Genomic DNA, 54,735 nt, shown 5'->3' on the forward strand with positions numbered 1-54,735 from the left:
GCAACGGTCCGCACGGCTATGGGATCGTCACGAAGACCCTCCACTGGATGGTCTTCATGGCCATGGCCGCGCAGTTCACCGTGGGATACCTGCTCGACGTGGACGACAGCGGCCACGGACGAGGCCGCGGGCGTGGGCGTGGACGTGGAGAGGGCTCGGGCCGAGGTCGAGGTCGTGGTGGGGGCGCGGAGGACGGGTATGAGCCTTTCGGCGATGACGCGCTGCTCACCCTGCACGTTGTGCTTGGCGCCACGGTGCTGCTGCTCGGTGTCGTCCGGCTCGCCTGGCGGCTGGCCACGCCGTTACCCCCGTGGGCGCCGACTCTCACTCATCGAGAGCGACGTCTCGCGCACGGCACCGAGACCGCCTTGTACGCGGCCATGTTCGCCGTCCCGGCCACGGGTGTCGCTCTGGTGCTGTCGGGTGACGATCTGCTCGTTGCCCATATCGCTGCGCAGATCCTCTTCTTCGCGGCTCTGGCGGTCCACGTCGGGTTGGTGCTCAAGCATCAACTGATCAACCGAGACCACCTGCTGCGCCGCATGACCTGATACCACTCGAGTGTTCAGCCACACCCGACGTCAGGCGCGCGGATGATCGAGTTGCCTACAGCTTCTCCGGGCGTCGGTTGCTCCGTCACTCGGCGGCGAGCTTCTTCCACTGGGCCCGCGCCACGTCGACAGGGAAGGGCATCGCCGTCGACAAAGTGTCCGCGGCGGGGCCTGGATACGTTCGGCTGAAGAAGCCGAGCGTGTGGCCGGAGCGCACGACAAGCACCCTGTGGGTGGGGACGTCATCGCCCGGCTTGCCGGTGAGCGTGAACCACGTGTATTCGTCGGCGAAATCGAGGCCTTCGGGGGCGTCCTCCTGCGGAGGAGACTGCACCGGGGTCTGTTCGCCGCGCACCGTGGAGGTGAAGCCGGAACGGCACGCCGTGCTGGCCAGGCCTAGGTCGTACAGGACCTTCTCCTCGCCCTCGCCCCCGCCCTTGTCCTCGCTCTTGTCCTTGCCCTTGCCCTTGTACGACGCCAACGTCACCGTCGTCTTGACGAGGTCACCCGCCGCGGACTTCACTCCCGGCGGGTTGCCCATCGCGGTGCGCTGCGCCGTGGACGCGGGGTCACCTACGTTCATGCCGAGCGCCACCCTGGCCTGCACCACGCACTCCGGCTGGCTCGCGCTCACCTCGGAGTCCTCGTACCGGTCGGCCGCCTCCCGGGCGCCCACCTGATGGTCCGGTACGTCGCTGCCGTCGACCGCGGCGGTCTCGATCTCCCCGGCAGTCAGCGTCCTGGCCGGAGCGGAGGGGCTTGGGTCCGGGTCTCCGCCGTCCGATTCGGTGCCGCTGCACGCCGCCAGTACGCTCAAGGCCGCGGCGACGACCGTGATCCGCGCCGGTCGGCGCAGTCGGCGCATGGCGCTCGTAGTCCTGCTCATGTGCTGTTCACTCCCCCGTAGTTCCTGCCTGCACGGCACGCTAGACGATCGGGGTGCGGTGACCGCGCGGCGGGTCGAGGAGCGGTACGCACAGAGCCTAGAAGCTTGTCGTTTGACCTCGCTCTGTTGGCCCAGGCTCTGGTGGGTGGCTCCCTGCGGTGGGATGGGGAGGTCATCTGCTCGGCTTGTGGGTTCGGCGTGGCTGTGTGCGATGACGTCCTGCCAGCTGACCTCCGGGACCAGATGCTCTCCGAGCATGGACCGGCGCCGAACTCGGCCTTGACCTGGCCGAGGCCAGGGCTGTGCTGGACCAGGTGCTGGCCGGTGAACGCTCGGGAACCCTCCCGGAGATGGAGTTCCTCGCCCACCAGCTGCGGGAGTCCGGAATCGCCGCGGCTGCCACTCGGCCATAGTCCCTCGCCTCGGGCCTGGCCTACATCCCATCATCGAGGGCGCCCTGATCGGCCTCCAGGTGGACCACCTGGATGGGAATCGCCGCGGCTGGTCAAGACACGGAAACGAGCTTCCGTGAGCTACACCGTCGGCCAGCGGATACGTACGAGACGAACCCCGCGTTCAGTCCTGCTTCACCGCGAGGAGCAGGATCAGCTGATCTCCCACTGCTGCTGCGGCAAGTTGGCAGCCAGATCGTCTCGGTGCGCAGCATGTACTCGGGGGCGGCTGGACCGGCGGGGACGTCTGAGGTGTCGAACCTGTCCCGTCTCTCCGACCGCCGGGAACGGGGATTGTGGTGGAGTGGGCGCCATGACCGACATCGAGATGATCACTGTGCCCGGCCAGCTGCGGGGGTTTCCCGGGGTGGCGTTCGGCGGATACGTAGCGGGGGTGCTCTCCGCGCGGTCGGCGGCCAAGACCGTACGGGTGGACTTCCGACGGCCGACCCCGGTGGAGGTACCGGTGGGGCTCACGGAGACCACCGACGGCGGGGCAGTGCTGACCGGTGCGGACGGGGTTCTCGCGGTGGCCACGCCCGACGAGCTCGATCTCGAGGTCCCCCAACCGCCCTCCTGGGACGAGGCGTCGGCGGCGGCCGATGCATACCGCGCGGCTCCGCCGGAGGGGACTGTGGACTGCTTCGGGTGTGGACTTGACCGCACGCCCGACACCGGGCTGCGCCAGCACTGCGGAGTCGTGCCGGGACGGGATCTGGTGGCCGCCGCGTGGTCGCCCGGGCCCGCGCTCGCCGACGCGGAGGGGAAGCTGCGGGCGGAGTTGGTCTGGGGGGCACTCGACTGCCCCGGGAACGCGGCGGGCCGGCTGCTGGGGAAGTTGCGGGAGGGGGCGGTGACGGCCTCGCTCGCGGCACGGCTGCTCAGGCCTGTGCCGGTCTCCTCACGGCTGGTGTCCTATGCGTGGGTCCGCTCGGAGGAAGGGCGGAAGCACCGGGTGGGTGTTGCCCTGGCCACGGCGGAGGGCGACCTTTGCGCGTTCGCCTCGGCGCTGTGGGTGGACCTTCGCTAACGCACCCAGAGTTGTTGGTTGGGGGCTCGCGAAAATGGCAGCTCAGCCGATACGGGGTCCGGGCGACTCGGCCGGACCCCGTACGTGGACAGCAGGGCCTCATGCCTAGTACTTGTTCGCTCGATCACGATCACGATCATGTGTCTGTCCGTTCGTTGTCTCGCTGCCTGGCATGGGGCGGGACGACCTGACGGATGCCGAGTGGGAACAGCTGTGACCTTCCTGCCGGTGAGTGTCGGCCGCCAAGTCGCCCTCGGGCCCGCTGACTTCACACCTGTAGGCACGCTCCCTGCAGGTGACGTATCGCCACCTCGTCGAACGCTCTGAGATCATGACGGGGTGACGGAGTCCTCCGTGGAACTACCGCCCGAGGTTCAGATCGTGCAGGTGTGCAGCCTCGGCACCGATCTGCTCGCCATCGTGGTGCGTTGCCTGGCGACGACACGGCTGGGCGCCCGGTTCCACTGCGTGAGCCCGCACGGCCGGACCGTCGAGCTGACCCTGACGGAGATTCGACGCTATCCCACGGTGACAGTCACCGAAGTGGACCCGCCCCACGCGGCAGATGACCGGTGGCTGTGCAGTGGGCCTGTTTGACCTTGACACGGTGGCAGGGCCTTCACTGCTTGCCAAGGAGGTGGTCTCGATGACGATCACAAGACAGGGCACGGATGCGATACGAGCGCTCCAGGGGTTGGAGGACGGGCGTTCGTCCGTGCGACTGCGGGCTGCTCTGGAGGTCGGCACGGCGCCTGACCCGCGCTTCGTCGACAAGCTCATCGAGCGATGCGCGATCGAGCCCGAGTTCTTCGTCCGCGACATGTTGACGTGGGCGCTCGCCCGCCACCCGGTGTCCATGACGCTTCCCGAGCTGGTCCGCGAAGTCCGCTCGGAGCGTGCGCAGGCACGGAGCCAGGCGCTGCACACGCTGTCCAAGATCGGGGACAGGCAGGCGTGGCCGGCCATCACACGGACGCTGTTGTCCGACGGCGACGACGAGGTGGCGCGGAGCGCCTGGCGGGCCGCGGTCGTGCTCGTGCCGGAAGGTGAGGAGTCCGCGTTGGCCTCGGTGTTGGCGACACAGCTCGGGCGCGGTGGGCGGGAGACGCAATTGAGTCTCAGCCGGGCATTGGTCGCGCTGGGCGAAGTGATCGGGCCGGCTCTGCGTCCTGCGACCACGGTTCCTGACCCCCGCGTACGTACGCATGCGCTCGCCACACAACGGCTGCTGCGCGACCCGGACGCCGGGTTCGAGTTCGCGATCGAGGAGGCCAAGCGCGTCGTGGCCCTCGGTGGCTCCGGCCAGGAGGGACAATAAGACGTGTTGATCGGTGAGGTTGCGCGACGGTCCGGGGTCAGTGCCCGCATGCTCCGGCATTACGAGTCGCTCGGTCTGGTGCGCCCTTCGGGCCGCACGGGCTCCGGATATCGGGAGTATTCCGGGGAGGACATCCGGCGGATCTTCCATATCGAGAGCCTGCGGTCGCTGGGTCTTTCGCTGCGTGAGATCGGGCGCGCGCTCGACGACCCCGGCTTCACGCTCTCGGCGCTCGTCGGCGACCTCATCCGTCAGACACGCGAACGCATCGCGGCGGAGACCGAACTGCTCACGCGGCTGCGCCGGATCGATGCCGTGGACCCCACCGGGTGGGAGGACGTCCTCCAGGTCGTCGCGCTCCTCCAGGCGCTCGGGTCGAAGAGCGCCGACGCGCGCCAGCGCGCGGCCCTTTCCTCGGTCGACGCGGTTCCGGTGCCGGTGGAGGCCCTGGTCGAGGCGGCGCTGAGCGAGACGGAGCCGAATGTGGCCGGAGCCCTTCGATGGGCGCTGGCGCGATCGGGCGACGGCGGCACGGCGCTGCTGGCTGAGGGCCTCGGCTCGCCCGTGGCCGCGGTGCGGGAACGTGCCGTCCAGTCCCTCGCCGAGATGCCCGGCGGTGAGGCTGCCGAGCATCTTCGGCACGCTCTCGCGAGCCCCGACATCGTGGTCCGCAGGTACGCGGCTCTGGCGCTCGGGGCACGTGGTGTGGCCGATGCGGTCCCGACGCTCATCGGCATGATCGTGGAGGGAAGGAACGACACCGATGCAGCCGATGCACTGAGCGTGCTGGCGAGCGACACCGGGACGGCGGATGAGATCGCGACCAGGGTCCTCGACCGACTCGCCCTCGACACTACTGAGGCACCTGCCCGCGGACGGCTGACCCAGGCACTGGCGGGCATCCCGGGAACGACGGCGTCACGTGCCCTCGTGGAACTGTCGGATGACGGGGACCGTGCCGTTGCGCTGACTGCGGCGTACCTTCTTCAGCTGCGCGACGCTCGGTGACGGTTCTCTCCTGGGATCCGCGCACGCGGCCCGCGGGGCACAGGGCGCAGGGGCACCCGACTCTTATCGCCGCCCCTCCCCCTTCCCCTCCCCGGATAGGGGCCAGCTGACCTCCTGACCCGGCTTCCACACCACCTAGGAGTTGTCTGTCCGGGCGGTCATGTGGCCGCCCCGTGTCTGGGGCGTTGTTGTGGTTATGGGGCGGGGCGGTCTGACAGAGGCCGAGTGGGAACGGTTGCGGCACGACCGATCTTTGGGCTTCCTCACCTCATGTCATGTGCGCCACTTACCCTTTGGGCTCAGCCATCTAGACACAATGGCCGCCGCGGACCCGACAAAGAAGGCCCCATACCGTGGACTTGGACGAGATGTTCGGCGAAGGCTGGTGCGTAACCCTCGCCCCCCACCCACTCACCGAAGCCCTCCACCTCATGGGCGTCGCCAACCCCGTCCCCTGCCCCGCGGGCCTGAACCAAGCCGCACACTTCCTCCAAGAGCACCAGGGCGAAGGCGCCTTCGTCCTCGGCCGCGAAATGCCCGGCGGCTGGACCCTCACCATCGAATTCGAAAGCTGGATCGGCTCCGATGACGATGTCCTGCGCACCCTCGCCGCCGACGGCCACACTGCCATCAGCGCCTACCGCGACCCCGACACGAAGACGGCCACCATCGCCCACGACGGCGCCATCCTCGGCCGCCTCGAACTGTCCGGCGGCTACTTCGACGGCCCCTCCGGCAGCGTAGACACCACCCACCCCGTCATCGGCTCCCTCACCGCGGCCGGCTTCGACGCCTCCGACGACTGTGAACCCACCGGCGAAGCCGACACCGAAGAACCCGAAGGCTGCCTCATCCTCGCCGTACGCGTCCTGACCGGCATCACCCTCACCGCAGCCGACTTCGAGGGCCCTTGGACCGGCGGCCTCTCCCCAATCGCCATCTAATTCGGCCCTCAACCCTCTTGGTCCTTGGGCCGCTGGAGCAGGAGCCTTCGGCTGAAGAGGTAGTCGATCAGGCCCTGGCCTATCGGCCAATCTCTTGGTGAGATCGGGACTCAACTCCGAAGCCAGATGGGCAGAGTTGCGGTTGGTGCGGTTGGTGTGGTGCCGAGGAACACGTAGCCGCGCTTGTCACAGCGAGTGGCCACGGCCCGGGACTGCTTCGCCTTTGCTGTATCCCTTGTCGGCCGCGATGCTGTCGGGCTTCGTGCGCGGTTCAGCCCGGACCGACCCGCGGAACCCAGATCTTCGCCAGCACCGTCTGGAACTGGGTGCAGCCTGCCCGCTGTCCCCCGGTGACGAGCACGGACAGTGCGCGGCAACGACCGTCCACGCTCAGGTGGAGTCTGCCGCTTCGGCCCCGCCCCGCCCCATGCCCACAACAACGCCCAGGCACGGGGCGGTCACATGATCGCCCGGACAGCTCCTAGCTGTGCTGACCGGGGACGTTGATCAATCGTGAGAACGGGGGCTGATTCGCCAGCGGTTCAGATGCACCGGGCAAGCTCTTCGTGCACCCAGCTCCGCAGCGTCGTCGGGGTCGTGGAGACGATCGAGCGCGGCTGCTCGGGGACGAAGCCGTCCCGCAGTCCCGTAGACATTCCGAGCACGGCAGTTGCCAGACCTGGTGACATGCCCGCCGCAAGGTACTGCTCGTACATCGCCTCGTCATTCACGGCTTCCACGGCTACCCGCCGGCCTAGTTCCGTGGTCAGGATGTGTCCGACCTGACTCCAAGTCAGGTCCTCAGGTCCGTGAACAGCCTGGATGCGCCGCCCCTGCCACGAGGGATTGAGCAACACCGTGGCGGCGACCTCGGCGATGTCGCGAGGGGCGACCCAACCCATGGAGGCATCCAGCGGCAAGACCGTCTGGATCGTGCCTGCCCGAAGAGCCTCGATCTGCAGGGTCAGGTTCGAAAAGAAGTAGCCGCACCGAAGATGAGCAACCTCGATGCCCAGCCGGTCCAGGGCCACCTCCGTCGCTGCCAGGCCGTCAATCTCTCCAGCACCGTGACGCTTCTCCGCGCCGACGCTGCTTTGAAAGACGACCCGGGTGATCTCGTTCCGCCTCACCGCCTCTACGACCGACTCGGTCGCGCGCGCATAGTCGGCCATCGGGTCCTCGGATGCCGAGGTCGGATCGACCCAGTAGATGGCATCGACGTTGCGTGTGGCGGCCACCACCTGCTCTTGGTCCCAGGAGTCGGCGGAAGCTACGTCCACGTGCTCGCGGAGCTCTTCGGAGAGTTGGTCGGGGCGGCGCATCAGTAGCAGGGGCCGGACACCTGCTCGTACCAAGGCCCGCGTCAGGTGGTGGCCGACGTTTCCGTTGGGTGTAGTCACTGCGATCCGCACGGTGCGGTCTCCTTCCCTCGGGGTCTGAACCCACGTTATGGACATCTGTGGCCTGATGCTCTCCGCATCAGCGATCATGGGCGACCTGGAGAAGCTCTGCGCGGGCCTCGGGGCCTTGCCCGCGTACCGCTCTCGGCTGGTTGGAGCAGAGCAGCGCGCAGGTTCCTGACCGACGGGTGAGGCTGGACGTCCCACTGCGCTGACGCTTCAGGAGTCCTACCGTGCCAGTTCCCAGATCCCCGCAGCTCCGCCTGCCCCTTGTCGCTCTGCTGGCCGCTGCCTGCATGGCCGGGCTGGTACATGCCCCGGCCCAGGCCGCGGATGCCCCCGCCGACGACGACCGCGCCCTGCGGCGGCAGTTGCAGGAACTGACCATCGCGCCCGGCGGACCGCCCGGAGCGATCGCCGTCCTCAAGCGCGGGTCCCGCACCGAGGTCTACCGGGCCGGTGTTGCCGAGACCGGCGCCGACCGCCCGATCGAGGTCACCGATCACATGCGCATCGCCAGTACGGCCAAGGCGTACAGCGGCGCGGTCGCCCTCCAGCTCGTCGACCGCGGGAAGCTGCGTCTGAACGACACCATCGGCAAGGTGCTTCCCCGGCTGCCGCGTGCATGGCATCGGGTTACGCTGCGGCAGCTCCTGAACCACACCAGCGGACTGCCGGACTTCAGCGCGAACCCGGAGTTCCTGGCCCTGGTGACCGAGAACCCGCGCCACCACTTCAACTCCCGCCGACTGCTGGACTTCGCGGCCGACGAGCCGTTGATGTTCCGTCCGGGGGCCCGGTACGCCTACTCCAACTCCGACAACATCGCCGTGGCACTGATGGCGGAGGCGGTGACAGACTGCCGCTACGAAGATCTGCTCGCCCAGCTCGTGTACCGCCCGTTGGATCTGCGCAGCACCAGCCTGCCGCAGGGCTACCGGATGCCCGAGCCGTACATGCACGGCTACGACGTCACGCCGCCGAACCCGCCCGAGGACGTCAGCGAGGTACTGAGTGCGTCGGGCGTGTGGGCATCGGGCGGGATCACCTCGACGCCGAAGGACATGACGGCCTTCATCCGCGGCTACGCGGGCGGAAAGCTGATCTCCGACCGGACCCGCCACCAGCAGCTGAACTGGGTAAAGGGCGCTTCCGAACCCGCGGGTCCCGGCAAGAACAAAGCCGGTCTGGCCATCTTCCGCTACACCACCCGCTGCGGCGTGGTGTACGGCCACACGGGCAACTTCCCCGGCTACACGCAGCTGATCGCAGCCACCCCGGACGGCAAGCGGTCGCTGACCGTCTCCCTCACCACGCAAGTCAACAAGACGAACAAGCCGGAACTGCTGGAGCGGCTGCGGACCGTGGAGGAGAACTTCGTCTGCGCGCTGTTGCGCAAGCACTAAGCAGGATGCGGGCGGAACTGCTGGGCCCGGCGGGCACAGAAGGCGGCAGGTACTGCCGCCCCGATGGGCGCTGGCCGTTCGACGCGCGGCCAGCTATGACGTGCGCTCCTCCTCCCCCCTCTCGGACCGCACCGCAACCTGCCCACCGAAAGCCCTGCGAACCGCACGCTTCGACCGGCGGCCCAGGCCCGCACGACTCCTGAGCCTGCATACGTTGGTTTCGGTCGACGCGGGCCGATCCGGTCTGCGGCTGGATGACGACCGGCCCCTTCGTTGGTCGGTCGAGTGGATTCTTCCTAACGGCGGCAGCTGTCCGACCCGCTGGGCCTGCGTCCTGCCCTGCTCACCTCGGCCCGGCAGGGACTGCCGCTCGGGCAGCTGGCCGCCTCGACGGCGTGTGAGCGCCGAAGATCTCGCACGGAAGACCGACGAAGCAAGTGACCTCGCGCAGCCGAACCCGATCGCCGGGACTGAGTTCTGAAGGCCGTGTTGAGTGGCGCAGTGGAGGGCATGAAATTTCGCCCAGTCGCAACCCCGGAAGTCATGAAATCCTTCAATTTGCAAATCCGCCTGAGGGCACACAATTGTTCAGTCCGCAAATTCGGCAGAGGGCATAAGGTCCGTTTAGCCGCAACAGTTTTGACGAGAAACTCTAAGCTTGACGGCGTCGTGGAGTTTGCTTATGGTCCAGTCGTTCAGGTTCCCGCCGATCGATATCTGAAGGTGTTTATGACCGCGCCTCCAACGTTGCCGAAGTTCAGGCAGCAGTTGATTCTCGCCGTTCTTATGTTGTGTTCGCTGCTGATTTGGCTGGACAATACCGTCCTGAGTACTACCCTGGAGACCCTTGCGGACCCGGTCCGTGGACTGGGGGCCAATCCCGGTCAGCTGCAATGGGCGACCGGTTCGTACACGCTGGCCTTCGCCACATTGATGTTCACCGCAGGTGCATTGGGCGATCGGTTCGGTCACCGGACTGTATTTTCCAGTGGGTTGGTGATCTTCGCCGGGTCCTCACTGTGGGCGGCGTACGCAAGCGGTGCGGGCCAGCTCATTGCAGCTCGAGCTGCGATGGGGGTGGGCAGCGCGCTGATCACGCCCGCCATGATGGCCATCCTTATGTGGACCTTTACTGGCCCCGCGCGGGCTGCCACGATCGGCATTTTCTCGACGTCGGCCGGTGTCGGAATGGCTGCCGGCCCGGTGCTTGCGGGGTTCCTGCTCGATCATTTCTGGTGGGGCTCGGTCTTTCTGATAAATGTCCCGGTCGCGGTATTGGCGTTGGTCGGGCTCGCCGTGCTGATTCCGAATTTCCGCAGCCCCACTCTGCGACCACTGGACCCCGCTGGAATGTTGTTGTCGATCAGTGGGCTCGTGGCGTTGGCCTACGGGCTGATCCGGGCGGGGCAGGTGGCGGCGTGGAGTCGCACCGACGTCTGGGCGCCGATCGTTGTCGGCCTGGCTCTGCTAGCCGTTTTCGTACTCGTCGAACTGCGCGCCAAGATGCCCAGCTTTGATCCGCGACTGTTCGCGCAACGCACATTCGGTGGCGGCAATGTGGCGCTCGGATTGCTGCTCTTCGGCGTGGCAGCCATCACCTTCTATAACGCTTTCTACCTGCAAGGCGCGCTCGGATTTTCTCCGATGAAGGCGGGTTTGGCCAATATCCCGACCGCACTCGGCGCGCTCGCGGGGGCGCCCCTCGCCTCGCGCCTGGTTCGCCGCCTGCCGCTACGCCTTGTCACCGTTCCGGCGCTAACCGTGGCCGCGCTGACCATGGGCGGGTACGCGTTCATCGGACTCCAGACTCCACTCGCCTGGATCGAGATCCTGTTGCTGGTCCAGGGTCTCTCGATCGGAATGGTGATCGGCCCCGTTACGGCCGCATTGATCAGCGACCTGCCGTTGGAACAGGCCGGTGCAGGATCGGCCGTCACCAACACCGTGCGACAAACCGGCAGCGTGATGGGAATCGCTGTAGGCGGCACGATCATGTCGACCATGTACCGACGTGCGATCGAACCTTCGCTGGACGGTGCACCCGGTCCGGTGCAGGATCAGGCCCGAGTTTCCGCCGAACAGGCCCGCCACGTCGCCACTGCTATCCACCGGCCCACTCTTGCTCAGGCTGCTGACAATGCGTTTGTCCACGCTATCCACGTCGGCGCGGGCTGGATCGCGGTCATCGCACTCCTCGGAGCGGCTGTGCTGCTGATTACCTTGCCTGCTGCCGGAAAGAAGAAGGGTCCGATACCGGAGCCGGACTACGAAGAGGCCCGCAGCTCCGTCTGAGAGCGTGATGGCAGAACCCAGGCTCAGGCTCGCCGCAGGGCAGCCGGAGCACCGGCGATCTCTGCCTGGTGCCGGTCCGCGAACTCCGTGAGGGTACGGGCGAACAGCTCGGGCAGGTCGGGCAGGTCGAAGGGCAGCGAATGCCCGCCGTCCAGCGCGAATTGGCGCGGATCGCGCCGCTGCCCGGGCACTGGTTCTCCGCTCAGGTCCAGGACGGATGAACCCATGTCTACGCGGCGCTACTGTCGCCGTCGTCCGGACCAGGAGCGTCCTGTCCCAGGCCCCGACGGATCGCGATCTCCACGGGTGAGTACGCGCCGTCGACCCGCTCCAGTTCGTACGGCGCGACCGGCAGCAGCGGCGGCTGGGCCATGAAGCGCGGCCGTACCCCATGGTGCGGTTGCGCCGCGTGCACCAGGAACGGATGACACAGGAAGACGTCGCCCGGGGAGCCGGTGGCGAGGGCGAGTGGGCGGTGGTCTGACGCCGCCACCAGATCGGGCGCAAGGGCAAGTCCGCTCGCCCCATCCTCCCCGTACTTCTCCAGCACCTTCGGCACATCGAGGTGTGAACCGACCCGGATCCGGGTCGGGGCGTCCTCCTCGCCGACCTCGCTGAACAGGAACAGCATCAGCAGCGCCCGGCCCCGGGTGCGCAGATTCGTGAAGTACCAGCTCTCGCCCTCCGGCAGATAGCTCCCCTCAATGTGCCAGCCCGCATCGTCCGGCTCCTCCTCGTGCGGGAAGCGCAGTGGGAAGGTCCCCAGCGAGTAGCGCGGCTCCCAACGTCCCGCGCCTACGAGCAGGTCGTACGCGCGCTGCAGGGACGGGGAGTTGGGTGCGGCGGCGAACGGCCCCTGCGCCATGCCGGCCACCCAGTGCACGGGCTGCGTCCACGTCGCTGGATCGTCCGGGTCGCAGCCCGTCTCCCGCCACAGCAGCCGCGCGCAGTCCGCGGCCACGCGCGGCGCGACGGCTCCCTCCAGCTTCACGAAGCCGTCGCGGAGGAATCGGGATATCAAGGTCGTGTCATCCATGTGCCCATCGTGCGGCGACACCGGTCCCGATAACCCGACATTTTCCGCACCGGCTTTGTCGGGTGTTCACCGGGCCTGTAGGAGCCGCCGCCGTCTCGCGACCGGTCTTGCCCTTCACGAGCGCGCACGGGCTCAACCCTCCAATACTCGGCGAGACCATCGCCGCCGCCACGAGCGGGCCCGGTTGAAGAGCTCGAACCCGTCCCGGTAGGCGCCGAATTCGCCCGCGATTCCGCCGATGCCGCCGACCACGATCTGGAGCGGCTGCGTGGGCAGTTGCTCGGCCAGGTGGTAGGCGTCCCAGCCGATAGCCGCTCCCATGTGGGAGAACAGGGACTTGTTGGCGCCGTTCGGCTGCCGGCGGCGATCGGTGTCGATCAGTACCAGGTCGGCCATGTCTTCCCGCGTGCCAGTGATCAGAGCGAAGCTGATGGCGGTGTACCAGCTCGAGGCGCGGGGCGAGGGCCGCATTGGTGTCCTCTTCGAGCCAGGCCGTGCTCTCCTCCGTGACCGTCCGAGGAGTTGGCGGCACTGGCCGGTCGAAGTGGACCGGCCCGGCGGCCAGTTGAGCCAATGCGTCGGGACGCCGGTTGCGGCGCCGTAGGACCTGCCAACCCGCGCGCCGGTAGGCGAGAGCGGCCAGAGCCAGTGGGAGGAGGGGTAGCAGGGTGTCAGGTCACGGGATATGCGGCCTGCCGGGATCCGGAGCTCCGGGACGGGTACGCACGGCACAACCGGCATAGCCGCCGCATGCGGCGCAGCCGAGCGACGTAATTCGGTTGCCCGGAGCACTTGGCGGCCGCGACACTGCGCCCATCATGACTAGTGCCCCCGGGGACATATCCGTCGCGCCAGGGGGCCTGTGGTCCCGTAACTTCTCGCTCTTCTTCGCCGCCCGTGGCATCGCCCGGCTCGGCGACACGATGGCCCCGGTGGCGCTGGCCGCCGGGCTGGTCCTGAGCGGATACGGGGCCGGGGTGGTGGGGGCCGTACTGGCCAGCATGACGGCATGCTTTGCCGGGTTCGTCATCTTCGGCGGGGTGATCGCCGACCGGGTGAACAACCGGGTGCTGATGATCGGGGCGGACCTTGTACGCGTCGTCGTGCAAGCCCTCATGGCCGGGCTCTTCTTCACCGGCCACATCGTCGTCTGGCAGATCTGTGTGCTGTCTGCCATCAACGGCATCTGCGCCGCCCTCTTCCAGCCCGGTCTGCCCACCCTCATCCCGCGGATCGCCGCGGACGTGCAGGGCGCGAACGGGGCCATCCGCACCATCGAGTCCCTGATGACCATGGCGGGCCCTGCGGTGGCCGGAGCGCTGGTGGGGCTCACCGAGCCGGGCGGGGTCTTCGTCGCGTACGCCATCACGTATCTGGCGAGTGCCATCTGTCTGGCGCTGCTGCGACTGCCGCCGACAGGCCGGTCCATGGTGGCGAAGGAGAGCTCCTTCCGCTCCGATCTGGTGCAGGGGTGGCAGGAGTTCCGGTCCCGTACCTGGCTCTGGGGCGTCATCGTGATCTGGATGGTCCTCATGATCTCGTCCTGGGGGCCGATGATCCCGCTGATCGCGACCGAGGTCGTCTCCGAGCACGGCCCCCGCACGCTCGGGCTTGTCAACTCGGCCATGGGCGCCGGTATGGCCGCCGGTGCGCTCATCGCCATGCGGGTTCGGCCCGTGCGACCTCTGCGGGCCGGTTCCGTCGCGCTGCTGCTGTACTGGATGCAGCCGGCGTCGGTGGCGCTCGAGCTGCCGGTGCCGCTGATCGCCGCGGGGCTCGCGGCCGCCGGTGCCGCCAACGCTTTCTGGGGCGTGATGTGGACGACCAGCATCCTGACCCAGGTGCCGACCGAGGTGCGGAGCCGGGTACATGCCTACGACGTGGCCGGATCGGTGGCGATGATGCCCGTGGGGCAGGCCCTCGCCGGTCCCGCGTCCGAGATCTTCGGGGTGCGCGAGGTGCTGGGGTTCAACGCGGTGATGGCGATGGGGGTGGCGGTAGCACTGCTGTCCGTGCCGGCGATCCGCAATCTGCGCAAGGCAGAGGTTCGAGGAACATCCGACGCCGCTCCGGCCGCAGTTGGGGAATCCGCCGGCAGAGAAACCTGACCAGACCACGGTGCTTCCGGCTGCACCGCCCCATTGTGGCGGCGGGCGCTGTCCGGGTGCGGGCGCGTAGGTGACGGTGGTGACGGTGGTGTCGGGACGATCGGCCGCGAGTTGACCGAGCGTGGCCTTCTCCGTGGTGTCGGCGGTCAGCTTCCGGCGGAGCTTGGTTGTCGTCCAGCCCGCCAGGTAGGTGCAGGGCGCGGGGAATGCGGTCCCTCTCAGCCGCGCTCTAGTACTCCGTACTCCAGCTGCAGGTCGTGATGGTCCGTGGGGCAGAGTAGGGGCATGTCTACGTACGAGACGATGTCGTTCCACCTTGAGACCGAGCGGCTGATACTGCGGCCCTGGGCCGATTCGGACGCCGCCGAGTTCAGCGCCCTCCTCTCCGAACGCGGCAACGGGACGCCCACGGTCGAGCACACCCGGACGTCCATCGCGGAGCTGCTCACCGCGACGGCGACAACGGGGTTCGCCCTGTTGCCCATCCAGCGCCGTGACGAAGGCGACTTCATCGGCTACTGCGGGCTGATCATCGGCCGCTCCACCGTGGAGGAGCCTGAAATCGCGTACGAGTTGTTCCAGCGCGCGCATGGGCATGGCTACGCCACCGAGGCCGCCGGTGCGGTGCTCGATGCCGCTGTAGCGACCGGGCGGAAACGGCTCTGGGCGACCGTCGCCTCGTGGAACACACCGTCGTTCCGTGTCCTTGAGAAGCTCGGGTTCGAGCGGGATCACGTCTCCACGGAAGACAACGGTGAAGTCGTATGGCTCACACGCTCATTGCCGTGATGCGGGGTCGCGCCTCTGGGGCTTCATGCTTCATGCTTCATGTTCACGTGACCGAGTGTGCGGTCGGCCCCTCACCATCGAATCCCTGGTCGTGGCGCCAGGTTTTGCCTGGCGTTCACGGCTAGCAGGTCGTCGCCGCGATGATGTAGTCGGTGACGTCGTTCGTGCTGGACCGTCGGTGGTAGGCGGCGCGTTGGCGGTCCGCTCCGGTTCCTTCGGTGCGTAGACGTCTCCAATGGCTACGCACAAGGGCGAGGTCGCCGTGCTGGTCCAGAGCCGGCGTGATGTGGTGCAACAGACGTTCGGCCAGCGTCTGCTGTGCCACGAGGCGCCCGGTGGACAGATCGATGCCCTTGCCGGACAAGCCGTCGCGTGCTGCTCGCCAGCAGGCGGCGCGCAGCAGTTCGGGTACCGGCCGGGGCGGCGGTTCACCTCCTGCGATGGCGGTGAGGGCGGTCGCGGTGAGAGCTCGGACGATGGCGGCGAGGAGGATGCTGTCGTTGGGGGTGAGGGCAGCGTCTGCGACGCGTACTTCCAAGGTCGGGAGGTGGTGGGAGGGTCGGATGTCCCAGTAGAGGCCGGCACGATCAATGAGTGCTTCAGTACGGATGAGGGTCTGAACGAGCTCGTCGAGGTGGGCGGGTGATTCAAGGTAGGGCGGCGGGCCGGCCACCGGCCATCGTCCCCAGCTGGTGGTGCGCCAGCTCGCGTATCCGGTGTCTTGGCCTCCCCAGAAGGGGGAGTTGGCGGTCAGTGCGGTCAGTACCGGGAGCCAGGACCGCAGATGATTGCTGACCTGGACGGCATCACGGGGGTCGGGCAGGCCGACGTGGATGTGGCAGGCGCATACGATCTGCTCATCGTCCAGAGCGCGGTAGTGGGCCACGCTTTGTGCGTAGCGGGGGCCTGGCGTGAACAAGACCGGGGCCGTGGGGGCCTGCACCGGGGTTCCGGTCGAGGCGATGCGCAGGCCCAGACGGTTGGCGCTGTCCGCGAGAGTTCTTCTCGCGGTGCGGATCTGTTCGCCTGCTTCTCCCAGGCAGGTGTGGGGCTCGGTGCGGAGTTCGACTTGGTAACGGGTCAGCTCGGTGCCGGTCCGGTCGCCGAGTTCGCCAAATACTTCTCGCACCAATTCCGGTCCCTGCGGGCTGAGTTCTCGCGTGACCGGGTCGATCAGAAGTAATTCCTCTTCGATTCCGACGGTGAGCGGAGCTGATGCGTTGCCCGAATGGAGGGTGAATTGCGGCGCCGGGGCATCTGTTGCTGCCCGCTCGCTGTGAGGTTGGCTGCTCATAGTGAGCATTTTCAGCGTTGCCGCTCCAGGGTGAGGACGGCTTTGGCGATGACGGTCATGCGGTTGGGGCTGATGCAGGATCTGCGGAAGATCTGCGGAAGATCTGCCAGGACTTGAGCCGTGCCAGACCGCGTTCGAAGGGTGCTCTGGCCTGGGCGAGTGTGCGGTTGACGGTGCGCTGGGCGGGGGTGAGTTCGCCGCCGGGTGGCCGTTTGAGGCCGGTAGTAGCCCGGGGGCCGGCGCCGGTGTAGGCGCGGGGAGCCCTGTCCGTTGCGTACCCCACCCTCACGCCAGCCCCGTCCCCCGATCGGTAACCGCTCCGAAGAGGCTCCGTCAACCGTTTGCTCAGACGGGAAGTTCGGCGATGCCGAGGGCGAAGTCCAAGTTCCCCACCCCGTGGTTGGCGAGGCCGACCGTGACCACACCCGCTCCTTCCAGCCAGTGCGCCATTTTCAGGCCGCCGACGTCCAGCGGGCGCATCCCGAGGCTCTTGATGAACGTTTCCACACGTGCCTTGGCCTGCGCATCATCGCCGGCGATGAAGACGTCGGGCCGACCCTTCTCCAGGACATGGCGGAAGACGGTGTTGAACGCCTTCACCACGCTGGCGCTTGCCGGGGCCGCCTTGGCGACTTCCTGCGCGATCGAGGTCTCCTCGCGGTGGGCCAGCCCGTCGAACGTGCTGTTGAAGGGATTGCTGATGTCGACGATGACCTTGCCCGCGAGAGCGTCTCCGTACTGGGTGATGACCGGTACGACGCCGTCGTGCAGCAGGGCCACGATGATGATGTCCCCGGCCGGGGCGGTGCCCCATTCTCCCGTCGTGGCGGCGCCGCCGAGAGTCTTGGCCAGGTCAGCGGCCTTGGACTGATCGCGGCCCATGATCTCGACGGTGTTGCCGCCGGCTATCGCCCGCGCGCCGATGGTGCGGGCCATGTTCCCGGTGCCGATGATGCTGATGCTGATGCTGCTCATGAGGTGTCCTGCCCTGGTTGTGGTTGCTCGGTTCAGATGGCGGTGGTGCCGCCGTCGGCGACGAGTTCCATGCCGTTGACGTAGCTGGAGTCGTCGGAGGCGAGGAAGAGGGCGGCGGTGGCGATTTCATCGGGGCGGCCCATCTGGCCGCGGGGGATGAGGGACTCGAACTGGCGCCTGGTGGCCTCGTCGAAGAGCTCTGCCTGCTTGGCGGTGGCGACCTGGCCGGGGGTCAGGACGTTGACGCGGATGCGGCGGTCCTTGAGCTCGTTGAGCCAGATTCGGGCCCATGCCTGCTGGACGGCCTTGCTGCCTGCGTAGACGCTCCAGCCGGGAAAGGCGCCGAGGGAGGCGTTGGAGCCCGTCATGAGGATGGAGCCGCCGTCGTTGAAGAGCGGCAGGGCCTTCTGGACGGTGAACAGGGTGCCGCGGGCGTTGAGCCCGAACCAGGTGTCGAACTGGGCCTCGGTGATCTCGCCGAGCGGAGCCGGCTCGCCCCCGCCGGCGCTGGCCCACAGCACGTCGAGGCTGCCCTTCTCTTGCTTGACGGTGCCGTACAGGCGGTCCAGGTCGTCCAGGTCGGCGGCGTCGCCCTGGACGCCGGTGACGTTGCGGCCGATCTGCTTCACGGCCTCGTCCAGGGCGTCTTGGCGGCGGCCGGTGATGAAGACGTGCGCTCCCTCGTCGACGAACAGCTTCGCGCCGGCCAGCGCCATGCCGGTGGTGCCGCCGGCGATGACCGCGACCTTGCCGTCGAGCTTTCCCATGGTCATTCCCTTGGGTCGGTGGTGCCGTGTGTGCATGGGCCGACGGCATTACGTACACCGCCTTGTGTGCTTAACGTAGGGGGCGGGTGGCCGGAGCGCAACTATGTACACCGGTCGTTACCTAGCTCCGGTACGATGGACCCATGACGGAGTTGGAGAAGGGGCCCACGGGCCGCCGCCGCGGCCGGGGCGCCCGCGAGCGCATCCTCAGTGCGGGCCAGCAGTTGTTCCGCGAGCAGGGCATCAACCGCACCGGGATGGACCAGCTCTGCGCGGCGGCCCAGGTGTCCAAGCGCACGGCCTACCAGCACTTCACCGGCAAGGACGAACTCGTCGCCGAGTACCTGCGCCGGTTCGACCCCTCCGTGCTGTCCGGCGTGTTCGACCGCACCGACCTCACGCCCCGCGAACGGCTCCTCGCCGCCTTCGACATCCCCTCCGCCACCCCGCTGTGCCCCTACATCGCCGCCGCCGTCGAACTCCACGACCCCCAGCACCCCGCGTCCCAATACGCGCGCGACTACAAGAAAGCCGTCGCCGCGCGACTCGCCGACACCGCCCGCGAAGCCGGCGCCGCCGACCCTGAACAGCTCGGCGAGCAGCTCGCGCTGCTCATCGACGGCGCCGCGGCCCGCACCCGGGTCCTCGACGCCGACGCCTTCCCCACCGCCGCCGCCATCGCCGCCGTCCTCATCGACAACGCCATCCCCGCCGCAGCCGGCGATGACCACTGAGGGCCGCAGCAGAAGCCGCCAGGGAGACCGGCGCCCCAAAACAGTCAGCCCTTCGTGGAGGCAGCTTCGCGACGGCCTCAGCAGCGGCCCGGCTGACATCGAGCACGCTTGGGTGGGTGATACTTCGCATGTCCCCAGACCTGTTCCGGCCAGGGGCTTCACGCGTATCTGATGTTGGGTCAAGCCTGTCCCCAGTCGCAAAGATCTCGGATCTTCCGGACGGGCGGCATACTCTGAGCGCCGTCCGCACTACCTGGGAGAGTCATGACAAGTAGGTTCACCGAGTTGACCGTTGACTGCCATGATGGGGAGCGGCTCGCGGACTTCTGGTGCGCGGTCCTGGACTTCAAGGTGATCGACCGGAGCGAGGGCAAGGTCGAGATCGGCTCCTGGGTGCCGACCATCGAGGAAGTTCGGGCACGCCAGATGCCGCCCACCGTGCAGTTCATACAGGTGCCCGAGGGCAAGACCGTCAAGAACCGGCTTCACCTCGACGTCAGCCCGATCGACGGCAGCACCGAGGACGAGGTGACCAGATTGCTCGGCCTCGGCGCCACCACGACGGATGTGGGCCAGGGCTCCGACCGAAACTGGGTGGTCATGGCCGACCCCGAGGGCAACGAATTCTGCGTTCTACGCACTCTGGCACCCCAGAACTAGCCCGCGGGCGGGTACGCACCCGCAGCCGCACCCGGTCCCACGTCGTGCGCGCGGAGGCGGGGGCGGAGGCGTCCGTCGCGCCGCTCCGCGTACGGCGCGTCGGGTTCAGTCGGTGATGTACCAATCGTTCTTGAGGTACTCCAGGGTGTAGCTGCCGAGGTCGTTCTCGGAGAAGGTGGCGGAGGGCCTGACCGCTTCGACCGGCATCTCGATCTTGTCGGGCGTACGCACGGCGATGCGCTGTGGGTCGACCGTCGCGGTCTTCAAGGCCTTCTTCTGCGCGGGCGAGATCATCTGGAACACGGCGGCGTACGTCGACGTGCACGGGCCGAGCCCCTGGTCCTGCGCCTTCTTCGCCGCGGGCCTGGCCACTTCGCAGACCGTGTCGATGTCCTCATTGCCCAGGGCGTGGAGGTACTGCTCGTACCGCTGGATCGCGCCCTCCTTCGTCCTGGGCGCGGGCTGATCGCCGGCCGGCTCGGCCGACGGCGACTCGGTCCCGGCGGCAGCGGACGGCGTGGCCGACGGCTCTTTGGCCCCCGTGGACGCGGACGACCGCGAAGGCTTCGCGTCCGTGTCCTCCTTCGCTCCGTCCGCACCGCAGGCGCACGCCACCAGCACCACACAGGCCGATACCGCCACGCTGACCATCGTCCGCGCTCTCATTCGATCCCCTCACCACAAGCCGACAACACGTCAAGAGGTCACGCTGGATCCGCGGGAACGGTTCCCGAGTCCCTCCAGACGGACGCCGACCCGTTCACGGCGGGGCCCCGACTCCGCGTGTGCCGCTGGCGGAACTCGGTTCGGCAGGCTCGATGAGCTGTGTTGTTTCGGGCAGGGCCGAAAGGTGTGGCGCCCCTCGCGGCGGGCGGGTGAGGCTCTGGTGGACCTGTTCGCGATTCGATGGGGGAAGCATGGCGATCAAGAAGACGGTGGCGCGCACTGCCGCGGTGGCGCTCCTGGCTACGGGCGGCCTCGTCGTCGGCACGAGCGCCGCAATGGCAGGGGACGGCCACGGGTCGCCCGGGGGTGGCCTGGCTCCGATGAGCGAGCACGACTGGACCGTGGCGCCGATGAGTGACGACTACGGCCAGGGCCTCGCCAGCCCGGCAACCGCGCACTACCAGGGCAAGGCCCCGTGGAATGCCCTGGATTGGGATGGCGACGACAAGCTGGCTCCCATGGACGAAAACGGGGGCTCGCCCGGCGGCGCGGGCGTAGCGCCTGCCGAGCACGACTGGGGCATTGCGCCGATGGAACAGGGCAACGGTTCACCTGGCGGCGCGGTGGGGGCCTCCAGCGGGGGTGAAGGCATCGGCCTCGCCTCATCGCCGGTCAACGGCGGTTCCCCCGGCGGCTCGGGCCTCGCTCCCATGTACGACGACAACGGTGACGGCGTATACGACCACTCCGTACCCGCCACGGACGAAGACGGCGACGGGGTCCTGGACTAGAAGATGCCCTACCATCCGCGCGGCAGCACCCTGGATCTATGAGTGCGCCGTAGTCGTCGACTTCCAGCGCCGTGCCGGTCTGCCGGACGCTGAGGGGCTGCTCGATGATCCGTCGTGGGTGAGGTGTGAAGTGGGCGGGCGGCGTGCGCATCACTACGAAGCGGCGTAGCCAGGCCGCCCGCCGGGCCTCGACGATGCCTCCGGTTCGTCCATGTACGTACTCCACCTGGGGTGTTGACCGGCGCACCAAATAGGCGTGCCGTATCCGGTGCGATGGGGTTCCGAACGGAGCTGGATGCGTCACGAAGGAGAATCTCGTGTTGCATCGCAACTGCCCTCACGGTGGCTGCCGTTGCCGGGTCCCTGGCTGCTGGCCCTGCGGTCTGCGACAGACAGCGGTTACAAGACCGGCGCCTCGTACCACTGGCTTGGAAGTGACCAGGATTCACAGGCCCGACGGTAGTAGCTCACGCGGCAGCCCGCGGCCGGTGTTGGTTGGTACGCCGGGTGGGCGGGCTACTCGTCGTGCTCGACACCGGACACGTGGGCTGACACAACGCGTCCGTCCGCCTTGTCCCCCGTGGCGGACGGCTCGCGTTTAGGTGTTCAGAGATCAGACTCGGCGGCGGCGACGTAAGCGTCCTCGGCCGCTAGACGACACCGGCCAGGGGCCGGCGACGGGATTCGAACCCGCGTTGCTCTCTTGAGAGGAGAAGTAGCCGCAGCCTGCGCACCTGAACAGTCATCAGCGTAGTCATCAGCCCTCTGGCAAGCACCTGAATTACGCCGGGGTGACGAGTCCGCCCTCCACGCCGCCAGAAGTCTGGTCACCCGCCGCAACAACGCCGTCGCCGTGGTGGTCAACGAACCGCGCGTCTCCAACTTCATGGGCGGCGGTCACGTCGACGGCGCCCTGCTGTTCTCACTGCGCGACGACGATCCGTTGCCGGGCCTCGTTGAACAGATGGGGCTGCCCGCTGTCTGCGATCGACCGGCTCCACGGCTACCGCGACCGGCGCTGACGCCATGGCGCTGCTCCTCGACCAAGTGCCGGATCTGGACGCGGTGTTCGTCGCCTCGGACGTGATGGCTTCCGGTGCCCTGCGGATCCTGCGGGAGCGGGGGCGCACCGTACCAGGGGACGTCGGTGCCCTCAGCACCCGGTCAAGTCGTGACAGTCGACCACTCCGACGCGCGCTGCCGCCGACGAGTACGCGCGACATCGATGAGGACTCCTGCGCTGCGTGTGACCCGTCTGAGCCGGGGCACTCGTGTTTACCCATACTTCAGATCAGCAGGTGCGTGGATGCCGGCAGCGGTCGGCCCCACCATCCGCACATCCCGGGAGTGCGTGATCGTCGATGTCCCAGCCTGCCCCTCACATCCAGATGCACCCTCATCGGAGCAGCACCCTTCACCACCGAGCCCATCTGATGCGCAACGGCAAACCTGCTGCACCGCTCGCCCTGGAACTGCGTTACACCTCGCTGGACCCCTTCGCCGTTCGCATCACCTTGCAGGCAGCGGGGGCGTCGGTCTGCTGGTCCCTTGCGCGGGAGACTCTTCTGCAGGGGGTGCGCCGTCATGAAGGGGTAGGTGACGTGGCGGCGTGGCCGGTCCGCCACCGCGAATTCGTGCTGTTGCGCATCCGGCTCGGTCCGCCCCACTGCTGCGCCGTGGTGCAAGCGGACCGCGACCTGGTCGCCACCTGGCTGAACATCACCACGATCCTCGTCCCACCCGGCACCGAGTCCACGCACATGGACTGGGACAGCTTCCTCGACTCTGTGCTGAATGATTGCTGAAGCGGCGATCGAGACTCACGCGTCGAATCACAGCACAGCTTCCAGGATGCGAGGCCCTTCTCCCCCTCCGCTGCCGTGGCCCCACCGGGACTCGGGGTGTGTTGCGACAGCAGCACTGGGGCTGCGGCACGGGCGCCCCGCCATCCCAGGCGGAGCCCGTGCCGCAGCCCCAGCTCCCTTGGCCGCTCGGCCCAGAGCCGGGTATCCGGCATGGACACTTCCAAACAGCGGCACATCGGCGTCTTCAGCCGGGACGATCGATCCGGGCGGTCAATCGTTCAAGCGGGCCCGCAGAAGACGCTTGCCCAGCTCGGCACCTTTGCGGCTGTCCGCTTGGGCCTTACGGAAGAGGTCGACCAGTTCGGTGTCCTTTTCGCGCTCCGCGTCCTGGATGTAGGTCTCCAGGCGAAGCGCATTGCTCAGGCACGATTCGACGTACCAGATGAGGTTGTAGTCCTTGTCTCGCGTACCTGTGGTGCTTCCGGTTTCGGCGCTGCTGGCCATGGCGAGTGCCCTCCGTATCGTCGGTGAACATTCCGGGGCGAGCAGGGGACGGATCGCCTTGCTCACCGGGCGGAACGCGAAGCGGCCGACGAGTACCCGGGGAGCCTTGACGTACTCCAGAACGGGCAGCCCTTCGCGGCCTTCGCGTGCGCCGACCGAGCGGTGGCGTACCGGGTCCTGGCGACCGGTCAGTCGGCGCCCGCGTCTCGCACGGACACGCGGATGGTGCCCATGGTGGTGTCGGCGGCATCGGGAATGAGCATCCCCGCGTCGGCACCGGTCCGCAGGTAGTCCACCACGGCCTGGTCGAGCCGTTCGCCGGGGACGGCTGCCGGGATCCCCGGGGGGTAGGGCGTGAGCATCTCGGCGCAGGTCCTGCCGACCGCTTTGTCTGCGGGGATCTGCTCGATCTCGCCGAAGAAGGCGTCCCGCGGAAGGGTTACCTGCTGTAGGCGGAGGTCGCCGGGGGCCGGGATGCGGATCTCCGGGGCGGGTGGCAGCTCGTCGGCGTGGGCGACGAGGTCGCGTAGGCCGTCGAGGAGTCGTGCGGTCGTCGTTTCGTCGTCGGCGTATGTGAGTTGGGCGTTGATGCGCCGGTGGTCGGAGGTGTGCAGGTTGATCTGGTGGTTTCGGCGCATCCAGTCGGCTGCGTCGTAGCCGTTGAACTTGACCCCGCTCAGGTCGACAAAGATCTGCAAGGGGTCCATGTCGAAGGCGCGCGCCTCGCCGCAGAAGTCATCGCGGTCGTTGACGTGCAGGCCCTCGATCTCTTCGATGGCCGCTCGTACACGGCGAGCCCTCGAAAGGGTCTCGTCCAACAGCTCCCGCCCATGCTCCACCATCTGGCGGCGCCATCCGTCGAGGCCTGCGTAGATGAGCACCGAAGGGCTGGTGGTGTCCAACAAGTCGGCCCTGGAGGCGAGAGTCTGCGCGGTGACCAGATCGCCTTGCAAGTGAAAGACCGATCCCTGTTCGAGCCCCGCACCCATCTTGTGGACCGACGTCACACACACGTCGGCGCCCGCATCCATGGCCCAGGTAGGCAGCTCGGGATGGAAGGGCAGGTGAGCTCCCCACGCCTCGTCCACGATCAACGGCACGCCCCGCTCGTGACACAGCGTCGCGATGGCTGCGATGTCAGCGCAGGTTCCGTAAGGCGTGGGACTGGTGACCAGCGCCCCCCGTGCATCCGGGTGTTCCTCGAACGCGGACCGGAACGCCTCGGGAGCCGGCGGGTGAGCGAGGTGCAGATCAGGGTCCCACTGGGGGTCGACCCATACCGGCTGGATACCCGCGAGGATCAAGCCCGAGACGACTGATTTATGAGCATCACGGCTGACCAGCAGCTTTTCGTGCGGCCCTGCAACGGAGAGCATGGCCGCCTTCACCGAAAGCGAACTGCCACAGGTGGAGAAGAATGTGTGTTCGGCGCCCACCGCGTCGGCCATCAGTTCTTGTGCCTGCCCCAGGATTCCCCGGGACATGGTCCGATCGTCCAGCCCGGATACGGCGAGCACATCCGCGCCGAAAAGAGCGTCACCCAGAACTGCCCGAACCCTTGGATCGGCACCCCGGCCCTGTTTGTGGCCGGGCGGCGTGAAAGGCAGTTGTTCCCGCGCCTGGTATGCCGTCAGAGCGTCGAGCACAGGAGCTGCTGAATGATCCATAATGTGCGGCTTCCCTTGCAGAAGGGCGAGAAAACACTTCGGGAGGCCCACCGGAGTGACCGATGGCCACCCCACGGGAGCCAGAGCAACCCACCACCTGACGCGCGCGGTGCAGTGCGGTGCGGTGCGGTCAGGCATCCGGCCACGGAGCCTCCGCAAAAACCCGTTGGCGGGCCACGGCGACCACTGCTACTTTCTCGGAGGCCGTGCGAGAGAACGAGGAGGTGGTACCCGTGAACGCAGTATCGACATGGGTGCTCCCCTCCGGGGTCGCGGTCGGGCGATAGGTCGTCCGGGAGCGCCGTTCAAGCGCATCCCGAAAGGCACGACGATGCACTTCACTTCCGAACAACGCCTCGACGGCGGCATCCTCGAACGCGAATTCACCCTCGGCGAGATCCCCGGCACCCTGTGGACGCCTGGCTCTGCTGGATCTTCTGGGGCCGCACCGGCCCCGCTGATCCTGATGGCCCACAACAATGGCTTGCCCAAAGGGCAATCCCGGCTGGTGGCCCGGGCCCGGCACACCGCGGCGAACGGCTACGCGGTGGCCACCATCGACGCCGCGGGGTGCGGTGACCGGCCCCGTTCCGCCGCCGACGAGCAGGCCCGCGCCGACCTCCGCCGGGCGATGCGGGCAGGCGAGCCGGTCGACGAGATCTTCGAGTCCCTCGTCGGCCCGCTGGTCGAAAAGGCGGTCCCGGACTGGCAGACCACCCTGGACGCCCTCCTTTCACTGCCCGAGATCGGCGGCTCGGTCGGGTACTCGGGCTGGACCGCCCTCGGCATCCGCCTTGCGGTGGTCGAGCCGCGCATCGCGGCCGCCGGCTTCTTCGCCGGGGGTTACGTGCCCCACGCCCAGCGCGAGGAGGCCCGGCAGGTCACCATTCCGCTGCTGTTCCTGCTGCAGTGGGACGACGAAGGGAACCCCCGGCAACGGGCCCTGGACCTGTTCGACGCCTTCGGCAGCAAGCAGAAGACGCTGCACGCCAATCTGGGCGGACACACCGGCACGCCCTGGTTCGAGACGGAGGACGGCGGCCGGTTCCACGACCGACACCTGAAGTGAGGCCGGGCCGCAAGGCCGCCGGCAGACAGTGAGCGGCGTCGGCCAGGATGCCGTCATCGAGGACAGGCCCCGGCCCTACTCGATGACGGCGCCCGGCAGATACACAACCGCCCCGATCGCGGCGGTACCGGCCATCGCGGAAGTACCTCTACGTGGCTGCTGTCAGCAGCGGCACGCGAAGTTGGCGGACGCGCTCGACAAGCTCAACCGATACCGATCGAAGTGACCTCGTAGACGGCGGCGGAACTCATTGACAGCCCGCGGCAGGTCAGTTGGCAGGGCGGTGTGCGGTAGGAGTGCACCTCGACGTCGAGAGACGCCGGATGAGGCGGGCGGCCGGTGACGCGGATTCGCCAGCGGTTGTCTTCGCGGGAAGTCTCGACGACTGCGTAGTCATGCCGGCCGGCCGGGCCGAAACGTCTGAGTATGGCTGCCACAGCAGCCTGTTGGGGCGGGAAGAGATCCGTGTACCCGCGCAGATGCTCCGCGTGAATCCGGTCGGCCAGGTGCTCTTCGACCGCTGCGACCGACGACGTGGCATCGAGACCGCCGTAATAGACGCCGTCGGGTGCGACAACGACGTTGGCGGCGAACCTGTCACCACCAATGTGGGTGCATTCCCACACCAGGTTCGGCCAGCGCTCGCTGAGGGCACGTCCCACGGGCCGTCCGCGCACGGCGCAGCAGGTGTCGTGCTGACCGTGGGCGCAGACGAGGATGACGGGCGGACAGCCGAGTTCTCCGGGGGCATCGAGGGCACCGACGATCTCCACCAAGTCCTGATCGCGGCTCCATGTGCCCCATTGCTGGCGGTAGGCACCGGAGTTGTCATGGCGCAGCACCGCCCAGCGGGTGGGGCCTTCGGAGGCGCGGCGTCCGTGTCGCCTGACCAGAAGCACGCGTGCCCGCACCGCCTGGGCGGCGGAGAACACGAGTTCTTTGGTCCGAGGCTCAAGACTGAGGCCGTCGAAGCCGTTGGGCGGCCAGCCGCCCCGGTATTCGATCAGCACCCAGACAGAGCCGTACGGTGCTGTACCCGCGAGTGAGTCGCCACGTGTCCGCGCGGCGTCGGCGCAGAAGAAGCGTTCTGCCGCAGTCACCGTCACCACGTCCGTCGCCACGTCACTGTTCCGCGGGCACCAGTACGCCCGCGCGCAGCAGTCTCTCCGCGAGTTCGATGCCGAGATCGCCTGCGGTGCGGACCTCGCCGTCGAGCATGCGGACCACCGACGGCAGTTCAGCCTCCGGGAAGTCGAGCCAGCCCACGCGCGTGGACAGGCGCGCGCCTTCCAGCCGCGCTGCCAGCTCCCCACGAAGCCGCACCCGTGAGTCAGGGCCCAGGCCGTCGACGGCCTCGAGCTGGGCCAGCGGCCCCAGCGGCGCGGGGCGTCCCTGGCCTCGCCGGGTGCGGTGGAACAGCGGAGCGGAGTCGACCTTGGTGATGGCGGCGACGAGGCGTTCGCGGACGACGTCGATCTGGCCGTCCGGCCCGTCCACCCCCAGCGGCAAGGCGCCGCGCATCTCGGGATCGTCGCGCAGTTCCGCGAGGGCGGCCTTGGCGAGCTGTTCGGCCAGGGCGTAGCGCGTCCAAGTGTGGATTCCCAGCGTCAGGTGGATCGAGACCTCGCCCTGGGCCTGGGCGGCGTGCAGCCAGCCCCGCGGCAGGTAGAGGACGTCACCGGGCTCAAGAACGGCGTCGATGCAGGCCTCGCCCTTCGCCGCCTCGGCCACGGCGCCGCGACGATCGGTCCAAGGCTGATCGCGCAGTGGGTCGGGATGGACGGGCTCACGGACGAGCCAGCGCTTGGCGCCTTCGATCTGGAGGACGAAGACGTCGTGGACGTCGTAGTGGTCATCGAACCCGCGGTTCTGCGGCGGGGTGACGTAGGCATTGGCCTGCACTGGATGCCCCAGCTCCGCGCTCAGCCGGGCACTGAAGTCCGCGACCGGCCCCCACGTGCGCTGCAGGGCTTGCAGGACGAGCGTCGCGCCGTCGGCGAACATGCGCCACAGAGCGGTGTCGTCCAGCTGGTCGCCGATGGTGGCACCGACACCGGCGGGCGAGGTGAATGACGACTCCGGGAGCGTGGAGCCGTCCTTGGCCACGCGCAGAAAGGGCGTACGCAGCCCCCGGCGCGAGGTCAGTTCATCTACGGCACCGGCGGAGAACAGATCGGAGAAATCGCTGGCGCGTCGCGTGAGCAGCGCTGTGCGCGCCCAGACCTCGCGAGCGAACTCCTCCTGGCTCAAGCCGGTCAGCCGTGTCTTCAGTACGCCGACGCCCGCTGTGGCGTCGGCGTACTGAAGCTCGGTCGAGGGGATGCTCAAGAGCCGCCGGCGGACTCGTCGGCTCCGCCGTCGGCACCTCCGTCGTGAACGCCGGGCGTACCCGCCGCACCACCGTCCGCGGGCCCCTCGGCTCCACCATCCGCGCCACCGTCATGGACACCCGGCGTACCCGCCGCACCACCGTCCGCGGGCCCCTCCGCTCCACCATCCGCGCCACCGTCATGGACACCCGGCGTACCCGCCGCACCACCGTCCGCGGGGCCCTCGTCCTGGTTCGGATCCTGCTCGGGGTTGGTCATCATTCCTCCTGAGAATCGAACGGCTGGGATTGTGCACACCCCCCGGAGCCCTCTGCTTTCACCAAGCTCGCTCACGTGATTCCCGTCGGCAACCTGAAAGGCATGGCGGGGCGCCCGGTCGGCGGACCTGAGACGGCGGACGACGGCGCCGATTGTTGCGCATCCGCCCTCCGGCACGGGCGGCCGGGGCAACCTGCCGCAATGGCTCCTGGTCGAGCCGGGAGGACCTTCGACCTCCCCTGTCGTCATGATCCTCCCGGCCCGCAGGCGCCCGGTACCCCTCCGCCAGACAGACCATGCGCTCACGTTCTGTAACCGGTGACAGGTCCGGCCGGCGAAGCGGCTTCGGCTGTCACCTGTCGGTACGTCGCGACCGGCTGAGCGCTACGCGCTGCGGCTCCGGAGGGTTTCATGAATGACCATCAAGGGGACTGGTGGTGCCGCATGCCTCTACAACCTCATGCCTCTACAACCTCGTGAAGGAGTCACCGTGCGAGCCTTGGCACTCGTCTGCACCCTTTCCCCCTCCCCTGCCGCGTCCAGCAGCGAGAAATTGGCCGGGCAGGTCTTGGCCGAGCTGGAAAAGCGTGACGTGACCGTCGAGTGCGTGCGGGTCGCCGACCACGACGTGAAGCCCGGCATCAAGGCCGACATGGGCAACGGCGATGCCTGGCCCGCACTGCGGGACAAGGTTCTGGCGGCCGACATCCTGCTGGTGGCGACGCCGATCTGGCTCGGTCACCCTTCAAGCATCTGCCAGCGGGTCCTGGAGCGCCTGAACGCCGACTCGTCCGAGACCGACGACCAGGGACTCCCGCTGTACTACGGGAAGGTGGCCGCGGTGGCGGTGGTGGGCAACGAGGACGGCGCGCACAAGGTGAGCGCCGACGTCTTTCAGGGGCTCAACGACGTCGGATTCTCCCTCGCCCCGGGCGCCGTGACGTACTGGGTGGGAGAGGCCATGCAGGGCACCGACTACCAGGACCTGGAGGAGACCCCTGACAGCGTCGCGGGAACCACCCGCACCCTCGCCGCCAACATGGTCCACCTGGCCCGCCTCCTTCGCGACGCCCCTTTCCAGACACCCGGCAAGTAGGTCCCCGAGCTCGGCGGTACCGGGGCTGGCATGTCAACTCAGCTCAGGTCAGCTCGGCTCCGCTCCGCGGAACTGGCGCTCCTTGTGTCCAGCCGCACGAACTGCAGCCCTCGCGTCAGTTCGTCGCCGGGCTCCTGTCGGTCTCGGCCTTCTGCGCCCGCTGCCGCCGCCTTGAGCGCTCGTCCTCTCCCATGCCGCCCCACACCCCTGAAGGCTGTCCGGTCTCCAAGGCCCAGGTCCGGCACCGCTCGATTACCGGGCAGCGATGGCACACCCGCTTCGCGGCCAGCAGGTCCTCCTCCGCGGGGCCTGACGTGCCGACCGGAAAGAACAGGTCGGGATCTTCGTCGGCACAGGCGGCTTGCCGCCACCACAACTCCATGACGCCTCCCTGCGCCGCCGGATTCAATCCGGGCGAGCGCTTCGGTTTGCCGTGTTCACGCCGAACTTCAGCGCGAGTTCCCGCAGCCTGCCGACCGAAACTGAAGCTCTCGGCTCGCGCATCACACGTGGAGAAGAAGATCCTGGTGTTGGTGGAGTCGAGTCGTCCCGACCGGGAACCCGGCGCTCGGCGGCGCAGCCATCCGTGCGGGCACGCACCCTCTCCGTACGGACACCCTCGCGGAGACCCGTGAGGCGAAGCATGACCGCGAGGAGGAGTAATCCCCATGCGAGCACTTACCTGGCACGGCAGGCGAGACGTCCGCGTCGAGAGCGTTCCCGATCCGGTGATCAAGGATCCGACCGATGTCATCGTGCGCGTGACGTCCACCGGCGTCTGCGGATCGGACCTGCATCTGTACGAAGTCCTCAGCCCGTACCTCGACCCCGGCGACATCCTCGGGCACGAGCCGATGGGCATCGTCGAAGAGGTCGGCCCCGAAGTCACCGGGCTGTCGGCCGGTGACCGCGTGGTTGTCCCGTTCAACGTTTCCTGCGGGAACTGCTACATGTGCGACCGGGGCCTGCACTCACAGTGCGAGACCACCCAGGTCAAGGAGCGCGGCATGGGCGCCGCCCTGTTCGGCTACACCAAGCTCTACGGCCAGATCCCCGGCGGTCAGGCCGAACTGCTGCGGGTGCCGTTCGGCAACACCCTGCCCATCAAGGTGCCCGACGGCCCGCCCGACGACCGGTTCGTCTTCCTCTCAGACGTCCTGCCCACGGCCTGGCAGGCAGTCGAGTACGCCGACATCCCGCCCGGCGGCACGGTGACCGTCCTGGGACTCGGACCGATCGGTGCCATGGCCGCACGCATCGCCCTCCACCGGGGCGCGAGCCTCGTGGTGGGTGTGGACCTCGTACCTGAGCGGCTGAGCCGCGCGTACGCGGATGGCGTCAAGGCCTTCGACCTGCGCCGCTACGGCAAGGACATGGGGGATGCGATCCGTGACCTGACGGACGGGCGCGGCACCGATGCGGTCATCGACGCGGTCGGCATGGAGGCGCACGGCGCGCCGCTCGCGAAGGCCGCCCAGCGGGGCGTCGGGCTGCTGCCCGACGCCGTGGCCGAGAAACTGATGGGACGTTTCGGTGTCGACCGCCTCGATGCGCTCTACGGAGCGATCGACATCGTTCGGCGCGGAGGCACCATCTCCATCTCCGGGGTGTACGGCGGCGCAATCGACCCGATGCCACTGCTGACCATGTTCGACAAGCAGATCCAAGTACGCATGGGGCAGGCCAACGTGCGGCGCTGGGTGGACGACCTGCTGCCGCTCCTCACCGACGAGGACCCGCTGGGAGTCGACGCCTTCGCCACGCATCACATGCCGCTGGAGGACGGTCCCAAGGCGTACCAGATGTTCCAGGACAAGGAAGACGGCATGATCAAGACACTGCTCAAGCCCTGAACCGCGGGCCGAACCGCGTGCACCGCGGCCGCGGTGCACGGCATGTGAGGGATGGAGAGGCACTCATGTCACAGACCACAGCGAAGTCCCTCTCAGGGCATACCGCGCTCGTCACCGGCGGATCGCGGGGCCTTGGCCTGCTCATGGCCGACCGGCTGGCCGCCCGCGGCTGCACGGTGATCATCGCGGCCCGTGACGCCGACGAACTCGCATCGGCCCAGAAGAAACTCCTCCACCGCCGGCCCGGCGTCGCCGTCCACACCTCTGTCTGTGACGTCCGTGACCAGGAGGCTGTCCACGCCATGTTCCGGACCGCCCACGACACCTGCGGCGGCCCCGACATCGTCATCGCCAACGCGGGCATCATCCAGGTTGCGCCGCTGGAAGCCGTCGGTGCCAAGGAGTTCAGGGACGCCATGGACACGATGTTCATGGGGGCCGTGCACACCTGCCTCGAAGCACTCCCCTATCTCAGGGCGAGCGAGCGGGGAGGGCGGCTGGCCGTCATCTCCTCGGTGGGCGGGCTCCTGGGCGTTCCCCATCTGCTGCCCTACGCCAGCGCGAAGGCGGCAGGGGGCATCCTCGCGGAAGGCCTGCACGCCGAAGTCGCCGCGAGCGGCGTCAGTGTCACCGCGGTGTATCCCGGTCTGATGCGGACCGGCTCGCACCTCCAAGCCGAGTTCGGCGGCTCGCGCAGTAAGGAGTTCGGCTGGTTCTCCGCGGTGGCCGGTGCGCCGCTGGTCTCGATGAACGCGCAACGCGCCGCGGAACGCATCGTCAACGCCGTGATCCGGCGCCGTACCCGGCTGGTCCTGACTCCCCTGGCCCGTGCGGCGGATCTGGCTCATGGCCTGGCGCCCGCGGTGACGACACGCCTCAACGGCGTGGTGGCGCGCATGCTGCCGCAGGCGGCCCCCGGGCGCCCTCGCCTGCGTCGCGGCGCCGAGGTCGAGCCGCCGGAGGGAGCGGTGAGCAGCCGGTTCCAGACGTGGGGCAGCGCCTTGAACGAGCGGGCCGCCGACGCCTACAACCAGCGCGACACCTGAAGCCTGCCCGACGGAGGCGGCCGGCGGATTTCGCCTGCTGCGACAGGCGTCCAGTTTGCGCTGAGGGCGGTGGGGCAGACGCAAGTTGATGCTTCGGAATGTAGGCATCTGCCCGCGAGCGGCGTGACCGCGCTCCGGTTGGATGACGCTCTTCGGTGTCACGCCCTCGCGGATCCTTGCTGGACGATTCGTTGAGGAGCGATTTCTCATGCTCACCGACAGCATCTCCACAGCGCCGCGACGCCGATGCTCGCGCCACCCGCACGTCGACTCCCCCGACACCACGGCAGCCTTTGCCCGCTTGGCCCGCCTCGACGCGGGCCCCGAGCGGGACCTGCTGTGCGAGCTGGTCGTCGAGGCGTGGCTGCCGATGGCACACCGCATCGCCACCCGTTTTCGCAACAAGGGCGAGAGCCTGGAGGACCTGAAACAGGTCGCGGCCATGGGCCTGCTCAAGGCCGTCAACCGTTTCGATCCGCACCGCGGTCCGTTCGAGCCGTATGCGGTGCCGACCATCACCGGCGAACTGCGTCGCCACTTCCGTGACCACCTCTGGGACCTGCACGTGCCGCGCAGTGTGCAGGAACTGCGCGGCAAGGTCCGCGCGGCCCGCCGCGAGCTGATGCAGCAGCCGGGCAGCCCCGAGCCGTCGGTCAGCGACATCGCGGCGAAGGCGGACCTGAGCGAGACCGAGGTCCGAGACGGCCTCAAGGCGATCGACAGCTACCAGGCCCTCTCCCTCGACGCCGAGCTGTCCCCCTCTGGCGGCGACGGCTTCAGCATGGCGGACACGCTCGGGGAACCTGACCCTTCCTACGACCTGGTCAACGACCGCGAGGCCGCCAAAATGGGTCTCGAGCGGCTGCCCGAGAGGGAGCGCGCCATCCTCTACCTGCGCTTCTTCGAGCACATGACGCAGAGCCGGATAGGGGAACAGCTCGGCATCTCCCAGATGCACGTCTCCCGCCTCATCCGGGAAAGCTGCGCCCGCGTCCGCGAACAAGCACGCGAGCCGGCCGAGCTGCGAGCAGCCGCCTGAGCCACTTGCACGGTCCGCCCCGGTGTGCCCCAGTTCACACCCAAAGGCGGCGCCGGTCTGGAACACCCAAAGACGGGTCGTCGTTCCTCTAGGTGTGGCTGCGGAGGGGACAGTGTCCCCGGGCCTCACCTATAGCCCATGGGGAAGATCGTTCGGCTGAAGCCCCATGGAGCCTTTCGCCGAGAGGCGACCGCCCTCCGCTTGCCACGCTCTACTGCCCCGGCTGGTCTCCCCCGTCCAGCCGGGGCTCTTCAGTGCAGCGCTCGCCGTACGCGACAGTCGCTGCCTGAGCGCTCACTGAGCAGATCGCGAGTTCACCACGAAACGCGCGCCGTCCGAATCACTCAGGACGGCTTCTCCCACGTCACCTGCCTCCTTCACGAGGCTGCCGCCGTGGGCTCGCGCGGCCTGGACACACGCCTCTACGTCGGCCACAGCGAAGTGGATCTGCCAGCGGGGCCGGATCGCGGGATCGCGCGCGGAATCGACAGCGCCCGAATGGATGTGGGCCACGGTGTCAGCCCCGCTGCGCAACACGACCTTCTCGTTTTCATAGTGGACTTCGCAGGAGCCCTCCGCCTCGGACGCCCAGCCGAGGACCTCCGCGTAGAAGATGGCCGCGTCGAAGGCATCCCGCGTGTGAAGCTCCACGAAGACCGGAGCCGCGCGGCGCCATTCCTCCCAGTCGGCCACCAGTTCCCCCTCCCAGACGCCGAAGACCGCTCCGTCGCGATCGGCCAGCAGAGCGGCCCGGCCCGGCGGGAACGAGATGGGCCCCACCGCGGTCGTCCCGCCGCGCTCCTGGCCCCGGGCCACGGTCTCGTCCGCGTCGGACACGGCGAAGAACGGAGTCCACGCGAAGGCCTTCTGCCCCATGGCCTCCACGGCGGACACACCCGCCACCGGCACGCCGCCCACACTCGCGAACCTGTACTGGTCCCCCAGCTTGCCGCTGCGCCAGTCCCACCCCAGTACAGCGGTGTAGAACTTCTCCGCAGCCGACAGATCACGCGTGGTCAAGCTGACCCAACAGGGTGCACCGAACACCGAGCGACTGGCCATGACCTCGCTTCTGGCTGCCCTATGGCTGTTCATCTTCGTACCGTTCTGCGGTCGATGGTCACCCTCGAGCCCCGTGTGGTGCCGGTCTGGCCTTGTGCAGGCGGCTACCACCCGAGGCCTGTCCCCTCCATCATCCTCCCTGCCTCCGTTCACGGCACGGTCGCGGCCGGCCGCGACACCCGGCGCGAGGTCGCTCAACCGTCACTCGCTGTGGCCGGTCCCACCGTCCTTGCCCCCTCCGGCAGCCAGCCAGAGCTGCCTGCCGCTCTGGGTGCCCTCATCCTCGTCGGCGTGGAGTTCGTGCTGCCAGGCGTCCGGATCTTCTATGCGGCGGAGCAATAGCCCTTCGCGTATGGCCCAGGGGCACAGGGTGAGGGATTCCAGGCCCATGAGTTTCATCGCCGTGTGTCCGACCAGGGCTCCGGCCAGAGACTGAGTAGCTCGTGGTGCCGAGATTCCCGGCAGTTCGGAACGGCGTGCCGCGGGCAGGGCGCTCAGCTGTTCCACCGCTTCGCCCAGGGCACGGCGCCGCAGCCGGCGGTCGGCGAACGGACCATGACGGCCGGGCGCGGCTCCACAGAGACGTCCGAGCTGGCAAAAAGTCCGGGAGGTGGCGGCCGCGGTCAGGGGCGCCTCCCACTGAATACGGGCGGCGACGTCGCGCAGTTCATGGCGGATCCGGCGTCGCATCGCCTTCAGCGCCTTCTCCGAGGGCACGTCCTGGTCGTGCAGGTGCTCCCGCGTGAGGCGGTTGGCCCCCAGCGGCAAGGACACGGCGAAATCCGGAAGCCGACCCCGGCCGAAGGCGACCTCCAGAGAGCCGCCACCGATGTCGAGCACGGCCAGCGGCCCGGCCCGCCAGCCCATCCAGCGGCGTGCGGCCAGGAAGATGAGCTCGGCTTCCACCTCACCGGGCAGGACCTGCAACGGAACGCCGGTCTCCGCACGGACCGTGCGCAGGATCTCGTCACGGTTCGGAGCATCACGTACCACCGCTGTGGCGAAAACGTACGGCTCACCGGACCCCCACCGCCCCGCCTCCGCCCGCGCGGTGGCCACCGCGTCGGCAAGCCGTTCAACCGCCTCAGGACCCAGCTCACGGCTGGGTCCCACCAGCTGCGAAAGGCGCAACCGCCGCTTCGCCGTGTGCACGGGCAAGGGTGCGCCGCCCACCGCATCCGCCACCGCGAGACGCACCGTGTTCGATCCGACGTCAATCACGCTGATACGCATGGCCGCCGAGTACCCGCACTCCACCAAGGCACGCACCCGCTGCACAGGGCCACGCTCCCCCACAGCCTGAACATGCGTCCCCCGGACGCCCGAATAGCGGAATCCACGTCCCGAGCGAACACGTCGGATTCCCCGACCGTCACCACCCCGCACCCTCGGTCGGCCCGCCTCGCGCATGTCCGACAAGCACCCTCAAGGCGCGACAGCGGACGACAGGCCCACGCGTTTGGCACAGCGCCACGCGGGCACTTCGAGCACCGGCGGGCGACGATCGAAGGACGAAGCGTGACGCCCCCACACCCCCGAAGCACGAGGTAGTCATGAGCGACCAGAACATGGCGGACGACTCCTACCAGCCCACCGGTGGCAACGAGGAGCAGGAGGACGCGGCGCCGCTGGACCTCGACAACGCGGTGGACGAGCGTACGTACGACGACATGCTCGACGAGGGCTATTCACCACCCGAGAAGCCGCTCGGCGTCACCAAGCCCGGCACGACAGCGGCGGAACAGCACGAGGGCGAGACGCTCGACGAACGGCTCCGGCAGGAGACGCCCGACGCCGAGCCGCCCGCCGGTGACGGCGTCGGCGACCTGCCCGGCGGTGCGGGCGAGCCCATCGACCCGCAGGCCGGGGATACCCGCGCCGGCCGCCTGGTCGCTCCTGACGAGGGCGCCCACCCGGACACCACCGGACAAACCGTCGCCACGGACGAGGGCATCGACGGCGGCGCGGCCGGTGCCGAGGAAGCTGCGGTCCACGTCCTCCCCGACGAAGACCTGCCCCCGGCTCAGGACAGCCGGGACTGACGGCGCCCGGGCAACAGGCCCACCACGCGACCACGCACCAGGGCGTCCCGGTCGGCCGGGACGTCGGAATGGACGACCATGAGCAGCGGTTTCACGGGGCCCGAGGGGTTCGGGCAGGACCCCTTCGGGGAGCTTTTCGCACGGTTCCTCGGCAGCGGGCGGCGGCACATCGACATCGGCAGGCTGATGAGCGGGCCCGCACGGCAGCTGGTGACCACGGCCGCCTCGTACGCAGCGGACCACGGCAAGAGCAACCTCGACACCGAGCACCTGCTGCGGGCGGCCCTGACCCTCGAGCCGACCCGCGGCCTGATCGCGCGCTCGGGAGCCGACCCCGAGACCATCGCCGACGAGATCGACCGGCACGCCGGCGAGACCGAGGGCGGCCCGGCCCCGCAGGCGGTGGCGCTCACGCCCGCCGTCAAGCGGGCGCTGCTCGACGCGCACGAGGTGGCGCTCGCGACCGGGGCCGGATACATCGGCGCGGAGCACATCGTCATGGCGCTCGCCGCCAATCCCGACAGTGCTGCCGGACACATCCTCAACGCGGCGCGATTCGACCCCGGCCCCTCACCGCAGGCCCCCCAGGGGCAGCCGGGCGCCACGGAACACCGACAGACCACGGGCGGGGCCACGCCCACCCTGGACCGGTACGGGCAGGACCTGACCGCCCTTGCCGGGGAAGGCAGGGTGGACCCGGTCATCGGCCGTGAGGAAGAGATCGAGCAGACCATCGAGGTGCTCTCCCGGCGGGGCAAGAACAATCCGGTGCTCATCGGTGACGCGGGCGTCGGCAAGACCGCGGTGGTGGAAGGTCTGGCGCAGCGGATCGCCGACGGCGACGTACCCGAGACCCTCGCCGACCGTCGTGTGATCGCGCTCGACCTGTCCGGCGTGGTGGCCGGCACGCGCTACCGCGGTGATTTCGAGGAGCGGCTGAACGGAATCATCGACGAGGTGCGCGCACACTCCGACGAGCTGATCGTCTTCATCGACGAACTGCACACGGTGGTCGGAGCAGGCGGCGGTGGCTCCGAAGGCGGATCGATGGACGCGGGCAACATGCTCAAACCGGCGCTGGCCCGGGGCGAACTGCATGTGATCGGGGCAACCACCCTGGAGGAATACCGGCGCTACATCGAGAAGGACGCGGCCCTTGCCCGCCGCTTCCAGCCGATCCTCGTCGCGGAGCCGACAGCCGCGGACGCGGTGGAGATCCTGCGCGGGCTGCGCGACCGCTACGAGGCACACCACCAGGTGCGCTACTCCGACGAGGCGCTGCTCGCCGCCGTGGAGCTGTCCGACCGCTACCTCACCGAGCGACTCCTGCCGGACAAGGCCATCGACCTCATGGACCAGGCGGGAGCGCGGGTGCGCCTGCGGGCCCGCACGAAGGGCTCGGACGTGCGCGCCCTGGAACGCGAGATGGAGCAGTCCATCCGCGACAAGGACCAGGCGGTGGCGGCGGAGGACTACGAACGCGCCACCGAACTGCGGGACCGCATCAGCGAGTTGGCCCACAAGATCGAGGCCGGGCAGAGCCGCGAACCGGGCGACGGGCAGATCGTCGAGGTGACCGCCGACGACATCGCCGAAGTCGTGGCCCGGCAGACCGGCATCCCGGTCAGCACCCTGACCCAGGAGGAGAAGGACCGCCTGCTCGGACTGGAACAGCATCTGCACGAGCGCGTCGTCGGACAGGACGAGGCGGTCGGCGCCGTGGCCGAGGCGGTGCTCCGGTCGCGCTCCGGTCTGTCCAGCCCCGACCGGCCCATCGGCAGCTTCTTCTTCCTCGGTCCGACCGGCGTGGGCAAGACGGAGCTGGCCCGGGCCCTGGCCGAGGCGCTGTTCGGCAGTGAGGAGCGGATGGTCCGGCTCGACATGAGCGAGTTCCAGGAACGGCACACCGTCAGCCGCCTCGTCGGAGCGCCACCCGGCTACGTGGGCCACGAGGAGGCGGGCCAGCTCACCGAGGCCGTACGGCGGCACCCGTACTCGCTGCTGCTGCTCGACGAGGTGGAGAAGGCTCACCCAGACGTCTTCAACATCCTGCTGCAGGTACTGGACGACGGTCGGCTCACGGACTCCCAGGGCCGGAGGGTGAACTTCACCAACACCGTCATCGTGATGACCAGCAACCTGGGGTCCGAGGCGATCACGGGGCGCGGCGCGGGGCTCGGCTTCCGGGCGGACGGCTCCGACTCCGACGAAGAGGCTCGGCGGGAGCAGGTGCTGCGGCCGCTGCGCGAGCACTTCAAGCCCGAGTTCCTCAATCGCATCGACGAGGTCGTCATCTTCCGGCGGCTCAGCGGTGAGCAGTTGCGCCAGGTCACCGATCTGCTCCTCGAGGAGACTCGCCGCCGACTGCATGCCCAGGACATCGCCATCGAGTTCACCCCCGAGGCGGTGGACTGGCTCGCACGGCGCGGACACCAACCTGAGTACGGCGCCCGTCCGCTGCGCCGCACCATCCAGCGCGAGGTCGACAACCGGCTCTCCAGGCTGCTCCTGGACGGTCAACTGACCGCGGGCAGCCGGGTCCTGGTGGCCGTCGATGACGACGCGCTGACCATCCGCCCCGCACAGGACCCGACAACGCAGGAGGCCTGAAGACGATGCCCGCACCTGAACAGGAAGCGCCGGGTGAGATGCCCGGCAGCACCGTCTCCCGCTCTGCCACCACCGGAGCAGCAGTGGTCACCGGCGCGGATTCCGGCATCGGACGGGCCACGGCCGTCGCTCTCGCCGAGGCCGGAATGGACGTCGGAATCACGTGGCACAGTGATCAGGAAGGCGCCGAAAAGACAGCCGAGGAAGTGGGCCGCCACGGCCGGCGCGCGGTCGTCGCCCGCATGGACCTGACCAAGCTGCCCGATGCGGCGGAGGTGGTCGACGAACTCGCCGAGCGGCTCGGCCGGATCGACGTCCTGGTCAACAACGCAGGCACCGGCACCGCGACCCCATACCTGGACCTGGACCTCGACGACGTGCGGCGCGTGCTCGACGTCGACCTCGTAGGCCCGTTCCTGTGCGGCCAGCGCGCCGCACGCCGCATGATCCAGCAGGGCGAAGGCGGCCGGATCGTCAACGTGACCTCCGTGCACGAGCATCAGCCGCGCGTGGGCGCCGCTCCCTACTGCGCCGCCAAAGGCGGTCTTGGCCTGCTGACCCAGGTGATGGCCCTGGAGCTCGCGGAGCACGACATCACCGTCAACGCTGTCGCGCCCGGCGAGATCGCCACGCCGATGACCGGACAGGAGGACAGGGACGTGCGCGAGGCGCGGCGCCCGGGCATCCCGCTCGGTCGGCCCGGTGACGCCCGTGAGGTCGCCGCCGTCATCGCCTTCCTCGCCGGCCCTGATGCCTCCTACGTGACCGGCGCGTCATGGGTCGCGGACGGCGGCATGGTGCGGATGGGGCCACAGGCAGGCTCGCACCTTCGAAGCGACGAGTGGCGACGCCCGTGAGTAGTACCTGAGGCCGATCGCTACGCGCAGGGAGGTGGCGCACTTGCGCCCGCGAAGGGCCGGGTATGAGGCGCTGCCTGGAGCAGGGATCGTCGGAGACGTCCGACCTGCACGAGCAGTGGCGGCAGTCGGCGTCCGGAAACGGAGCAGCAGGTGACGCGGAACGCAGAGGGCACCACTCCCGACGGACGAAAGCCGGTGACCAAGCTGCGGCCGGCCGCGGAAGCGGTCGAAGGGCCCCCGCAGCCGGACAGCACGGAGGAACTTCCGCCCGACCTCAACCAAGCCATCCTGGAGGCGGCCAAGCAGGTGGGCGCCGTCCTCAAGAGGCACGAATACGAGTTCGCCCTCGCCGGCAGCGTCGCCGTCCACGCACACGGCGGCACCGGCAACCTCCAGCACGATGCCGACTTCTGCATCAAGCCCGAGGACGCCGACGCGGTGGCGGCCACTCTGGCAGACGCCGGTCTGACGGTGTACGCGCCGCCCGAGGACTGGCTGCTCAAGGCCAAGTGCCTCGGTCAGGACATCGATCTCATCTTCGAGCTGGCCGACCAGCCGGTGACCACGGAACTGCTTGGCCGGGCCACGGAGCTGCCGGTGGACTCGGTACGCATGCCGGTTCTGGCGCCGACCGACCTGATGCGTGCCCTGCTCGCCGCCTTCTCCGAGCATCACTGTGACTTCGGCGCCGTCCTGCCCATCGCGCGGCAACTGCGCGAGAAGGTCGACTGGGAAGCGGTTCGCCGCGACTGTGGGGACGCGCCGATGCCGGGGGCCTTCCTCTATCTCCTGGAACGCCTGCACGTCATCGAACCTCAAGGAGGAAACCGATGAACGACGACGCACCGGTCGAATACCGCATCGCCCACTTGAAGGAACGGCTTGCGGCGGAACAACTGGGTGAACTGGGCATCCGCGTGGAGCCCCGCGGATCTTCCGTGACGGTCGTCGGAACCGTGCCCACCGCGAACTGCCGCGAGGAACTCGTGCACACAGCACGCGAGGAACTGGCCGGCATGACGGTCCACTTCGACATCGTGGTGGCCGAATCGGCGGCGCCCGACCACCCGGAGGAGCTCGCATGATCCGCGTCGCAGCCGTGGGGGACATCCACATGGGTCTGGACAGTCAGGGCGTGCTGCGGCCCGCCTTCGAGACCCTGCACGACTGTGCGGACCTCCTGTTGCTGGCCGGGGACCTCACTCGCCACGGCACACCGGAGGAAGCGCGGGTGGTGGCCCAGGAAGTGTCCGGTCTCCCGGTGACGGTCGTCGCCGTGCTGGGCAACCACGATCACCATGACGAGAGGCCCGCCGAAGTCACCGCCGTCCTTCGCGATGCCGGCGTACGGGTGCTGGAGGGGCAGAGCACCGTCGTGGAGGTCGACGGAAAGCGCGTGGGCATCGCGGGCACCAAGGGGTTCGGCGGGGGGTTCGTCGGCCGCAGCGGCAGCGAGTTCGGAGAACCCCTGATGAAGGAGTTCATCCGATACACCCGCCGCTGCGCCGAGGGACTGCGGGCGTCGCTGCACGAGCTGGCGGAGCAGGGGTGCGATGCCAGGGTGGCGCTCACGCACTTCTCGCCGGTCCCGGACACTCTGGCGGGCGAGCCCCTGGAGATCTATCCGTTCCTCGGCAGCTATCTGCTGGCCGAGGCGGTCGACGACGCGGGCGCGGATCTCGCCGTCCACGGCCACGCGCACGCGGGCACCGAACACGGGATCACCAGCGGCGGCGTACCGGTCCGTAACGTCGCCCAGCCCGTCATCCGCAAGGCGTTCAACGTGTACCACCTGCGAGGAGAGGGCCAGGCGGAGCCCCGGGCAGAGGCCTCGGCCGACCGGCCCGTCTGAGGGGCCGCTCGCTGAGCGGGCCATCAGGATTCAGAGAACTGCAAAGAATATCGAAGGACGGAACATTTCATCTCCCGGAGACCAGTCGGCGCACTGGAAATGACCTCGACTGGTACGAGCTGTCCAGGGCGGGTACACCCCTTATATGGAATCTATGCAATGGGAACTGGCCGCCTCGCCCGGCACGGCTCTGCTCATGTGGATCGTCGGCCTGGTAGTGGTCGGGATGCTTTTGGCGGCCTTTATGTGGGGGCGTCGAATTCGAGCGCGTGAGCCCGCGCCTCCACGGCCGGAAGAACAGCCGAAACTTCCCGAGGACGGCCCCGTAAAGGAGATCCGGGAGTATCGGGATCCGAACGAAGTACCCCATGACGGCGGTCGGCTGACGCCGCATGAACTCGATGGCGGATACGGCACCCCGAGCACCCACCGCAGCCCCTCGCAAGATCCGGAAGATCACAGGAAGTCCGACGGCGGCAGCTTCGGCAGCGGCGGCCTCGGCTGACCGGACCGAGTGCACGGAGGCTTACGGGTGGTCCGGGCGCTCCTCGGGCGGGGTTCCGCCGCCAGGGCCGCCACCCTTGTCGCCCTTGTCCGTGCCGTGGGCGCGAACGCCGGCCCGGCGGGGCATTCCTGGCTGTCGGGCTTTGAGTTCGGCGCTGTCCTGGGGGGTCGCTCCGCCCTTGTCACTACGCCGCTGTTCGGGTTGCTGCGGATTCGACATCGCGATCGCACCCTTCACATGATCCGGTTCACCCGCCGAGTGCCCCGGCCTCGCCGAGGACCAAACAGACTTCCACTATCCATGCTGCCACGGGACGGCCATCCGGTCCCATCGAGGGATTTCCCGCTGCGGAGCCGGCGGCCTCTCCTACCGGCTTCATGCCCGGATCGTCCATGGCCTTGCCGGTGGTTTCCTAGGGGCGATGTGCCAGGTCGCCCCTAAACGCTGTCCCGTAACTGATGGTTGCGGCACGGGTGTCTGAGTGCTGCTCGAGTTGGCAAGTCGTGTGCTCCGTCCCTTTACGTGGCAAGGCTGCACTCCTCGTGGGACGCGCTCTCCGCGCTGTGGGGGAGGCTCGTCGTGGTCGTCTTGCGGACGTGCCGGGCTGGGTGACGTTCGAGGATGGGATTCCTGCTGATGGAAGGGGAATTCGGGTGGAACGGTGGGATCGAGTCGGGCAGACAGCGGCCTATGGGGCGGCTCTGGCGATGTCACCGTACTTGCTGATCAAGGTGTCGTGGGTGCTTGGCTCGCTCATGGGGCTGTTGCCTGTAGGCGAAGGTCTCGACATGGCGGAGTAGCTCGTCCTCAACTCGGTCACCATCGGCATGGCGTGATCGGGATCGTGCTGGCCCTTGCCCTGGTGCGGCCTTGGGGGATGCGGCTACCGGGGGCGCTGGTGGCGTTCTGTGTCTGGGTGGGGTCGGGCTTCCTCGTCTCGATACTCCCATTCGCTGTGATCAGTACGCTCCTGGATGTGGGCGGCGACCCGCAGGGCGGCGGAGGCGACGGGACGACCTTGCCGGTCTGGCAGGGTGTTCTAGTCCAGTTCAGCTTTCTGGGGATGGGCCTGGGGCTGGCCGTCGCTGTCCCCGCGTATCTGCGGCACCGCTGGCCCGAAGCGTTCACGGGGCGAGTCGGCGACGGAGTACGTGCCGTGCCGCCGTGGGCGGCGGTCGTCGGTGCCGCAGTCGGTCTGGCATCGCTGTACTGGGTGGTCGGCGGCACCGTGGGAATCGCGCACCCGGCCGAGCGAAACACTCACTGGTACGTGCTGGAAGCTGTCTCAGGATTCTGGGCGCTTGCCGGATCCGCCGCCATCTGGGCGGTCGCTCGGGCGCGTCCTGCCCGGTTGCCCCGCTGGTCATCGGCTGGATCGGGTCGGGCTCCTTGTTCGCCTGGAGCGGCTGGAAGTTGCCCATCACACTGTACGTAACGGTGGCAGACCCGGTCGGCACCAGCCCGCCGGAGAACCTCGCAGTCGCGGTGGCAGTGCATCTCTGTTCGGTGGTGACGGACGCGGCGATGCTACGAGTACTCGTCCGCACGCGTATCCGCGTCACCGAGTGCTCTGCCCAGCCTGTCGGATTCGAGTTCAGGGCTGAGCACCTCAGTCGGGCGAAAGCCGCCTCCTGGCACTCAGTCGAGGGTGCGATGATCTTGCTGTGACTGGTGTGATCACGGCGTCGGAGCCGTCCTGGATAGCCCCGTTTACCGTGCTGAGCCCGCGCGGCTTCGACAAGCTGGTGACCGTGCTGGGGCGGAAGGGTGCGGATGCGGTCCGCAAGGGCCGGCCGTGGGGTCTTCCGCTCGAGGACCGGGCACTGCTGGTTACCGCCTACTGGCGCACGAACTTGACGATGCGCCAGCTCGCCCCGCTGTTCGGGGTATCGAAGTCGGCCGCAGACCGCATCATCGACCATCTCGGTCCGACGCTCGCGCTCCAGCAGCGCAAGCGGTTCGCCAAGGGCACCGTGCTCATCGTGGACGGCACGTGATCGGCCAGCCTCTGCCCGGCAACCGCAACGACTGCAAGGCATGGGAGGAATCCGGCGCCAAGGCCGCCGTCGGGAAGACCACCACGATCGCCGACGGCGGCTATCCCGGCACCGGACTCCTCATGCCCCACCGCCGGCGCAAGGGCGAAGAACTGCCCGACTGGAAGGAGGCGCACAACACGTCCCACAAGCAGGTCCGCGCACGCGTCGAGCACGTCTTCGCCCGCATGAAGACGTGGAAGATCTTGCGTGACTGCCGACTCAAAGGCGATGGCGTCCACCACGCCATGCGCGGCATCGCCCGCCTGCACAACCTCGCTCTCGCCGGATAGACCGAGTAGGTCGCGCACCGCACAACCACGTCCGCACACCCAGAGATCATTTGCGGGACAGCAGGCACCTTGGCGTCCGTCGAGGCGCCCCCACCGTTCCCCGCCCCGGTCAGCTGCATCTTCTCGGCCAGCCGCATCGCCGGCACCAGCCCGGCCTGCGCGATCAGATTCGGGCCGTCGAACGCAGCAGAAACCGCCGCCGGAGTGTGGAAACTTGCATCTCGGAAGTGCCCTGTCGTTCGTGCGTGCTGGAAGCCTGAAGAACTCCCATCATTGCAGGTCACAGGGCACTTCCTCGTTTCCCGAACAGTTATCCGCAGCCTTCAGATCGGTGGATCAAGGCTTAGCGTTGGCGGGAATGGCTCCGCTTTGAGGGTTCCCGCATGCGACGTGTTGTTCCAGATATGTACGTTCTCGGCGGACACGACGCCTTCCGTGTCACCAGGCCCCAGATGTGGTGGTGACGGACGCGGTCGACTGGGTCATGCGCCCAGTCACCGCAAGTGCCCCGGCCTTCTTCAGCATTCGCCGCCCCACTGCGCATAGTTGAGGACCACACCAGAGGCGTAGGTCCGCTTGCTGTTCGGAGTGTCGCCGGGGTAATGCAGACAGCCCGATACTGTCTTTCCACTCGGCTGGTAGGTGTACTTGTAGCGGATGTGGTCGCCGCCCGGGTACCGCTTTCCGTTGTTGAAGATGGAGAGGCCGTTGGCTGAGAACACGTCCTTGTTCAGGTTGCCTTTCGACTTCCACTTCGGCTTTCCGGAGAAGCTGTTGTTGTCCCACACGCACACGTACCTCGATGGACACGAGGATTTGCCGGTGAGGGCAGGACCGGAGCTCGCGGACGCGGCGGTGGCGGAGCTGAGGGTCATGAGACCGGCGGCCACCAAAAGACCTGTTGTTTTCCGCCAGTTAGTCAGCATTCGCCACCCCACTTCGCGTACTCCAGCGTGACCGGCTTGTCCCAGGTCACCACCGTGGTCGGACTGTCCCCTGGGTAGTGCAGGCACCCCCGGGCGTACTCGCCGGACCACATCCGGTAGTAGTACCGGATGTGGTCCTTGCCGGGGTAGGCGCGGCCGTTGTTGAAGATCGAAACCCCGTTATCAGACAGCATGTCCTTGTTCAGGTCGCCTTCGGACTTCCACTTCGGCTTTCCGGAGAAGCTGTTGTTGTCCCACACGCACACGTACTTCGGCGGACATGACGCCTTCCCCGTCAACTCCGGTCCTCCCAGCGCGGATGCAGCGCTCACGGTCGAGACGGTCATGAGGCCGGCGGCGGCGAGCATGAGCGTTTTCCTGATCATTTACCCTCACTTCGCTTGGCTAGTGGAAACGACATTCGGGGACTCTACGGAGTAGTGACCTGGGCAGAAAGGTGTTTCGGTTCTGCCCGAAACAGCAGCGCCTACGGTATGGGTGCGGTCAACGTGACGCTCCCGGAGGATGGCGTCCCGCGAAGGACACCGTTGGCGAATTCGGCGACTCCCGCTCGTCGACCTCGATCTCGGCCTTGCTCAACGCCGCGGTATGCCGCTCAACGGCCTCGACCAGCTCCGGGAAGCCGCGCAGGACCTTCATGTACCGGGCAGGCCCGATACCCTCGAACAGATTTTTCGGCCGGCTGATGCTGATCATGTCTGTGCCGTCCTTCCTGGGCTGCTCCAGTTCGGTGATCGTGCGGGCCACGGTGCTGGCCAGGGCATCCAGCCGGTCGCGCTCGGCGAGCAGCCGACGGTAATGGCCCCGCAGGGCCTCCACCTCGTCGACCTGCGCGGCCCGGATCCGGCAACCGACCCGCCAGGCACGCCCTAACTGAGCTTTTGGGGCTGTTTCGTGACGATACGTCAGCGACGTCGGCCGTGCTGGCCTTCAGGGTGTTCAAGCTCGACGTCCATGCGGATCCCTCCTTCCTGCCTACGGGCGATATTTCCGCTCCGTTCCGAGCGGAATTCATCTTGGGCGCACACGGCATTTGCTGCCACAGGCGCTACGGGCGACCTGATTCGGTCTGGACCGAACAATGGCATTCCCGAAGAATCACCTCTGACTGTGCCGTACAGAGGGAGCAGCGTGTGGTCTATCGCATTCATTTCACGGTGGAGGACCTGGCACGGACGCGTGTGGCGCAGGCCCCGCATCCCTTGCTGGAACTGAGTGCCGCGGTACGCACCCTCCGGCCGCACAGCCATCCACTGCGTCTTGAAGCCTGGAGACACCGTGCCCTTGGGGAGCTGGCTGGGCTGGAGTCCGCAGCACGCATGATTCTCAACCTCGTTCCGGCCCGGGGCTGGACGCCCGACTTCTTGGCCCCCACCGGCGTCGGCAGTATCCCGGAGCTGCTGGAACGGGTGCGTTTCACGCCCCGGTCCCAGATCCGCGCGGACCTCGCGCTCATGGCGCAGTGGGAGCCCATCCCGCCATGGGCGCGGAACCTGCCCAACGACGCAGAACTGCTGCAGCGGGTCTACGACAGCCTGGACCAGGTCTGCGCTGTTGTCCTGTCTCCCTACTGGACGCAGATCACCAACGCGGCGACCGCAGACCAGGGGGTGCGGATGCGGCAGACGCTGACCGGCGGCATGGAAGGGATACTCGCCTCACTGGACCCACGGCGCATCCGCTGGCACCCGCCGGTGCTTGAGGTCGCCCTGCTCTCGGGTCGCGACGACGACTTGCACCTTGCCGGGCGCGGGCTGCTGCTCGTCCCCACGGTCTTCGGGGCCGGAACCCCCGCTATCGACACCGACGCAGCGCCCCAGCCCGTGATGAGTTTCCCCGTACGAAGCGATCACCTCGCAAAGACCCAGTCCTGGCTCATCCCGCCGGCACAGTCAGGCCCACCCACAAGCGACGCGGCCCTGGCAGCACTCCTGGGCCACACCCGGGCCGCCGTGCTCACCGCCATCGCCGAACACCCCGGTTGCTCCACCAAGGAACTCGCCGCCCACACAGGCATCACATCCCCAAGCGCCAGCGAACACGCGACCGTCCTGCGCACAGCCGGACTGATCAGCACCATCCGGCACCGCAATACCGCACTCCACAGCCCCACCCACCTCGGGACCGGGCTCCTCAACACCTGACCTGGCAGACCTTTCAGACCCGAAGAACCGCCCACCACCCACTACCGTCTGCCGCTGCTGTCCACGGACCTGCCCACCTGGCGCTGCGGTCGAGGCGAGTGTCTCGCAAGTGACGGTGCGCCATTCCTCCTGGCTTTCGTACCTGAGCTCGACGGTGGCGACGCCAGTGGCCGGATCGCGCAGCCTGACGCCGCCCGACCAGGAAACCAGGACGCTAACCAGCACCGTGCAACGGGCACTCACTCAACCTCTTCGACTCCACCCAGCGACCGTACGTCAGGCAAAGCACCAGCTCATGCCCTTATACGGGACAAGCCTTAGGCTCCCAGGGACGAGGTGTCAGTGGCTCATGCAAGGGTGCCCCCATGGAACCTTCGGGAGTGGTTGAGTCCTTGTGGGATCGGATCCAGGCGCGCGATTGGTCAGGGGTCGCAGACTTGGTCGCAGAGGACGTCGTGGTCGAGTGGCCGGTCAGCGCGGAGCGCATCGTTGGCAACAAGAACTTCGTCGCGGTGAACAGCGAATATCCGGAGGGCTGGTCGATTCGGGTGCTGCGAATCGTGGCTGACGGCAACGAGGTGGTCTCCGAAGTCGAGGTGCCGCATGACGAGTTCGGCGTGTTCCGTGTGGCCTCGTTCTGGACCGTCCAGCAGGGACGGATCGTACGTGGCCGTGAGTACTGGACGAGTGTTGGGGCTGACCCCCGCCCGGAGTGGCGGGCGACTCTGGTTGAACCCATGTGAGGCGGTTGCCGCTCTCAGCGACGTTCCGGCTGATTTGGCCGTGCCGTAACAAGGGCCGTGCGGGTTGGGTGAGTTGTGAAGCTGCCCTGGGCCCGCGTGGCCTGCTCCCATCCTGCCCTGTCCGGTGTCTCCCGCGCACACTTCGGCGAGTTGTTCGCCGAACTCGCCGCCCCGTGAGAGGCCCCGCGGCAGTCCGGACTTCGCGAAGCCCGAGGTGGGGAACGCCGCAGGGCGGTCGGCGCGCCGGGCGCAAGCCGAAGCTGGTCTTCTGCGACCGGCTGCTTCTCACCCTGGTGCACCTGCGCCATCAACTGCCGCAGGAGGTCCTGGCCGAGCTGTACGACGTCGACCGTTTGACCGTGTCGACGGCGATTTCGGGATGCATGAGCGGGAGCCGGAAGAGGGCCTCCCGGGCGGCGACGCTGTCGTGCATGTCGGCCGGAGTGGGCTACTCAGGACGACCTGAGTACGCGCGCCCAAGCGGAGCGCGGTTCACGCTGCCTAGCATCCTGAGCATGACCGTCGAGCAGAGGGCCGGATCGAATGAGCAGGTGGCGGCGCGGCAGCAGTCGGAGGGTACGACGTCGCTTGTGCTGAGTGCTGTCGCCGCCGCGATGATGGTCTGTCCCTTGCTGCCCGTCCCGGTCCCGAAGTGGATCCTCTTCCTTCCCGTGTACTTCACCGTGCCCGTGGGAATCTCTGCGGTTATCTCAGGCATCGGCGCTCTGCGCAGGATGCGGGGCCAGGAGGAAGCCGATCGCTTCCGGGCGCGTGCTGGTGTCGCGCTCGGCACCGCGGTCGTCATGATTCCGCTGACGGTGATCGTCTGGACGATCTGGGCGATGAGCCAGGACCAGACTTACGAGTAGACGACGATCAGCTTTGAGGTTCAGAGATGGGCTCTGAGCGAGCAGCAACATGGTCAGACCGACCATCGGCGTGCCGAAGTTCTGGGCCAGGAGTTCACCAGCCGTTCACCGCCCGGCGTGCCGCGACCGTCGCGAGGGCGCCCAGCAGGGCACAGACCGATCCGGTCAGCAGTTCAACACCGTCCACCATGCTGATGAGTTCCTGTGATGGACACGGTGGCCTCCTCGTCGTAGCCGTCAACGATCGCGCTCACGAGTGCCCGGCGAGGCAGCGGGCAATCCCCGGCGAAGCACACCGGCACCGCCACACCTCGTGGGGATCGTGCCGCTGACCGGCCGTCAGAGCTTTCCTCGCTCCCTGACGACGTCGGCCGGATCTTTGTCGTCCCGCAGTCCCTGATAGCGGGGGTGGCGCAGCATGCCGTCGCGCGTCCACTCCGTGAAGGCGATCTGCGCCACGAGCCGCGGCCGCACCCACTGCGCCGTCCGCTCGGCCACCCGGCCCTCGAACGGCGAACGGGGCGCCCGCAGTTCGTCGAGTTCCTTCCGCAGGGCCAGCAGAGTACGCCGGTCGAATCCGGTGCCGACCTTGCCCGCGTAGCGCAGCTGCCCGTCCTCGTAGTAGCCGATGAGCAGCGCGCCGATGCCCACGCGACTGCCTTCGGGCTCGGTGAAGCCGCCCACCACGAACTCCTGGCCCTGCGAGCACTTCAGCTTGAGCCAGTCGTCCGAGCGGCGCGCCTGGTAGGTGCTGTCGGCCCGCTTGGCGATGAGGCCCTCCCAGCCGCGCCGGCACGCGTCGGCGAGCAGTTCCGAACCGCCTTCGTTGCGATGGGTGCTGAATCGCAGCGGAGCGGTGAACGCGATCGAGCGGCGCAGCAGGGACTTGCGGGTGCGCAGCGGTAGCCGCCGTACGTCCACCCCGTCCAGGCGCAAGAGATCGAAGACGTAGTACGTCACGGCGACCTTGCTCTTCGCGACGTCGGCAGGCCGGGTGAGTCCCATGCGCTGCTGAAGTCGCGCGAAGTCCGTCCGGCCGTGCGAGTAGGCGACGATCTCGCCGTCGACGGTGAAGTCGGCGCAGTTCTGCGCGGCGAGGGCGTCGACGATCTCCGGGTACGTGGCGTCGAGCCGCCGCCCGGAACGGGACCGGAGGGTCACTTTGCCGTTCTCGCGGACCGCGAGCACCCGGATGCCGTCCAGCTTCCGCTCGAAGATCCAGCCCTGGGCGAAGTCACGCCGGTCGCTGAGCGTCGCCAGCATCGGGGAGGCGGCCAGTTCGACACCCGGCGCCGCCTTGCGTGTGCGACCTTCCAGGTCGGGAGGGAGCGTGTCCAGTAGGCCGGTCACCCCCGTTCACCGCCGTTCGAGTCCCATCTCGGGGCGTTCGGGTCCTCGGCGACCTGGCGCAGCGTACGGCCGCTGCGTGCGGAGCGGGCTCGTCGCGGGTCCGGGGTCCCGCTGCCCTTGCCGCGTGCGGACCCTGCCCGCACGAGCAGCCACGTCGGCTTCTTCGCGGATCCGCCGCTCTTCTCCTCGCGGCCGTGGAACCGGGTGAGCGCGAACTGTCCGCGCAGTTTCTCGCCGTGCAGATCGAACGTGGCATGGCCCTTTTCCAGGGCCTCGCCGAAGGGCACCGGCCGGTCGCGCTTGTCGTGGCTGGTCGGACGGTAGGTGCCGCGGTCCCAGACGATGACGGTCCCGCCGCCGTACTCGCCCTCGGGAATCACGCCTTCGAAGTCCCTGTACTCCAGGGGATGGTCCTCAGTGGGGATGGCGAGCCTCTTGTCGTGCGGGTCCGTCGAGGGGCCCTTTGGGACCGACCAGGACTTGAGTACGCCGTCGACCTCGAGGCGGAAGTCGAAGTGCATCGTGCTCGCGTCGTGGATCTGCACGACGAACGTCGGCTCGTCTTCAGTCTCCGGCGCGGCCTCGTCCCGCGCCGCGCGCTCGCCGCTGGGCTCGCTCGTCTTGCCGAAGTTCCGCTTCCCGCGGTAGGTCCGCAGGCCATCCTTCTCGCTCACGGCGGCCCCCTTCTGTCGGGTCGCTGATGCGTTCGAACGCCGGGTACCCGTGATCGTCACCGGCACGCACCTCTCAGCTCATCATGATCCGCGAAGACGCGCCGGGCATCGGCGATCCAGGAACGGTGATCAGCGGCTCAGGCGGACAGGCGGGCGTCGTCCTTGGAGACCACTCCGGCGAGCTGAGCCCGCGCGGCGGCCAGCGCCGCATCGGGATTCCGCGTACCGGTGGACACGCACAGGGTGTATGACACATCCTCCAGCCTGCGGCGGGTATCGGCCGAGTCTTCCTGGGCCAGCAGATGTCGCAGCGAGGAGTGAATTTCGAGCAGGCTTTGCAGGGCGGCGGGGTGGGGCCTGAGCACCTGGTGCTCCTTTCGTTCTGTTCCTTCTGTTCGTTCTGTGCGGACACTCGCCTTGGGGCTGCCAGGAGGACGTGTACGACGCGCCCTCTCGCTCGTGGACAGGCACACAGCGCCGTACAGCACACGCCTCACGCGCCTGATGGTTCGCATGAGTTGACTGCCTCCTTCGATCCATCCGGATCCGTCCGGCATCGATATGAGTACCCCTCCTGTCCCCACGGCGCCCGCGTCCCTACCGGGACCAACGGCCCGCCCTCAGGTGACTTCTGGCCCGCCTCCCCGGCCGCGGGCAGGCGCGGGTCTTTGGCACCGGCCACGCGGGGCCCTTGGTCCCTGGGATGCGTGAGCAAGGTCCCGGTATGCGCCCCGACCTTTGCGGAACCACTGGGGGCGAGACCGCCACAACCACGTAGGGAGAGGGTGCTGTGCCGAGGCACATCTATGTGAACGACGCGCAGGAGCGACAGACCCAGGAACCGGTTCCCGGCGAACGGCGGTCCACCGCGCCGGTCGACGGCCTGCCCCCGCGTGCCACAGGCAGAGCGGACGGTGGGCCGTGCTGGTTGAGCCTGGCCTCACGTGACGTCCTGGCCGCCAAGGAGTTCTACGCCCGGGTTCTCGGCTGGTGCCACGTCCCGCTCCTTGGCCAACGGCGGCTCGGCCCACCGCGCACTTCGCGTTTTCTGGCACTGATGGCCGGTGCGCCGGTGGGGACCCTCAGCCAGGCGACGTGTGATCTGGGCGTCTCCGCGGGGTGGGTGCCCTACTTCGCCGTCACTGAGGTGGACACCACGGTGGCCCGGCTACGGGAGCGCGGCGCCACCGTGGCCGTCGGGCCGCTGGCCACCGGCACCGGGCGGATCGCCGTGGCAGCGGGCCTCCAGGACGACGTTTTCGGGCTGCGCGAACAGGCTCCCGACGACCGTTGGAGGGTGGGCGAGGGCCCCATAGCCCGGCTCGAGCTACGCACTCGGGACGTTTTCGCCGCCGCCCTCTTCTACGGGGGCGTACTGGGCTGGGCGAGAGGGGCGAGAGACAGCTGCGAGGTGGAGTACGCCGACGGGCGGATCGCGGTGCGCGACGGGCTGCGCACGGTCGCCACCCTCAAGGACGCCACGTTCGAGGAGGCTGCGCCGGCGGGCTGGCACGCGTGCTTCCGGGTGGCCGACGTCGACATGGCCGCCGCGGCGGCCCTGGGCGCCGGCGGGCTGGTCGTCTCGCCGCCCAGAGGGCCCCGCGATCGGCGCGAAGCCGTGCTGAGCGACCGTGAGGGGAACCCCTTCACGGTTATCGCGAGCTGAGACGTGCAGGGCGAGAAAGTGGGGAGTCAGAGGATGTTTCTGCAGGCAGTGGACGTGGACGACGCCCATCCGGCCGAACGGGCGCGGGACGAGGTCGCCGGGCTGCCGCGGATCGAGGAAGCCGACCAGGTCGCGCCGAAGGACGCACGGGAGCTGTCGAAGCTCTTCTTCGAGCAGCTCCAGATACTTGAAGAGGGGTCCGCCGACTATCTGTACACGCGCAACACGCTGATCGAGATGAACCTCAGCCTGGTCCACTACGTGGCAGGCCGCTTCCGCAACCGCGGCAACGGTCAGCTGGAGGACATCGTCCAGGTCGGAACCATGGGGCTCATCAAGGCGATCGACCGGTTCGATGTCAGCCGCGGCTTCGAATTCGTCTCCTTCGCCGTGCCTTACATCCTCGGGGAGATAAAACGCTACTTCCGTGACACCAGCTGGGCCGTGCACGTACCACGCAGGCTGCAGGAGCTCCGTACCGAACTACTCAAGTCCAAGGAGGGGCTGTCCTCCACGCTCGGCCGCGAACCGACCGTCAAGGAGCTCGCCGCCGACCTAGGGGTGGCCGAGGAACAGGTCCTGGAGGCGATCATCGCCGCCAACGGCTACGCCGCCGGATCCCTGGACACCCCGTACGCCGTGAGCGAGAACGGCGACACCCACGCCAACGGCCAATCCCTGGCCGACGTCATGGGCTCGGCGGACCCCGCCCTGGAGACGTTCGAGAATCTGCACGCCCTGGCTCCGCTCCTGGCCGAACTCGACGAACGCGAACGCCGCATCATCGAAATGCGTTTCGGCCAGGAAATGACCCAGACCCAGATCGGCGCCGTGCTCGGCCTCTCACAGATGCACGTCTCCCGGCTGCTCTCCGCCACTCTCGCCCATCTCCGCACCGGCCTGCTCGCCTACGACTGACAGCGGCTGTCCGGCGAAGGGCGTGGGTGGCCCCGGCCTGACGAACGGCCGACGGTGCGGGATGAACCCGTTCGCCATAGCGTGGAAGTGCGACGTCCGGGTACGCGGGGTGCGCCGGGCGCCATCCATCAGATGCCGCGAAGCGCACCCCGCGTACCCGGCAAGCGAGCCCACGCAGGAGGTGGAGACATGGCCGGCCAGAAGGCTGTGATGCGAGAGCTGCTCAGGACTTCGGGACAGACGTACGCGGCGGAGGCCGGGATCCGGTTGACGGACACGCCTCAACCGCTCTATCGCACGCTGGTCCTCTCCTGTCTGCTCAGCGCCCGCATCCGGGCATCCGTGGCAGTGGCGAGCACGCGGGCACTGTACGAGGCCGGGATGCGCGGG

55 protein-coding genes and 4 pseudogenes (2 of these 59 only partly in view) are annotated in these 54,735 nt (G+C 68.2%); 35 read left to right on the forward strand and 24 right to left on the reverse strand.

Translation table 11 applies throughout. The features are described 5' to 3' along the window. Positions 1–551 carry the 3' portion of a cytochrome b gene (locus ABD378_RS20115; RefSeq protein WP_344522307.1) on the forward strand. Its footprint begins 16 nt before the window's first position, so only the last 551 of its 567 coding nucleotides appear in the window; its start codon lies off the left edge, out of view; its stop codon occupies positions 549–551. Positions 552–636: 85 nt separating this feature from the next. Here the strand turns inward: ABD378_RS20115 and ABD378_RS20120 are convergent, their stop codons facing one another. Continuing rightward, positions 637–1,437 carry a hypothetical protein gene (locus ABD378_RS20120; protein ID WP_344522308.1) on the reverse strand — a complete coding sequence of 267 codons (801 nt, stop codon included), beginning with the start codon at positions 1,435–1,437 and terminating at the stop codon, positions 637–639. Positions 1,438–2,202: 765 nt separating this feature from the next. On the opposite strand from ABD378_RS20120, the gene ABD378_RS20125 reads away from it, so the two are divergent. The 5 genes from ABD378_RS20125 to ABD378_RS20145 all read left to right on the forward strand — a co-directional run bounded on the left by ABD378_RS20125 (position 2,203) and on the right by ABD378_RS20145 (position 6,189). Next, the gene (locus tag ABD378_RS20125) at positions 2,203–2,919 is read left to right on the forward strand and encodes a hypothetical protein (protein ID WP_344522309.1); all 717 of its coding nucleotides are present in this window, start codon (positions 2,203–2,205) and stop codon (positions 2,917–2,919) included. Positions 2,920–3,258: 339 nt separating this feature from the next. After that, on the forward strand, positions 3,259–3,516 hold the full coding sequence (locus ABD378_RS20130) for a hypothetical protein (protein ID WP_344522310.1): 258 nt from the start codon (positions 3,259–3,261) through the stop codon (positions 3,514–3,516). A gap of 49 nt (positions 3,517–3,565) precedes the next feature. Further along, positions 3,566–4,237: a HEAT repeat domain-containing protein gene (locus ABD378_RS20135; RefSeq protein WP_344522311.1), complete on the forward strand. Its 672-nt coding sequence runs from the start codon at positions 3,566–3,568 to the stop codon at positions 4,235–4,237. 3 nt (positions 4,238–4,240) lie between these two features. Beyond that, positions 4,241–5,245: a MerR family transcriptional regulator gene (locus ABD378_RS20140; protein ID WP_344522312.1), complete on the forward strand. Its 1,005-nt coding sequence runs from the start codon at positions 4,241–4,243 to the stop codon at positions 5,243–5,245. A gap of 353 nt (positions 5,246–5,598) precedes the next feature. Next, positions 5,599–6,189: a DUF6461 domain-containing protein gene (locus ABD378_RS20145; protein ID WP_344522313.1), complete on the forward strand. Its 591-nt coding sequence runs from the start codon at positions 5,599–5,601 to the stop codon at positions 6,187–6,189. A gap of 542 nt (positions 6,190–6,731) precedes the next feature. On the opposite strand, the gene ABD378_RS20150 is transcribed toward ABD378_RS20145, so the two are convergent. Next, positions 6,732–7,601 (reverse strand): NAD(P)H-binding protein, encoded by an 870-nt coding sequence (locus ABD378_RS20150; protein WP_344522314.1) that lies wholly within the window; start codon positions 7,599–7,601, stop codon positions 6,732–6,734. 221 nt (positions 7,602–7,822) lie between these two features. On the opposite strand from ABD378_RS20150, the gene ABD378_RS20155 reads away from it, so the two are divergent. Beyond that, positions 7,823–8,995, forward strand: a complete 1,173-nt coding sequence (locus tag ABD378_RS20155; protein ID WP_344522315.1) for a serine hydrolase domain-containing protein — start codon at positions 7,823–7,825, stop codon at positions 8,993–8,995. Positions 8,996–9,538: 543 nt separating this feature from the next. Continuing rightward, complete coding sequence (locus tag ABD378_RS20160) at positions 9,539–11,287, forward strand: MFS transporter (RefSeq protein WP_344522316.1); 1,749 nt, start codon at positions 9,539–9,541, stop codon at positions 11,285–11,287. 23 nt (positions 11,288–11,310) lie between these two features. On the opposite strand, the gene ABD378_RS20165 is transcribed toward ABD378_RS20160, so the two are convergent. The 3 genes from ABD378_RS20165 to ABD378_RS20175 form a co-directional block, all read right to left on the reverse strand. Beyond that, positions 11,311–11,514: a hypothetical protein gene (locus tag ABD378_RS20165; protein ID WP_344522317.1), complete on the reverse strand. Its 204-nt coding sequence runs from the start codon at positions 11,512–11,514 to the stop codon at positions 11,311–11,313. A 2-nt stretch (positions 11,515–11,516) separates the two neighbouring features. Then, positions 11,517–12,323, reverse strand: coding sequence for a phytanoyl-CoA dioxygenase family protein (locus ABD378_RS20170; RefSeq protein ID WP_344522318.1), 807 nt, complete (start codon positions 12,321–12,323; stop codon positions 11,517–11,519). A 132-nt stretch (positions 12,324–12,455) separates the two neighbouring features. Beyond that, positions 12,456–12,719, reverse strand: a complete 264-nt coding sequence (locus tag ABD378_RS20175; protein ID WP_344522319.1) for a hypothetical protein — start codon at positions 12,717–12,719, stop codon at positions 12,456–12,458. Positions 12,720–13,141: 422 nt separating this feature from the next. Here ABD378_RS20175 and ABD378_RS20180 point away from each other — a divergent pair, with 422 nt between their 5' ends. Further along, positions 13,142–14,431 (forward strand): MFS transporter, encoded by a 1,290-nt coding sequence (locus ABD378_RS20180; RefSeq protein ID WP_344522320.1) that lies wholly within the window; start codon positions 13,142–13,144, stop codon positions 14,429–14,431. 285 nt (positions 14,432–14,716) lie between these two features. Further along, positions 14,717–15,220: a GNAT family N-acetyltransferase gene (locus ABD378_RS20185; protein ID WP_344522321.1), complete on the forward strand. Its 504-nt coding sequence runs from the start codon at positions 14,717–14,719 to the stop codon at positions 15,218–15,220. 121 nt (positions 15,221–15,341) lie between these two features. Here ABD378_RS20185 and ABD378_RS20190 read toward each other — a convergent pair whose 3' ends face one another. From ABD378_RS20190 to ABD378_RS20205, 4 genes and pseudogenes are all read right to left on the reverse strand, one after another. Then, positions 15,342–16,514, reverse strand: coding sequence for a carboxylate-amine ligase (locus ABD378_RS20190; protein WP_344522322.1), 1,173 nt, complete (start codon positions 16,512–16,514; stop codon positions 15,342–15,344). An 11-nt stretch (positions 16,515–16,525) separates the two neighbouring features. Further along, positions 16,526–16,776: pseudogene (locus tag ABD378_RS20195) on the reverse strand (transposase family protein); the annotation flags it as partial. Between the two features lie 83 nt (positions 16,777–16,859). After that, complete coding sequence (locus ABD378_RS20200; protein WP_344522323.1) at positions 16,860–17,489, reverse strand: NADPH-dependent F420 reductase; 630 nt, start codon at positions 17,487–17,489, stop codon at positions 16,860–16,862. A 32-nt stretch (positions 17,490–17,521) separates the two neighbouring features. After that, complete coding sequence (locus tag ABD378_RS20205; protein ID WP_344522324.1) at positions 17,522–18,256, reverse strand: SDR family NAD(P)-dependent oxidoreductase; 735 nt, start codon at positions 18,254–18,256, stop codon at positions 17,522–17,524. 143 nt (positions 18,257–18,399) lie between these two features. Here ABD378_RS20205 and ABD378_RS20210 point away from each other — a divergent pair, with 143 nt between their 5' ends. Further along, positions 18,400–18,990 carry a TetR/AcrR family transcriptional regulator gene (locus ABD378_RS20210; protein WP_344522325.1) on the forward strand — a complete coding sequence of 197 codons (591 nt, stop codon included), beginning with the start codon at positions 18,400–18,402 and terminating at the stop codon, positions 18,988–18,990. A 264-nt stretch (positions 18,991–19,254) separates the two neighbouring features. Next, entirely contained in the window at positions 19,255–19,650 is a 396-nt protein-coding gene (locus ABD378_RS20215; protein WP_344522326.1) for a VOC family protein, read from the forward strand. A 105-nt stretch (positions 19,651–19,755) separates the two neighbouring features. On the opposite strand, the gene ABD378_RS20220 is transcribed toward ABD378_RS20215, so the two are convergent. Beyond that, positions 19,756–20,316, reverse strand: a complete 561-nt coding sequence (locus ABD378_RS20220) for a hypothetical protein (RefSeq protein WP_344522327.1) — start codon at positions 20,314–20,316, stop codon at positions 19,756–19,758. Positions 20,317–20,567: 251 nt separating this feature from the next. Between ABD378_RS20220 and ABD378_RS20225 the strand changes: the two genes are divergently transcribed. The 3 genes and pseudogenes from ABD378_RS20225 to ABD378_RS20235 all read left to right on the forward strand — a co-directional run bounded on the left by ABD378_RS20225 (position 20,568) and on the right by ABD378_RS20235 (position 22,912). Beyond that, a complete protein-coding gene (locus ABD378_RS20225) occupies positions 20,568–21,107 on the forward strand; it encodes a hypothetical protein (protein WP_344522328.1) in 540 nt (179 codons plus the stop codon). 811 nt (positions 21,108–21,918) lie between these two features. After that, positions 21,919–22,541 (forward strand): annotated as a pseudogene (locus tag ABD378_RS20230) (substrate-binding domain-containing protein); the annotation flags it as partial. Further along, positions 22,541–22,912, forward strand: coding sequence for an SsgA family sporulation/cell division regulator (locus tag ABD378_RS20235; RefSeq protein ID WP_344522329.1), 372 nt, complete (start codon positions 22,541–22,543; stop codon positions 22,910–22,912). The pseudogene ABD378_RS20230 and the gene ABD378_RS20235, both read left to right, overlap by 1 nt. 270 nt (positions 22,913–23,182) lie before the next feature. Here ABD378_RS20235 and ABD378_RS20240 read toward each other — a convergent pair whose 3' ends face one another. Together ABD378_RS20240 and ABD378_RS20245 are read right to left on the reverse strand one after the other, a co-directional pair. Beyond that, positions 23,183–23,416, reverse strand: coding sequence for a hypothetical protein (locus tag ABD378_RS20240; protein ID WP_344522330.1), 234 nt, complete (start codon positions 23,414–23,416; stop codon positions 23,183–23,185). A gap of 188 nt (positions 23,417–23,604) precedes the next feature. Continuing rightward, on the reverse strand, positions 23,605–25,083 hold the full coding sequence (locus ABD378_RS20245; RefSeq protein WP_344522331.1) for an aminotransferase class I/II-fold pyridoxal phosphate-dependent enzyme: 1,479 nt from the start codon (positions 25,081–25,083) through the stop codon (positions 23,605–23,607). Between the two features lie 331 nt (positions 25,084–25,414). Here ABD378_RS20245 and ABD378_RS20250 point away from each other — a divergent pair, with 331 nt between their 5' ends. After that, positions 25,415–26,152 (forward strand): dienelactone hydrolase family protein, encoded by a 738-nt coding sequence (locus ABD378_RS20250; RefSeq protein WP_344522332.1) that lies wholly within the window; start codon positions 25,415–25,417, stop codon positions 26,150–26,152. A 203-nt stretch (positions 26,153–26,355) separates the two neighbouring features. Here the strand turns inward: ABD378_RS20250 and ABD378_RS20255 are convergent, their stop codons facing one another. Both ABD378_RS20255 and ABD378_RS20260 read right to left on the reverse strand, forming a co-directional pair. Continuing rightward, on the reverse strand, positions 26,356–27,252 hold the full coding sequence (locus ABD378_RS20255; protein WP_344522429.1) for a ferredoxin family protein: 897 nt from the start codon (positions 27,250–27,252) through the stop codon (positions 26,356–26,358). Between the two features lie 22 nt (positions 27,253–27,274). Beyond that, positions 27,275–28,480, reverse strand: a complete 1,206-nt coding sequence (locus ABD378_RS20260) for a cupin domain-containing protein (RefSeq protein WP_344522333.1) — start codon at positions 28,478–28,480, stop codon at positions 27,275–27,277. 44 nt (positions 28,481–28,524) lie between these two features. Between ABD378_RS20260 and ABD378_RS20265 the strand changes: the two genes are divergently transcribed. Both ABD378_RS20265 and ABD378_RS20270 read left to right on the forward strand, forming a co-directional pair. After that, a complete protein-coding gene (locus tag ABD378_RS20265; protein WP_344522334.1) occupies positions 28,525–28,752 on the forward strand; it encodes a hypothetical protein in 228 nt (75 codons plus the stop codon). Between the two features lie 478 nt (positions 28,753–29,230). After that, entirely contained in the window at positions 29,231–29,836 is a 606-nt protein-coding gene (locus ABD378_RS20270) for a flavodoxin family protein (RefSeq protein WP_344522335.1), read from the forward strand. Between the two features lie 115 nt (positions 29,837–29,951). On the opposite strand, the gene ABD378_RS20275 is transcribed toward ABD378_RS20270, so the two are convergent. Next, positions 29,952–30,218, reverse strand: coding sequence for a WhiB family transcriptional regulator (locus tag ABD378_RS20275; protein ID WP_344522336.1), 267 nt, complete (start codon positions 30,216–30,218; stop codon positions 29,952–29,954). Positions 30,219–30,504: 286 nt separating this feature from the next. Here ABD378_RS20275 and ABD378_RS20280 point away from each other — a divergent pair, with 286 nt between their 5' ends. The 3 genes from ABD378_RS20280 to ABD378_RS20290 all read left to right on the forward strand — a co-directional run bounded on the left by ABD378_RS20280 (position 30,505) and on the right by ABD378_RS20290 (position 33,774). Further along, a complete protein-coding gene (locus tag ABD378_RS20280) occupies positions 30,505–31,689 on the forward strand; it encodes a zinc-dependent alcohol dehydrogenase (protein WP_344522337.1) in 1,185 nt (394 codons plus the stop codon). 65 nt (positions 31,690–31,754) lie between these two features. Next, positions 31,755–32,735, forward strand: coding sequence for an SDR family NAD(P)-dependent oxidoreductase (locus ABD378_RS20285; RefSeq protein WP_344522338.1), 981 nt, complete (start codon positions 31,755–31,757; stop codon positions 32,733–32,735). A gap of 208 nt (positions 32,736–32,943) precedes the next feature. After that, positions 32,944–33,774, forward strand: coding sequence for a SigB/SigF/SigG family RNA polymerase sigma factor (locus tag ABD378_RS20290; protein WP_344522339.1), 831 nt, complete (start codon positions 32,944–32,946; stop codon positions 33,772–33,774). 294 nt (positions 33,775–34,068) lie between these two features. On the opposite strand, the gene ABD378_RS20295 is transcribed toward ABD378_RS20290, so the two are convergent. Continuing rightward, positions 34,069–34,869 carry a VOC family protein gene (locus tag ABD378_RS20295; RefSeq protein WP_344522340.1) on the reverse strand — a complete coding sequence of 267 codons (801 nt, stop codon included), beginning with the start codon at positions 34,867–34,869 and terminating at the stop codon, positions 34,069–34,071. 168 nt (positions 34,870–35,037) lie between these two features. Continuing rightward, complete coding sequence (locus tag ABD378_RS20300; protein ID WP_344522341.1) at positions 35,038–36,069, reverse strand: Ppx/GppA family phosphatase; 1,032 nt, start codon at positions 36,067–36,069, stop codon at positions 35,038–35,040. 320 nt (positions 36,070–36,389) lie between these two features. On the opposite strand from ABD378_RS20300, the gene ABD378_RS20305 reads away from it, so the two are divergent. From ABD378_RS20305 to ABD378_RS20340, 8 genes and pseudogenes are all read left to right on the forward strand, one after another. After that, complete coding sequence (locus ABD378_RS20305) at positions 36,390–36,878, forward strand: DUF5709 domain-containing protein (RefSeq protein ID WP_344522342.1); 489 nt, start codon at positions 36,390–36,392, stop codon at positions 36,876–36,878. A gap of 78 nt (positions 36,879–36,956) precedes the next feature. Next, entirely contained in the window at positions 36,957–39,488 is a 2,532-nt protein-coding gene (locus ABD378_RS20310; RefSeq protein WP_344522343.1) for an ATP-dependent Clp protease ATP-binding subunit, read from the forward strand. A gap of 38 nt (positions 39,489–39,526) precedes the next feature. After that, positions 39,527–40,345 (forward strand): SDR family oxidoreductase, encoded by an 819-nt coding sequence (locus tag ABD378_RS20315; RefSeq protein ID WP_344522430.1) that lies wholly within the window; start codon positions 39,527–39,529, stop codon positions 40,343–40,345. 153 nt (positions 40,346–40,498) lie between these two features. After that, positions 40,499–41,182: a nucleotidyltransferase family protein gene (locus ABD378_RS20320; RefSeq protein ID WP_386546399.1), complete on the forward strand. Its 684-nt coding sequence runs from the start codon at positions 40,499–40,501 to the stop codon at positions 41,180–41,182. Next, positions 41,179–41,433: a BON domain-containing protein gene (locus ABD378_RS20325; protein ID WP_344522344.1), complete on the forward strand. Its 255-nt coding sequence runs from the start codon at positions 41,179–41,181 to the stop codon at positions 41,431–41,433. Before ABD378_RS20320 ends, ABD378_RS20325 begins: the two co-directional genes overlap by 4 nt. Beyond that, entirely contained in the window at positions 41,430–42,200 is a 771-nt protein-coding gene (locus ABD378_RS20330) for a metallophosphoesterase family protein (RefSeq protein ID WP_344522345.1), read from the forward strand. Before ABD378_RS20325 ends, ABD378_RS20330 begins: the two co-directional genes overlap by 4 nt. 154 nt (positions 42,201–42,354) lie before the next feature. Next, positions 42,355–42,705 carry a DUF6479 family protein gene (locus tag ABD378_RS20335; RefSeq protein WP_344522346.1) on the forward strand — a complete coding sequence of 117 codons (351 nt, stop codon included), beginning with the start codon at positions 42,355–42,357 and terminating at the stop codon, positions 42,703–42,705. Between the two features lie 1,664 nt (positions 42,706–44,369). Beyond that, positions 44,370–45,034 (forward strand): annotated as a pseudogene (locus ABD378_RS20340) (transposase family protein). Positions 45,035–45,552: 518 nt separating this feature from the next. On the opposite strand, the gene ABD378_RS20345 reads toward ABD378_RS20340, so the two are convergent. The 3 genes and pseudogenes from ABD378_RS20345 to ABD378_RS20355 all read right to left on the reverse strand — a co-directional run. After that, the gene (locus tag ABD378_RS20345; RefSeq protein WP_344522347.1) at positions 45,553–45,909 is read right to left on the reverse strand and encodes a peptidase inhibitor family I36 protein; all 357 of its coding nucleotides are present in this window, start codon (positions 45,907–45,909) and stop codon (positions 45,553–45,555) included. 44 nt (positions 45,910–45,953) lie between these two features. Next, entirely contained in the window at positions 45,954–46,346 is a 393-nt protein-coding gene (locus tag ABD378_RS20350) for a peptidase inhibitor family I36 protein (RefSeq protein WP_344522348.1), read from the reverse strand. Positions 46,347–46,524: 178 nt separating this feature from the next. Continuing rightward, a pseudogene (locus ABD378_RS20355) lies at positions 46,525–46,827 on the reverse strand (MerR family transcriptional regulator); the annotation flags it as partial. 473 nt (positions 46,828–47,300) lie between these two features. Between ABD378_RS20355 and ABD378_RS20360 the strand changes: the two are divergent. Beyond that, positions 47,301–48,125 carry a winged helix-turn-helix domain-containing protein gene (locus ABD378_RS20360; protein ID WP_344522349.1) on the forward strand — a complete coding sequence of 275 codons (825 nt, stop codon included), beginning with the start codon at positions 47,301–47,303 and terminating at the stop codon, positions 48,123–48,125. A gap of 365 nt (positions 48,126–48,490) precedes the next feature. Further along, positions 48,491–48,868 carry a nuclear transport factor 2 family protein gene (locus ABD378_RS20365; protein WP_344522350.1) on the forward strand — a complete coding sequence of 126 codons (378 nt, stop codon included), beginning with the start codon at positions 48,491–48,493 and terminating at the stop codon, positions 48,866–48,868. 307 nt (positions 48,869–49,175) lie between these two features. On the opposite strand, the gene ABD378_RS20370 is transcribed toward ABD378_RS20365, so the two are convergent. Continuing rightward, on the reverse strand, positions 49,176–49,301 hold the full coding sequence (locus tag ABD378_RS20370; protein ID WP_344522351.1) for a hypothetical protein: 126 nt from the start codon (positions 49,299–49,301) through the stop codon (positions 49,176–49,178). Between the two features lie 82 nt (positions 49,302–49,383). Between ABD378_RS20370 and ABD378_RS20375 the strand changes: the two genes are divergently transcribed. Then, the gene (locus ABD378_RS20375; RefSeq protein WP_344522352.1) at positions 49,384–49,737 is read left to right on the forward strand and encodes a hypothetical protein; all 354 of its coding nucleotides are present in this window, start codon (positions 49,384–49,386) and stop codon (positions 49,735–49,737) included. Between the two features lie 339 nt (positions 49,738–50,076). Here the strand turns inward: ABD378_RS20375 and ligD are convergent, their stop codons facing one another. From ligD to ABD378_RS20390, 3 genes are all read right to left on the reverse strand, one after another. Next, on the reverse strand, positions 50,077–51,087 hold the full coding sequence (gene ligD / locus ABD378_RS20380) for a non-homologous end-joining DNA ligase (RefSeq protein ID WP_344522353.1): 1,011 nt from the start codon (positions 51,085–51,087) through the stop codon (positions 50,077–50,079). Next, a complete protein-coding gene (locus tag ABD378_RS20385; protein ID WP_344522354.1) occupies positions 51,084–51,761 on the reverse strand; it encodes a DNA polymerase ligase N-terminal domain-containing protein in 678 nt (225 codons plus the stop codon). The genes ligD and ABD378_RS20385 overlap by 4 nt, the downstream gene beginning before the upstream one ends. Before the next feature lie 137 nt (positions 51,762–51,898). Next, on the reverse strand, positions 51,899–52,126 hold the full coding sequence (locus ABD378_RS20390) for a DUF5133 domain-containing protein (protein WP_344522355.1): 228 nt from the start codon (positions 52,124–52,126) through the stop codon (positions 51,899–51,901). 425 nt (positions 52,127–52,551) lie between these two features. On the opposite strand from ABD378_RS20390, the gene ABD378_RS20395 reads away from it, so the two are divergent. From ABD378_RS20395 to ABD378_RS20405, 3 genes are all read left to right on the forward strand, one after another. Beyond that, complete coding sequence (locus ABD378_RS20395) at positions 52,552–53,427, forward strand: VOC family protein (RefSeq protein WP_344522356.1); 876 nt, start codon at positions 52,552–52,554, stop codon at positions 53,425–53,427. A gap of 33 nt (positions 53,428–53,460) precedes the next feature. Continuing rightward, a complete protein-coding gene (locus ABD378_RS20400) occupies positions 53,461–54,345 on the forward strand; it encodes a SigB/SigF/SigG family RNA polymerase sigma factor (RefSeq protein WP_344522357.1) in 885 nt (294 codons plus the stop codon). Between the two features lie 189 nt (positions 54,346–54,534). After that, a protein-coding gene (locus ABD378_RS20405; protein ID WP_344522358.1) for an HhH-GDP family DNA glycosylase crosses the window boundary here: on the forward strand, positions 54,535–54,735 show its 5' end (the start). 462 nt of this gene lie beyond the right edge of the window; only the first 201 of its 663 coding nucleotides appear in the window; the start codon lies at positions 54,535–54,537; its stop codon lies beyond the right edge, outside the window.

It is taken from the genome of Streptomyces rectiviolaceus (assembly GCF_039533825.1).
In the GTDB taxonomy this organism is placed as follows: Bacteria; Actinomycetota; Actinomycetes; order Streptomycetales; family Streptomycetaceae; genus Streptomyces; species Streptomyces rectiviolaceus.

What these genes read in the sequence shown, in the direction of transcription:
- ABD378_RS20120 (WP_344522308.1), bottom strand. Translation starts at nt 1,437, where the DNA reads ATGAGCAGGACTACGAGCGCCATGCGCCGACTGCGCCGACCGGCGCGG.
- ABD378_RS20125 (WP_344522309.1), top strand. Translation starts at nt 2,203, where the DNA reads ATGACCGACATCGAGATGATCACTGTGCCCGGCCAGCTGCGGGGGTTT.
- ABD378_RS20135 (WP_344522311.1), top strand. Translation starts at nt 3,566, where the DNA reads ATGACGATCACAAGACAGGGCACGGATGCGATACGAGCGCTCCAGGGG.
- ABD378_RS20160 (WP_344522316.1), top strand. Translation starts at nt 9,539, where the DNA reads ATGAAATCCTTCAATTTGCAAATCCGCCTGAGGGCACACAATTGTTCA.
- ABD378_RS20165 (WP_344522317.1), bottom strand. Translation starts at nt 11,514, where the DNA reads ATGGGTTCATCCGTCCTGGACCTGAGCGGAGAACCAGTGCCCGGGCAG.
- ABD378_RS20170 (WP_344522318.1), bottom strand. Translation starts at nt 12,323, where the DNA reads ATGGATGACACGACCTTGATATCCCGATTCCTCCGCGACGGCTTCGTG.
- ABD378_RS20175 (WP_344522319.1), bottom strand. Translation starts at nt 12,719, where the DNA reads ATGGCCGACCTGGTACTGATCGACACCGATCGCCGCCGGCAGCCGAAC.
- ABD378_RS20180 (WP_344522320.1), top strand. Translation starts at nt 13,142, where the DNA reads ATGACTAGTGCCCCCGGGGACATATCCGTCGCGCCAGGGGGCCTGTGG.
- ABD378_RS20185 (WP_344522321.1), top strand. Translation starts at nt 14,717, where the DNA reads ATGTCTACGTACGAGACGATGTCGTTCCACCTTGAGACCGAGCGGCTG.
- ABD378_RS20190 (WP_344522322.1), bottom strand. Translation starts at nt 16,514, where the DNA reads ATGAGCAGCCAACCTCACAGCGAGCGGGCAGCAACAGATGCCCCGGCG.
- ABD378_RS20200 (WP_344522323.1), bottom strand. Translation starts at nt 17,489, where the DNA reads ATGAGCAGCATCAGCATCAGCATCATCGGCACCGGGAACATGGCCCGC.
- ABD378_RS20205 (WP_344522324.1), bottom strand. Translation starts at nt 18,256, where the DNA reads ATGGGAAAGCTCGACGGCAAGGTCGCGGTCATCGCCGGCGGCACCACC.
- ABD378_RS20210 (WP_344522325.1), top strand. Translation starts at nt 18,400, where the DNA reads ATGACGGAGTTGGAGAAGGGGCCCACGGGCCGCCGCCGCGGCCGGGGC.
- ABD378_RS20215 (WP_344522326.1), top strand. Translation starts at nt 19,255, where the DNA reads ATGACAAGTAGGTTCACCGAGTTGACCGTTGACTGCCATGATGGGGAG.
- ABD378_RS20220 (WP_344522327.1), bottom strand. Translation starts at nt 20,316, where the DNA reads ATGAGAGCGCGGACGATGGTCAGCGTGGCGGTATCGGCCTGTGTGGTG.
- ABD378_RS20225 (WP_344522328.1), top strand. Translation starts at nt 20,568, where the DNA reads ATGGCGATCAAGAAGACGGTGGCGCGCACTGCCGCGGTGGCGCTCCTG.
- ABD378_RS20235 (WP_344522329.1), top strand. Translation starts at nt 22,541, where the DNA reads ATGCGCAACGGCAAACCTGCTGCACCGCTCGCCCTGGAACTGCGTTAC.
- ABD378_RS20240 (WP_344522330.1), bottom strand. Translation starts at nt 23,416, where the DNA reads ATGGCCAGCAGCGCCGAAACCGGAAGCACCACAGGTACGCGAGACAAG.
- ABD378_RS20245 (WP_344522331.1), bottom strand. Translation starts at nt 25,083, where the DNA reads ATGGATCATTCAGCAGCTCCTGTGCTCGACGCTCTGACGGCATACCAG.
- ABD378_RS20250 (WP_344522332.1), top strand. Translation starts at nt 25,415, where the DNA reads ATGCACTTCACTTCCGAACAACGCCTCGACGGCGGCATCCTCGAACGC.
- ABD378_RS20275 (WP_344522336.1), bottom strand. Translation starts at nt 30,218, where the DNA reads ATGGAGTTGTGGTGGCGGCAAGCCGCCTGTGCCGACGAAGATCCCGAC.
- ABD378_RS20280 (WP_344522337.1), top strand. Translation starts at nt 30,505, where the DNA reads ATGCGAGCACTTACCTGGCACGGCAGGCGAGACGTCCGCGTCGAGAGC.
- ABD378_RS20285 (WP_344522338.1), top strand. Translation starts at nt 31,755, where the DNA reads ATGTCACAGACCACAGCGAAGTCCCTCTCAGGGCATACCGCGCTCGTC.
- ABD378_RS20290 (WP_344522339.1), top strand. Translation starts at nt 32,944, where the DNA reads ATGCTCACCGACAGCATCTCCACAGCGCCGCGACGCCGATGCTCGCGC.
- ABD378_RS20295 (WP_344522340.1), bottom strand. Translation starts at nt 34,869, where the DNA reads ATGAACAGCCATAGGGCAGCCAGAAGCGAGGTCATGGCCAGTCGCTCG.
- ABD378_RS20300 (WP_344522341.1), bottom strand. Translation starts at nt 36,069, where the DNA reads ATGCGTATCAGCGTGATTGACGTCGGATCGAACACGGTGCGTCTCGCG.
- ABD378_RS20305 (WP_344522342.1), top strand. Translation starts at nt 36,390, where the DNA reads ATGAGCGACCAGAACATGGCGGACGACTCCTACCAGCCCACCGGTGGC.
- ABD378_RS20310 (WP_344522343.1), top strand. Translation starts at nt 36,957, where the DNA reads ATGAGCAGCGGTTTCACGGGGCCCGAGGGGTTCGGGCAGGACCCCTTC.
- ABD378_RS20315 (WP_344522430.1), top strand. Translation starts at nt 39,527, where the DNA reads ATGCCCGGCAGCACCGTCTCCCGCTCTGCCACCACCGGAGCAGCAGTG.
- ABD378_RS20325 (WP_344522344.1), top strand. Translation starts at nt 41,179, where the DNA reads ATGAACGACGACGCACCGGTCGAATACCGCATCGCCCACTTGAAGGAA.
- ABD378_RS20330 (WP_344522345.1), top strand. Translation starts at nt 41,430, where the DNA reads ATGATCCGCGTCGCAGCCGTGGGGGACATCCACATGGGTCTGGACAGT.
- ABD378_RS20335 (WP_344522346.1), top strand. Translation starts at nt 42,355, where the DNA reads ATGCAATGGGAACTGGCCGCCTCGCCCGGCACGGCTCTGCTCATGTGG.
- ABD378_RS20345 (WP_344522347.1), bottom strand. Translation starts at nt 45,909, where the DNA reads ATGACCCTCAGCTCCGCCACCGCCGCGTCCGCGAGCTCCGGTCCTGCC.
- ABD378_RS20350 (WP_344522348.1), bottom strand. Translation starts at nt 46,346, where the DNA reads ATGATCAGGAAAACGCTCATGCTCGCCGCCGCCGGCCTCATGACCGTC.
- ABD378_RS20360 (WP_344522349.1), top strand. Translation starts at nt 47,301, where the DNA reads ATGATTCTCAACCTCGTTCCGGCCCGGGGCTGGACGCCCGACTTCTTG.
- ABD378_RS20365 (WP_344522350.1), top strand. Translation starts at nt 48,491, where the DNA reads ATGGAACCTTCGGGAGTGGTTGAGTCCTTGTGGGATCGGATCCAGGCG.
- ABD378_RS20370 (WP_344522351.1), bottom strand. Translation starts at nt 49,301, where the DNA reads ATGCACGACAGCGTCGCCGCCCGGGAGGCCCTCTTCCGGCTCCCGCTC.
- ABD378_RS20375 (WP_344522352.1), top strand. Translation starts at nt 49,384, where the DNA reads ATGACCGTCGAGCAGAGGGCCGGATCGAATGAGCAGGTGGCGGCGCGG.
- ABD378_RS20400 (WP_344522357.1), top strand. Translation starts at nt 53,461, where the DNA reads ATGTTTCTGCAGGCAGTGGACGTGGACGACGCCCATCCGGCCGAACGG.